The following is a 54,811-nucleotide window of genomic DNA, read 5'->3' as shown; positions in this document are numbered from 1 at the left end:
GACAACTCCGCAATTCCCGGGGTCCCAGCGATCAAACGGGACAAAAAGGAAAGTTTGAGCGAGGGAAATCCGTCTATGCGATTCCCATGACGTACACGGTTACTTTGCACAACGTCACCCGCGAGTCCGCGTCCGCGATCGAATCGTCGCTGCGTGGCGTCAACGGTATCGATTCGGTCGACATCGACGTGGCCTCGGAGCGCGCGCTCGTGAACTCGACCACGCTCACCTACGGGGAGGTCCTCGACGCGATCCGGCAGACCGGAGCCGCCGCCTCCTGATCGGGCCGGCAGGGCCGGAGGACCAACACCGGCCCGCCTCGGCGGGCGCGGGCTCCCTTCGATCCGGTGCGGGATGATGGCCGGGTGAGGGATGTGTTCGACTCCGACTTCGCCCGCAACCCGTGGCCCACGCTCGAGCGGCTGCGTGTCGAAGACGGCGTGCACCGCGTTCGCACGCCCGACGGACCACCGGCCTGGCTGGTGACCCGCTACCGCGACGTGCGGGCGGGTCTGCTGGACGAGCGGCTGTCCACCCGAGACCGGTATGCGAAGGGGGACGACTACCGCGGTTTCCCGGTGCCGCCGCCCCTGGACCTGATGCTCAGCGCCGCCCCGGGCGACCACGCACGGCTGCGCAGCCTGATCACCGCCGAGCTGTCGCCACGCCGACTGGCCGAGTGGACCGACCGCGCTCCCCGGCTGGTGAATTCCCTACTGCGGGACGGTATTCAGGGCGAGACCGTCGATATGGTCGAACGACTCGCGGTGCCGCTTCCCGCAGCCGTACTCGCGGAACTGCTCGGCCTCGACGGCCCTACCGCCGAACGCCTGCGCGGCTGGGCGAATTCGACCTTGCTGCCCTCGGCATCGCCACCGCGCGCCCGCGACACGCTCGCCGCCATGCTCGCGATCATGGCGGAGGCCACCGCGCAGGCGCAGCGCGCCGACACGGTGCTCGGCCGCTGGGTGGCCGCGCACCTTTCCGCCGGGTCTCCGACCGGCGCCGAGCTGACCGGACTGCTGTTCTACCTGCTGTTCGTCTGGTACGAAGTGCTCGCCGACCTGATCGCCGGTTCTGTGCTCACCTTGCTCGGCCGTCCGGATCAGCGGCAGGCGTGGCAGGCCATGGGCGACAAGCGATCCGCCGTGGACGAGATGCTGCGTTACCTTTCCCCGCAGGTGCTGGCCGGACCGCGTTTCGCGACCACCGACCTGGTCGTGGGCGCGACGACGATCCCCGCCGGGCAGACGGTGCTGCTGTGCCTGGCCTCGGCCAACCATGATCCCGAAATCTTCCACCGCCCCGCCGAAGTGGACCTCGCCAGGGAGCGTGGCGACCAGCTCGCCCTCGGGTACGGCATGCACGCCTGCTTGGGCAATGCGCTGGTGCACACCGTCACCGCGGCCGCTCTCGATCACGTGCTCACCCGGTGGCCGGACGCGGCGCTCGCGGTGGACGAACGAGAGATCGTCTGGCGCTCCGGTTTCCGCCATCGTGGACCGGTGACGCTGCCGGTGAGACTCCGATGAGATGGGGCGAGCGACGATGATCGCCCCACCTGCTACCGCTCTCGAATACCGGGCCTCTCGTGATCGCGACCCCGTCCGGGGCGATCACACCGGCATGCGCCGACGGAGCAGGGACGAGTATGATCTACGCCACACACCCTGTCAACCACAGGAGACACGCTGACATGGGGGAGGACTTACACCCGTTCACACGGGCTCTCAACACGCTCATCAACGGAATGCACCCGCCCACAGGCAAAGACGGGCGACCCCAGGAGATCACCCACCGGGCGCTCGCCGAGGACATCCACCGCACCACCGGGGCGCGCCTGTCCGCCAACTACCTCTGGAAGCTGCGCACCGGGCAGGCGGTGAACCCGTCCTACGAGACGCTGGAGGTGTTCCGCGGTTACTTCGGTCTCGACAGCCTGGACCCGTTCACCGACCCGCGGCTGGCGGCGGCGCGCGGCAGCGAATTGGCGTTGATCAACGCGCTCAAGGGAAATGCCGAACACGAGGTGCTCGAGCTGGTGCTGCGCGACGGGCTGCGGCAGGGTACGGTGCGCGCTGAATCGGTGCTGGCGATGCTGGAAGTCCTGCGGCGCATCGAGAACGAGCACAACGAGTGAGCGATGCGGATCGCGGCTTGGAGCAAGGACGGAGGTGACCAGCCGGTGCTGGATCGTCGCTGGCTGCGCCGGGAGCTGCGCGCCTTGGGGCTGCCCGGCCGGTTCACCGTCGGCGAGCTGGCCGAGGCGGTCGCCGGGCGTCGTGCGCGGCCGCTGCGGCTTCGCCCGGAGAACTTCCCGGTCACCGGGCTCACCGGCGGCCTGCTGGTCACCGACGCGATCGATTTCATCGCCTACCAGCGCAACACCTCGAAGGTGCATCAGGACCACATCGTCTGTCACGAGCTCGGCCACCTGCTCGCCGGGCACCGCACCGTCGACGTCCGCGGCGTGGAAGCGGTGCGGCTGCTCGCGCCGAACATCGATCCCGCGGTCGTGCGGCGCATGCTGGGGCGCACCAGCTACGCGCAGCCACAGGAGCGCGAAGCCGAGCACATCGCGAACATGCTGATGACCCACCACATCACGCAGTGGACGGCGCGGGAGGAGTGGGTGCTGCCCGATTCCGCGCCGGTCACCGCACGCAGGCTGCTGGACGCGCTGGGGCCGGGCCGGGACTGAGCATGTGGTTCGCGCTGGTGTACGGCGGCGTCGGCGTCCTCGCCTTCGCGGCGTTCCTGTGGCGAACCGGTCTGGCCCTGCGTAACCCGGGTAGTCCGGCTCGCTGGGCGGTCGCGTTCGCCGTCCTGGCGGCGGGCATCGGGTTCGAAGCGGCCGTGCCGCGGATCTACACCTGGATCGATGACGTCTCCGGCGTGCCCAATCTGGCGTCGCTGGTGGTGTACGGGGCCATCGCGAGCGCGGTGCTCGCCCAGGTGGTCTGGACCGGCTTCATGGTGGCCGACCGGGAACCGGACGCCCGCGCGGCGCGGCGCGTGCTGGTCCTGCCGGTGCTCGTGCCCCTGGTGCTCGCGGCACTGTTCGCGGCGGCGCCGGCGCACGACGAGAGTCATCCCACCGACTTCGACCACCATTACGCGAAAGTGCCGCTGGCAGTGGCCTTTCTCGGCGTCTACCTCGCGGTCTATTCGGCGGCGCTGGTCCGCATCATCGTGCTGTGCCGCCGCTGGATGGGCGAGGTCGACCGGATCTGGTTGCGCCGCGGCCTACGGTTGCTCGCGCTCGGCAGCACCGTCGCGCTGGGCTACAGCGCGGGCAAGGTAATCGCGATCGCCGCGGCCTGGGCCGGGATCGATCTGCGCCGCCTCAACACCGACATCGCGCCCGCGTTCGCCAGCCTGGGCGCCGCCGTCATGCTGCTCGGCTACCTGTGCCCCTCGCTGGCGCCATGGCTGCTGGACGCCACCGCTGGGCTGCGCGCGCTGCCGCGGCTGCGCCCGTTGTGGCTGGCCCTGCGCGAAGTGGACCCGGAACTGGCGCATCCGCCGGATCGGCACGGCGCGGCGGCACGAGACCGCCTGTACCGCCGGGTGATCGAGATCCGGGACTGGCTGTTGCGGTTGCAGCCGCACCTGTCCGCCGAGGCCGAAGCGATCGCCGAACGACTGGCCGGCGAACTGGCGATCCCGGCGCGCGACAGGGCCGCCGCGATCGAGGCCGCTCGCATCGCCGCGGCGCTGCGAGCGCACCGGCTCGGTCTGCCGCCCACCGGCGAGGATCAGTCGTTCCGCGAACCGAGCCGACCCACGCTGGCCGCCGAGCTGGCATGGCTGGTCGCGGTCGCCGCCCACTTCGACCGGGGGCCATTGGTTTCCGCGACATTGGCCGAGCTGCAGAACACCGGCGATCCGACCGCCCCGCGCTGAGTCAGTACGGGCGGCTGGGCACGCGCGTGCGCCGGATGGGCACCACCGTCCACCAGGTGACGCAGCGCCACACCCATTCCAGCGGTCCGTATTCGAACAACCGCAGCCATACCGCGCTGCACACCGCCTGCATCGCGATGATTCCGACCGCCAACCCGAGAACCGCCGCGTAGCTGCCGGAGCCGGACAGGCCGAGACGCGGCGCGGCGAGCAGGATCGCGGCGGTGGCGCCGACGTAGTTGGTCAAAGCCAGACGGCCCAGCGGCCGCAACACCTCCGCCAGCACCTCGCCCGGCTCGATGCGCAGCAACAGCAGCAGCCCGGTGACATAGGCCAGCGCACCCAGCAGACCCGCGACGGCGAGAGACGGGATGGACCACTGTTCCAGATACGGAGTGCGGTATTCCCACCTGCCCGCCACTATCGCGGCGGGCAGGGCGAGGGCGAAGACCGCGGCGATCTGCCAGCCCCGCTCGTCGAGGGTGTCGACGATCCCGGCACGGGCGGTGGCCAGTCCGAGCAGGAACAACCCCGGGGTGAGGGCCAGCCCGCCGCCGAGAGCGAGCGCGACGCCGAAGGTCCCTGCCAAGCCCGCCAGCAGCACCGCCCAGTTCGGCAGCGCCGAGGCGGGCAGCAGAATCGCCAACCCGGCCAGCGCGTACGGCAGCAGGGCCTCGCCCGGCTGGAACTGCTGATGCACCAGGCCGATCACTCCGAGCGCGAGCAAGCGGCGGATCAGCACCAACCGTGGCCGCTCGCCGCGCTGCGCCGCGCTGTCGAGCAGCAAGGCGAAGCCGATCCCGAACAGGAACGCGAAGATCGGGAGGAACCGCCCCTCGAACACCACCGACAGCACGTGCCGGACCGGCAGCACCACGCCCGATTCGTCGGTCGCCGGGATGCCGGTGATCCGCCAGATGTTCACCACCAGCATGCCGCACAGCGCGAACCCACGAACCGCGTCGAGTTCGGGGATGCGTAGCGGACCCGCGTCGTGGTGCATGGATCTCACGGTAACCAGCGTCGGCGCGGGAGCCGGGATCTCCGCCGAGATGTCGCCCACATTGATTAACGCACTAACTATTCATGCGCTAATTTGGAGTCCGGACAAGGAGGTGCCGATGGAGACCGAGATCGAGGACCCGCTGCGCTTGGACCGGCAGGTGTGCTTCGCGCTGGCCGTGGCCAATCGTGCGGTGCTGGCCGTCTACCGTCCGCTGCTCGAGCCGCTCGGGCTCACCCACCCGCAGTATCTGGTGATGCTCGCGCTGTGGGGCGAGGCGCCGATGTCGGTGAAAGCGATCGCCGAGGCCATCCAGCTGGACTCTCCCACGTTGTCCCCGCTGCTCAAGCGCCTCGAAGCCGCCGGGCTGATCAGCCGCGAACGCGACAGCCGGGACGAACGCAACCTGGTGGTGAACCTGACCCCGGCCGGAGCCGAACTGCGCGCGAAGGCCGAGCGGATACCGCCCGCCGTCGTGCAACGCCTCGGCGTGACCCTGGAAGACCTCGAGCAGTTGCGCGAAGTACTCACCCGGGTGAACGAGGCGGCCCGCCGGTCGGTGCTCGCCGAGCCCGATCCCCCGTCCCCCCACCGAGGAGCCCGGTCATGACCCGAGAGCGACGACGGCCCGGACCGATCCAGTGGATCGGCTACGCCTTCGGCCGCCGCCTGCCCGATTCGATGCGCGAGTGGGTGCGCGACGACCTCACCGGCAGGTTCGCCGCCACCCGGCACGTGCTGCGCGGCATGGTGCCGTTCACACCGCTGTTCGCGGCGTTCCTGCTGTTCCCCGGCGAATTATGGCTGCGCGGCGCGATGGTCCTGCTCGCGTTGCTGCTGGCCCTGTTCTACACCGTCGCCTTCATGCCGATGAACCGCGCGCACCGGCTGGCGAAGCACGGCCTGCCCGCCGATCTGGAGAACTCGCGGCGTGCCCAGCGCCGGGCCGTGGAACGAGCCAGGTACGCGGCTCAGCACCCGCACTGAGCGGCACGTCCACGGAACCCGCCGCTACGACCACCTGGGCGCCTAGGGGCTGGCGGCGAGGCCGACGAAGGCCGCGAAGACGGCCAGATGGACGCCGCCTTGCAGCAGCGTCGCCCGTCCCGGAACAATCGTCAGGCCGCCCACCACGACGGTCAGGGCCAACAGCACCATCTGGGTCGCGCCCAGGCCGAGCACCAGCGGGCCGTCCAGCCAGATGCTGGCCACGGCGATCGCCGGAATGGTGAGGCCGATGCTCGCCATGGCCGAACCCAGCGCCAGATTGAGACCGATCTGCACTTGGTCGCGGCGCGCGGCCCGCACCGCGGCGATCGTCTCGGGCAGCAGCACCAGCAGCGCGATCACCACGCCCACCGCCGATTGCGGCAGACCCGCGGACTGGACCGCCGATTCGACGGCGGGCGAGACCACCTTCGCCAGCCCCACCACACAGACCAGGGCGACCAGCAGCAGGCCGAGGCTGGTGACGGCGTCGCGCACCGTCGGCGGCTCGACGCCCTCGTCGTCCTCCGCGACGACCCCGTCCGCTTCGACCGGCAGGAAGTCGTCCGGATGACGCACGGTCTGCACCATCACGAACAAGACGTACAACGCGAGCGAGGCCACCGCCGCGAAGGCCAGCTGCGCGGGCGAGAACTCCGGACCGGGCTTGCTCGTGGTGAAGGTCGGCAGCACGAGGCTGAGCGTCGCCAGCGTCGCGACGGTGGCCAGCGCCGCGCCGGTGCCTTCGGCGTTGAACACCGCCACGCGCCTGCGCAGGGCCCCCACCAGAAGGCAGAGACCGAAGATGCCGTTGCAGGTGATCATCGCCGCGGCGAACACCGTGTCGCGCGCCAGGGTCGCGGTCTTGTCGCCGCCCTGGGTCATCAAGGTGAGGATGAGCGCGACCTCGATAACGGTCACCGCGACGGCCAGCACCAGCGAGCCGAACGGTTCACCGACGCGGCGCGCCACCACTTCCGCGTGGTGCACCGCCGAGAGCACCGCCCCGATCAGCGCCACCGCCACGATCGTCACCGCGACCCCGGGCAGACTCCGGCCCCAAGTAGCCACGAGAGCGACGACGGCGAGCAACGGTACGAGCACGGTCCAGCGAGCGATCAACACACGGATCATGCCCCCCATGATCCCAGCAAATTATCCGCATCCCGGTCAGGTGACCAACAGCCCCGCCTCCGACTCGCTTATCCAGGCACGATGTGCGAAAGCGGGCCACCAGCCCCCAGCGACGAAATCCACTGATGTCTGTTCGATCAGCCCGACGAACCCTGTAGCGCGGTTCGGCCACGACACGCGCACGGTGATCCCGAACACACGAATCCAACGGCGGCCGTTGGACTATCACTCACGTCCTACTCCGCGTGATCGCTCCGCCCCTACCCATGGCCGCGCTCTCCACCCCGAGCGGATCCCGCGAGTGGCACATGGCTGTGTCGAATCGCGAGAGGGCCGCACAGTGGTGCGCCACTCGCGGAGCGGGATGCGTGACCGCCGCTCAGTCGTCGAGATCGATGCGTAGCGTGAGTAGGTCGGTGCCGACCAACCGGACGGCCGCGCTGTTGCCGCGCGGCAAGGAGGCCAGCCGGGCGCGCGGGTCGTCGTCGGGCAGCAGGTGCGCGGCACCGGTGTGCCAGTGTCCGTGCAGGCGCAGCCGGACCCGGTTGTTCGCCTTGATGTTCCGCACGTACTGCGAACGCTCGCCGAACTCGGAGACGAGCCAGAATTCCCGCCCGACCTTTCGCCCACCGATCGGCGTGATCCGTGGCTGCCCGCTGACCCGGCCGGTGGTCTCCAGGAGAGTCTGGCCGGGCAGCGTCCTGAGGATCGGATTGCCCAGTCGGCGCTGGAACGTCGTCACCACCCGATGCTGGATATCGCGCAAGTTCGGCATGCGGCGACCGTAACACCGGGCGCACCCGTCGGCAGGTTGCGCGACACGCGCGATTCGGGCGTTGACCAGCGCACGAATCCGGATGCGACCGGCCGAGGCGCCGATAGGAACCGGAACGCAAACACTCCCCCATCGCGTCGCGCAGTATCGACCCTCCGCCGCATCGGTTCGGGCCGGGCAGGGCACGCGGTGAGCAACCGGACGAGTAGCCGTATGCGGCAACGCCACAATGTGACGCGCGACACGATCGCCCATTCCGGCAATATATCTCGGCACTCTCGACCGTAAGCACGCGCAGCGCTCACTCCCTATGCAGCGGAACCACGCGAGAGCGGCCGCTGCCCGGTCAGGCACATGTTCGCGACGATCGCCCAGTGTTGCGGAAACTATTGCAGCGCAACGTGGTCCGCCCGATAATATCGGGCTGACCCACCGTCATGGGAGAGCTCCAGCGGCCGAAAACCGAAGTTGGGTCGCGAGACAACCCGCGATTCCCGCTGGCCGCCCGGTTGCGCGATCGCGCGCGGGCGAGCCGAGGCGATGTCGTTACCGAAGAACATCCGGCAAGGAATCGACCCCGCGCCGGTCGATAGGTGAGAATTTGGCGGTGCGCACCCAGTTCACTGCCGAGCTCATCGCGTTGACCAACGACCTGACGCAGATGTGCACGCTGGCCCACGACGCCGTCGAGCGCGTCACCGACGCGCTCGTCGACGCCGACCTCACCGCGACCTACGAGGTCTTCGCTCTCGACGAGCAGCTGCAGAAGAGTTACGGCGCGTGCGAGGCGCGCACGGTGGTGCTGCTGGCATTACAAGCGCCGGTGGCCCGCGACCTGCGCCACGTGGTGACCGCGATCCAGATCGCCGGTGAGCTGTCGCGCATCGGATGGCTCGCCAGCCGGGTCGCCGACAAGGTGTATCAGAGTCACCCGGGGCACGTTGCCGAGCAACCCATCCTGGACATCCTGGCCGCGATGGGCAAGCTCGCGGCCGAGCGCACGGCCCTGGCCGGGCGCGCCGTCGCCGGCCAGCACCCGCTGCCGGAGCAGGAGACGCAGGCGGATTCGATGGACACGCTGCACCAGCAGTTGCATGCCGCGCTGCGCGACCCGTCCGCCCAACCGGCCACCGAGGTCGCGATCGATATCGCGCTGCTCGGACACCACCTGGAACGCTGCGCCGATCACACCGCGCGCATCGAGCGGCTCATTCGTTTCCTCGACACCGGGGTGCCCCCGACCGCCCAGCCCGCCGACGACGAGTGAGTCCGCGTTCTACAGTGGAGTCGTGCTGTTCGGCCCGGCGGCGGGGGCTTTGATCTCGGACGGTGGGTTGGCCTCCGAGCTGGAAGCACGCGGCCACGACCTGTCCGGCGCGCTGTGGTCGGCCCGCCTGCTCGTGGACGATCCGGCCGCGATCCGGGCCGTGCACGAAGCCTATTTCCTGGCGGGCGCCGACATCGCGACCACCGCGACCTACCAGGCCTCTTTCGACGGTTTCGCCGCGCGCGGGCTGGCCAGGACGCAGACGGTGCGGCTGTGGCGGCGTGGCGTGGCGCTGGCCTGCGCGGCCCGCGACGCCTGCGCCGGCGATCGGCGCCGATGGGTCGCCGCCTCGATCGGTCCCTACGGCGCCGCGCTGGCGGACGGATCGGAATACCGTGGCCGCTACGGACGCACCGTGGCCGAACTGCGCGCCTGGCATCGGCCGCGCATGGAGGTGCTCGCAGAGGCGGGCGCGGATCTACTGGCCTTGGAGACGATCCCCGACATCGACGAAGCCGAAGCGCTGGTCGACGTGGTGAACGATCTCGGCGTGCCCGCATGGCTGAGCTACACCATCGACGGTACGCGCACCCGGGCCGGGCAACCGCTCACCGACGCCTTCGCGGTGGCCGCGGCCTCGGACTCGATCGTCGCGATCGGGGTGAACTGCTGCGCCCCCGCCGATGTCGCCGCCGCGGTGGAACTCGCCGCGGGCACAGGCAAACCCGTGGTCGCCTACCCGAACAGTGGTGAGGACTGGGACGCGGTGCGCCACCGCTGGAGCGGACCCGCACGGTTCACAACGGGACAAGCCAGCGACTGGTTCGCCCGAGGCGCCCGGATCATCGGCGGATGCTGCCGCGTCGGTCCCGACCGGATCGCCCGCCTGGCAAGGGAACTGAGGGGCAACCCGCCTGAGGCCGAAGCACGGGGCTGATCGCTTCACTTCTCCTCGAGCATGGGGAAACGACCCGAGCCGAGCAGTGCGGCGATCGCGTCCATCTTCGCTTGCGGGGCGGCGTAGTCGGGATGCGCGCGCAGCACCGACGCCGCGTCGTGCAGCCGGATCATCTGCCGTTCGGCCTCGGCCGCGGTGCGTCCGCCCGGGCTGACCGGATGGCGTGTGTACACCGGACGGCTCCCATCGATCCGTCCCAGCGCGAGCGCTTTGTCCACCCGGCGCGAGCAGCGGCAGAACGCCGCCGGATCGACCAGGCCGCAGGTCGCGTTCAGGAAGTTCCCGAGTCGTTTCTTGGCGCGCTCCAACCGCTTCCGGTATGCGGCGGGAGTGATGTCGAGGATCCAGGCGGCCTCGGTGGAGTTCAGCTCGAACACGTCGCCGAGCACGAAGGCGATCCGTTCGTCCCTGGCCAGGCATTGCAGCATGCCCTGACTACAGGTCAGCCGCACCTCGGCGGTCAGCAGCACCGCTTCCGGTCCGCGATAGTCCGCTTCCGACAGTCCGTCGGCCAGCCCGTCCCGGTAGGCGTCCAAACTCAGTTCCGCGGCCTCCTGCGGAGTCTGCCGCCGCAGATTCAGCAGGTGGTTGACGCCGATGCGGTAGGCCCAGGTGAGCAGCTTCGCCTCGGCTCGCCAGGTGTGCAGATGATCGAGGACGCGCACCATGATCTCCTGGGTCGCGTCCTCGGCCTCCGCGGGCCGCCAGACCATGCGCAGCGCCAGCCGGTACAGCGGATCCTGCAACAGGCGCACCACCTGCGCGACGGCGTCCCGGTCGCCCGCGACCGCGCGGGCGACCATGGCCTTCTCCCGCGCCGCGGCCTGCTGCTGTTCGGTGCTCATCCGGCCATCTTTCGGCCCGCGCCGCGGTCGGCGCAAGCACCGCCGGAATCACATCGCGGCCGCTGTCACGCGCGAGCGGCGGCCCCGGCCAGGGCGTGCCGGTCGAGCCACTGCGCGACCGCCCGGCCGATCTCGTCCGGTCGGTCCTCCGGCGCGTGGTGGCCCGCCGGGCCGATCGGCGCGACCTCCGCGCTCGCGAAGGTGCTCGCCGCCCAGTCGATCACCTCCGCCGACCCCAGCCCCACACCGTCCTCCAGCGCCATCAGCAACTTGGGTACCTCTGGCGTCGCGGCCGCCCAAGCGCCGTAGTCCCGGACCAGGGCCACGACGTCGGCGGGCTCGCCGTCCAGCGGGAACTCTCGCGGCCACACCAGCAGCGGCTTGCGCGAGGACGGCGTCGGATACGGCGCCCGGTACACGTCGTGATCCTCCGGCGACAGGTCCGCGACGCCCTTCGGCAGGTTGAACTCGATGAACATGTTCTCCTCCAGAATCATCCGCTCCCCTTCCGCGGAGCGGAACTTCCGGAACAACTCGGCGCCGAGCGGAGGCAACTCGTCGAAGCGCATCGGCCGCAGGAACGTCTCGATCAGCGCGATGCCGCGCACGCGACCTGGATGCCGAGCGGCCCAGTCCATGCCGAGCGCGCCGCCCCAGTCGTGCCCCACCAGCACCACCCGGTCCAGTCCGAGCGCATCGAACCAGGCATCGAGGTAGGCGGCGTGATCGGTGAAACGGTAGGCGCTGTCGGGCTTCCCCGACTCCCCCATGCCGATCAGGTCCGGCGCCAGCACCCGGGTCCGGTCGGCGACGTGCGGAATCACGTTGCGCCACAGATGCGAGGAGGTCGGATTGCCGTGCAGGAACACGACCGGGATCTCGCCCGCACCGCTGTCGCGGTAGTGGATGAACGAATCGATGACGTCGACGGTAGGCATGATGTGGTCCTTTCGGGTCCGGCTTTTCGCCTGCACCCGTTTGGACACACGAAAACCGCCGCCTGTGACCGGGGACGAAGTGAGCATCGTCACAGGCCCTGAAACCGATCGGCGCGGGACCGGCGAACCTGGGGCACATCCGTACTCATGCAGTAGTTGCATGGCCGAAACTGAAGATCGGCTGAGAAATTTTCCGGACCGTCCGAACGAACTTGCCAACTCGCGAGGCGGCTATCTACTGTCTTGGTACGTAGAATCAAGCGGGATCGAGACGGAGCGGATGCGTGCTGGAACCGGAGGACGGCTTCCCTGGTCACCGGCGCCCGCCGGACATCGATCACCCCTGATCATCACGAGCGTGCCCGGAGCAGGCGCGGCTCGACACCTCGGGACCTCCCCCTCATCAGCCCCGTGGTGTCGTCCCAGTGCGGCCTTCGGAGTGGACAACCATCCGCACAACCGCGCGGCTCCACCGGCCTGCTCGTGATAAACCGCCCCCGAATCGGCGCCGGCACGGCGATTCGGGGGCGGCCCCGTTCTCGGGCCTCGCCGCCGTGCTGCGAGGTTCGCTGTGCCGAATCTCATACGCGCCGTTCGGTTGTGCGAACCTCGCCACTGGATACCTTGACGCCGGTTACAGTTCCAAGTGGATGCGGCGTTAGGAAGTTCGATGAAGTCCACAGTGCAACGGCTGGCTCTGATCGGCGTCATGGTGGCGACTTCCCTCGGACTGGTCTCCTGCACCACCGTTCCGCCCGGCGATTCCGCGGCCTCCGGCTGCGGTTCCGGCGGGCGAGCCTGCGCCGACGCGCCTGCCCCGATTCCCTCGCGCGACGCGCTCGCGCTGCTGAACTCGCTGCGCGTGGCCGACCGCGCGCCCAAAACCGGTTACAGCCGCGATGAATTCGGACCGCCCTGGTCGGACAACGTCTCGGTGCCCGGCGGCAACAACGGCTGCGACACCCGCAACGACATCCTTCAGCGCGATATGACCGACGTGACGTTCAAGTCGGGCAAGTGCATTGTCGCGACCGGAAGGCTGGCCGACCCCTACACCGGCAAGACCATCGACTTCAAGCGCGGCACGAAGTCCTCCGACGACGTGCAGATCGACCACGTCGTGGCGCTGTCGGACGCCTGGCAGAAAGGCGCGCAGAAACTCTCCGCCGAACGCCGCCGCGACCTGGCCAACGACCCGATGAACCTGCAAGCCGTCGACGGCCCGACCAACCAGTCCAAGAGCGACTCCGACGCGGCCGAATGGCTGCCGCCGAGCAATGGCTACCACTGCGCCTACGTGACCAGGCAGATCCAGGTGAAAACGGCCTACCAGCTCTGGGTCACCCCGGCCGAGAAGGACGCCATGGCAAGGATTCTCGCCGCCTGCCCCTAGGGAAACTCGATCACCACCTTCCCGAACGGATTCCCGGCGCGGAAGTACCGGTAGGCCGCTTCGGCTTCCTCGAAGGCGAACACGCGGTCGATGACGGGGCGCATCCGGTGGGCGATGATCGCTCGGTTCATCGCCTCGAAATGCGTCCGGCTGCCCACCGCGATGCGGCGGATGGACAGATACGACGTCCCGAACGGGCTGCCCGCGGGCGGGTCGGCGGCGGGCATCGCGCCGATCATGGTGATCCGCGCGTTGTATCCGCCCGACCGCACTGATTTCGCCAGCGTCGGCATGCCCACCGCGTCGAGGACGTGTTCCACCCCGTCGCCGCCGGTGCGGTCGAGCACGGCAAGCTCCCAGTCCGGCGTCCGGCTGCGATCGATCACCTCGTCGGCGCCGAGCGCGCGTAACCGCTCGGCCTTGCGGGCGCTCGACGTGACCGAGATGACGTCGGCGCCAATTATTTTCGCGTGCTGCACGCCGAACAGCGCCACCGATCCACTACCGACGGTCAATACGGTCTCACCCGGCCGCGCCGGCAGCGGCGTACTCAGCGCCGCCCACGCCACCACCCCCGCGCAGGTGAGCGTGGCCGCCTCCACGTCGGTGAGGTGGCCGGGCACGTGCACCACCGAATCCTCCTCCAGCACCGCGTAAGTGGCGAGCATGCCGGGATACGTCGCGCCGTACTGCTCGAGGACGTGCGCTCGGCGCTGCGGGCCGTCGATCCAGCGGACGAAGTAGGTGGCGGTCACCCGGTCGCCCACCGCGGCGCGCGTCACTTTCTCGCCGACGGCGATCACCTCGCCGACGCCGTCGCTGAGCGGGACGACGCCAGGCGTCGCGGGCAGCGGGTAGGTCCCGTCCAGCAACATCAGATCGCGACGATTCAGGGACGCCGCCCGCACCCGGATCACCACTTGACGTGGGCCGGGCACCGGCATCTCCTGCGGTGCGGCCGTCAGCGCGCCCGCCCCGCGCGAGGGGTCGAGATGGTAGGCGACGGCCGTCATCAGGCGACGCCGATGTACTGGTGGTCCCACCGGATCCGGCCCGCGTCGTCGAGCGCGATGACGTCGTATCCGCCGCCGACTACCGCCCCGTCGGCCTTCGTCACCATATGCCAGGTCAGGCCGATCAGGTTCACCGAGAGGCGGATCGCGGGCCCCTCGGGGACGAACATGTGGTCACCAGGGGCGACGAACTCCTCGTAGGCGCGATCGACGCGCCGGTCCAGCGCTTCGTAACCGCGGATCTCCACGGTCGGGATCGGGAAGGACAACCGGGCCAGCGCCTCCCGCATCGCCTGCGGCGGATCCACCAGCACCTGGGCGCCGTCCTCGGCCCACAGCTGCCGGACGCGCTCGTGCCTGGCCTCGGCGTCCGGCTCGTTCCACAGCGCGATGTAGCGTTCGGCGAATCGGGACAGTTCCTGCTCATCGAGTGTCTTGCTCATGCGGCGAAGTCTTGCCGTCCTTCGACGCCTGTGCGATTCCCCGCAAGGTATGGCGAGCCCGCCGCCCGACGCCCGATACTGCTGCCATGACGACGGCGGCCGAGTCCACCGGGTTCGCCCGGCAGCTCAAGCATTGGCGCACGCTGCGCCGGGTCAGCCAGCTGGATCTCGCGATCCGCGCCGACACCACTCAGCGTCATCTGAGCTTTCTGGAACAGGGCCGCTCGCGCCCCGGACGCACCATGGTGGTGCGACTGGCCGAATCACTGGAGCTGTCGCTGCGTGAGCGCAACGGACTGCTGCTCGCCGCGGGTTACGCGCCGGTCTTCCCCGAATCGGCGCTGGACACCGAGGCATTGGCGCCGGTGCTGGCGGCGTTGCGGGCGATCCTGGACGGCCACCTGCCCTACCCGGCGCTGGTGGTCCGGCCGCACGGTGTGCTGCTCGCGGCCAATGCGGCATTCGGCGTGCTCACCGAGGGCGCAGCCCCATGGCTGCTGGAACCGCCGGTCAACGTGCTGCGGCTGGCGCTGCACCCGGACGGCCTGGCCGCCCGCGTGGTCAACCTGCCGGAATGGGGACGGCATGTCACCGAGGCGCTGCGCAACCGGATGGCCCGCAACCCCGATCCCGTCTTGGACGAGCTCATAGACGAACTGGAGACCTATCTGCCGCAAGCCGAGCCGGGTCCGGACCATCTGGGTTTCGCGGTGCCGCTGCGGCTGCGCAGCGCCGACGGGGAGTTGCGCCTGATCACCACGCTCACCTCGTTCGCCACCGCGGTGGACGTGACGCTCGCCGAGCTGCAACTGGAGGCGTTCCTGCCCGGCGACGAGCAGACCGCGCGGATCTTGCGCGACCGCGCGACGCGCTACTGACCGCTCACGCTCACCAGTGCCGCCCGCTCGGCGGCGGACGCACCGGCTCGACGTGCGGGGAGACACGGGCGGCGCGCCGCAGATGCGGTGGCGGATGCCGGTTCCATCAGCGCCGCGAACGACTCCGAATCGGAGTGGGGCGCGACGATTTCGAAACCACTGTCCGCAAGTCGGCGGCGAGCCGGACAAGAGCTGTCCAGCCGTCGACAGGCCCCGCGGGTGGCGAAACCCGCGGGACCTACCAGCCGACTCAGACCGACGCGAGTTCGCGCTCGGCGGGAGCGTCCCAATCGATCCGGTAGCGCTGCTCCGGCCCCATGGTCTTCTCCGGCTTCATCACGGTCTTGGCCATGACCGGCATGAGCAGCTGCATGACCTTGCGCCCCACCGGCCCCGGCGTCTTGCTGTGGTTGATCTTCGCGGCGCGGGCCGCGACGCCCTCCACCCGCTCGCGCCGCAAGCGCTCGTAGACCGCGAACGCCTCCGCAGCAGGCAGATCACGCAGGCAGCGGGCCAGCTGCACGGCGCTCTCGATCGCCAGCGACGCGCCCTGACCGGAGCTGTTGGACGGAGCGTGCACCGCGTCGCCCACCAGCACCATCCGCCCGCGATGCCAGTGCGGCACCGGCGGCATGATGTGCAGCGCGCCGACCACCTCCAACTGCTCCTCGGTGGTGCGCCGGGCGAGTTCGCCGCCCGGCGTGTCGTCGCGGTAGGTCTCGCGCAAGATCTTCAACCAATGCGCGCTCGGCACCGCCCGCGCCGCGGTGAGCGACAGATATTCCTTGTGCGGCAGGTTGGCTCCCCACGCCACCCGCCCGTCCCCGAGCGGCCAGTACAGGTAGTACGCCCGCTTGCCGAACGCGAAAGTCATGGTGTCCGGCGGGATGTCGGCGTCGCACTCGGTGGTCGCGCCGAAGCCGAGCATGCCGGTGTAGTCGGGGCCCGGAGCGTTCGGGTCGATCAGCGTGCGCACCCGTGAACGGATGCCGTCCGCGCCGATCAGCACGTCTGCGGTGGCCGCGCTGCCGTCGGCGAACCTGGCCGTGACGCCCGACTCGTCCTCGTGCGCGTCCACCAGGCGCTTGTTGTACTCGAACGGAACGCCCGCCGCGACCGCGTGCTGGTGCAGCGTTCGGTGCAGCTCACTGCGATCGACCAATTGCAGCGGCGGCAGATCGGGGATGCCGGGCATCTCCAGCACCTTGGCGCCGACGGACATGTTCATATTGCGGACCGACAGCGCGATCGCGCGGACCGGGTCGCCCGCCCCGATGATGTCGAGCGCGGCGATGCCGTTCGGCGCCAGCGCGAGCCCGCTGCCGATGCCGTAGGAAGGGCCGGGGTAGGCCTCGTAGACGCGGGCGTCGATGCCCGCTTTGCGCAGGGCCGTCGCGACGACGGGACCGGCGATTCCGCCACCGATCACCAGGGCGGTACGTGTTGTGGACATGGGTGTCTCCAGGATTCGTGCGATACGGGTTCGGTTGCCCGAACCGACTCGCGCGCCACCCACCCGGTTATCCTGTGGTTGCCAGCCTTGTAGCCGGGTGCGCGTTCGCGGGCGCGGTTCGAGACTGTTCGATCGGGCCCGGCGGCGGTGTTGCCGCACCTTCGCCGGGTCCGGTTCTCGGCTAGTTCTCGGCCATCCCCCTCTCCACCATTTCGTCGACGTCGGACGGCAGCATGCCGCGCTCGTGCCACTCGCGCCATTGGGCCAGTCCGGGGAAGGTGCCCTCGGTCAGCTCCGCGCGCAGCGAGCGCGTCCACGCCGCCTCGGCCTCCAGCATCGCCAGCCCGAACTCGGATTCGATGATGAACAGCCGCGGCAGCGTGCCCGCGAGCTCGCCGAGTTCGCGTCGCACGGTGGCGATGGTGCGCTCCAGCGCTTCGAGGCGGGTGCCGAGCAGTTCCACCACCTCGGCGGGCGGAAGCACCGCGAGAATCGACAGGCCCGCGACGAACCGGTGATGTTCCGGCTCCGGAGTGGACAGCAGTTCCCTGGTCCAGTCGGCCATCTCGGCACGGCCCGCGTCGGTGATCCGGTAGATCACCCGCTCGGGCCGGGCGCCTTCCCGTTCACTGCCGACGACCTCCAGGAACCCGACCTTGGCCATGTTCTGCACGACCGTGTAGAGCGAACCCCACTTGATCGCCATGTCGTGGTCCTTGCCCCGCTCGCGCAGGGTCTGGGCGATCTCGTAGCGGTGCATCGGGCGCTCGATGATCACCGACAGCACCGCGAGCGCCAGCAGGTTGTCGACCTTGCGCTTCTTCATCGCGGCACCTCCCTTACTCGTCTACGAATATACGTCTACGAGTAATCGGCCGCAAGCAGATCAGGCTGGCACCGTCTCCTGTGCGCGCGTCTGGTCTTCCAGCAACTTGGTGGCGATGTTCGCCAGCGCCTGATCCAGCAGCGCGCGATCGGCGGGATCGGCCTCGTTCCAGTCGTCGAGCCTGGTGTCGAGCCAGCGCCGCCAGGCCGCCTTGATCCGATCCAGCTCGGCCGCTCCGGCGTCGGTGAGCCGCAGTCGCTGTCCCTCCCGCGTCAGATAACCTTCCGCGCCGACCTGGTCGTAGATCGGCTCGATCACCTCCTCGGGCACGCGGTGCGCCCGCGCGATCCCGGTCAGCGTGGCGTCGCCGCGCACGCGATCGCGCAGATACACCTGCCCGAGCGCCCATGCCTCGCCGCGCGTGAGGTCGCTGTCGGCGTCGGCGAGGATGCGCGGGCCGATCGGATCCTGCGCTCCCGCCCTGCGCATGGTCCCCGCGATCGCCCGTTCCAGTTGCACCAGCCGATCGGGTGAGTCGGGCACCGAGAACCCCTCCCCCACATCCCCCGCGCCCGCCCGCGCGCTGTCGCGCAGCGGCACCTCGGGCAGGAACCACGCGACCACGAATCCGGCCAGTGCGATCGGCACGACCCAGAAGAACACGTGGTCGATGGAGTCCGCGTACGCGTCGATGATCGGCGCCGACTGTTCGGCGGGCAGGGCGCGCAACGCTTGCGGATCCGCGGCGACCGCGGGCGGCACCACGCCGACCCGGGCCAGGGCGGCGGCGAGGTCGGGGCCGATCTCGTTGCTGTAGAGGGTGCCGAAGATGGCCGTGCCGAAGGCGCTGCCCAGCGTGCGGAAGAACGTGACGCCGGAGGTCGCGGTACCGAGCTGGGCGTAGGGCACGGTGTTCTGCACGACGATGGTGAGCACCTGCATCGCCAGTCCGATGCCGAGGCCGAGGATCAGCATGTACAGCGACTCCAGCCACGTGCCGGTGTCGCGGCCCATCGTCGACATCAGATACAGGCCGAGCGACATGACCAGCGTGCCCGCGATCGGGAAATACCGATAGCGCCCGGATTTGCCGACCACCTGCCCGGACAGGATCGAGGTGGCGAACAGGCCCGCCACCAGCGGCAGCGTGCGTACACCCGACATGGTGGCCGAAACGCCGTCGACGTATTGCAGATACGCGGGCAGGTAGGTCATCGAGCCGAGCATCGCGAAGCCGACGATGAAGCTGAGAATCGAGCACACCGTGAACACCTGGCTGCGGAACAAGCCCATCGGCAGCATCGGCTCGGTGGCCCGCAACTCCACCGCGACGAACGTGGCGAGCAGGAACACCGCCGCGGCGAACAGGCCGATGATCGTCGGCGAATTCCACGCGTATTGCTGACCGCCCCATTCCAGGCCGAGGATCAAGCAGGAGACGCCCAGCGCCACCAGGCCGATGCCGAGGTAGTCGATCACCGGTTTGGCCGCGGCGCGCACCCGCGGGAGGGTGCGCGCCGCCAGCGCGATCATCACCACCGCGACCGGCACGTTGACGTAGAAGCACCAGCGCCAGCTGGCATGGTCGGTGAACAGGCCGCCCAGCGTCGGGCCGATCACCGTGGTCACGCCGAATACCGCGCCAAGCGCGCCCTGATACTTGCCCCGCTGCCGCAGCGGAATGATGTCGGCGATCAGCGCCATCGACGTGACCATCAACCCGCCCGCGCCGAAGCCCTGGATCCCACGGGCGAGGACCAGCAACAACATGCCGTTGGCCAGCCCGGCGACCATCGAGCCGACGATGAAGATCACGGCACTGATCTGGAACACCAGCTTGCGGCCGAACAGATCGCCGAGCTTCCCCGCCAGCGCCGTCGCCACCGCCTCGGCGAGCAGGTAGGAGGTGACCACCCACGCCATATGCCCCGCGCCGCCGAGGTCGGCGACGATGGTGGGCAGCGCGGTGGACACGATGGTCTGGTCCAGTGCCGCCATGAGCATGCCGAGCACGATGGTGCCGAACACGATGTTGGTCTTGGCCCTGCCCATCGGAGCGACAGGGTCCGGGGCGACAGCAACCGAACCGGCCATCAGCTCAGTATGGGCTTTCGCCGCTCGGATGAATATCCAGCGACACGGCAGCGAATCAGCCGGCCGTACTCTCCCGCGCTTCGTCGCGCGGTTCGATGAGCGACATCGCGATGGGGACGAGCAGATCGACGAGCTCGGCCACCGTCGGACGCGGATCGGCCAGCACCCACTCGTGCGCGAGGCCGTTGATCGCGCCGATCAAGGCGCTCGCCCCCCACCCGGGCGCGCCGCGTATCCGCGAACCTGGCGCTACCACGGGCACCACGTGGGATTCCAGCACGGCCGCCCACCCGTGCCTGCGCTCGCGCCGGTGCCGCTCCATCCGCTCGCTCACGCCGACCACTTCGATGAAGGCGACCTTCGCGCGATAGGGATCCGAGCCGATCGATTCCAGGTAGGCGGTCACCACGGCGGTCATCGCGGCGCGCAGGTCGAACCGCGGGTCGAGCGCGTCCATCCGCGCGACCACGGCGGCGGCGGCCTCGTCCTGGATCCGGTCGTACGCGGCGACCAGCACGTCCTCCCTGGCTTGGAACTCCTCGTAGAACTGCCGTTTGGACAAACCCGCGGCGGCGCACACGTCGGCCAGCGAACAGTCGGCATAGCCGCGCTCGGCGAAGATCCGGGTGGCCGCCTCGAGGAACCGCTGCCGCCGCTCGGCTTTCCGTTCCACGACGGCACGCCCACCGTATTGCCTGCCCACTGTCGCCGTCACATCTCTCACCGTAGCGAAATCACGGCGACCACGAACCGGTCCCGTCGCCTTGACGGTCGCCGCTGCCTACTTGTGATCGGCGGTCATGACGCCGCATACTCGGGCCAGTCTGAAACCGATGGGGCTCACAAATGTGGCTCACCGAACGAAGAGGTTCTCGCGTGGTCATTTCCCGCAAGCACGCACCGAAGCTGCTCGCGGCGCTCGCCGCGGTCGCGGTGGGGCTGCCGTCGCTCCCCGGCTCCGCCGCCGCCGAGCCCCAGCCGGACGCTCCGGTGGTCCAGCCCGCGCTGCCGTTCCCGATTCCGCCGCTGCCGCCCGGCTTCGACCCGGCGTTCTACCGCCCGCCCGCGCAGACCTACGCCGATCTGGCTCCCGGCCAGATCATCGCCGCGCGCCAGGTCAATCTGGCCAACCTCTCGCTGCTTCCGGTGAACGTGGACGCCTGGCAGCTGTCCTACCGCTCCACCAACTCCCGCGGCGAGGCCATCGCCGCCGTGGCAACGGTGATCAAGCCGCGCGGCTACGTCGCCGACCGGCCGCTGTTCTCCTACCAGATCGCCGAGGACTCGACCGGCAACTACTGCATGCCGTCGTATCAGCTCCAGATGGGTTCCATCCCGGCGACCTTGACCGGCTCGACCCTGGTGGCCGCGCAGTTCCTCGAGGTGCAGGCCGCGCTGGCCCAGGGCTGGGCCGCGGTGATCCCGGATCACCAGGGGCCCGATTCGGCGTACGCCGCGGGACCTTTGGCGGGTCGCATCACGCTCGACGGCATTCGCGCCGCGGAGAACTTCGCGCCGATGCAACTGTCCGGGACCGGGACCAGGGTCGGGATGATGGGCTACTCCGGCGGCGCGATCGCCACCGGCTGGGCCGCCGAACTGAAGCGCGCCTACGCACCCGAACTGAATGTGGTCGGCGCCGCGGAGGGCGGCATCCCCGCCGACCTGTCCGCCGCGTTGCGAATGGCCAACGGCAATCTCTCCGCCGGGCTGATCTTCGCGGGCGCGCTCGGCGTCTCGCGCGAATATCCGCAACTGCGTCGATTCCTCGACGAGAACGCCAACGGCCTGGGCAGGCTCATGATCGCGGGCAAGGAGCAGCTCTGCGCGAGCTACCAGGCCGCGCTGTTCCCGTTCGCGGACAACCTGGGGATGCTGGCGAAGAATCCGTTCACCGATCCCGCCGTCGTGGACGTTCTGAACAAGACGAAGCTGGGCCAGGCGGTGCCGGACATGCCGATGCTGATGTACCAGGCCAACGCCGACTGGCTCATTCCGGTGGGTCCGGTCAACGAGCTGGTCGGCACCTACGCCAAGGACCCCGGCGCACGGGTCGAGTACATCCGCGACCACTTCAGCGAGCACCTCACCCTCGATCCGATCGCCGCGCCGCGCGCGCTGCTGTGGTTGAAGGATCGGTTCGCGGGCGTGCCGGTGGCCGACGGCGTCACCGTCACCGATGTCGGCTCGATGACGCTGGACCCCGCCACCTGGCAGGTCTGGGGCGAGACGGTGGGCGACGTCCTCGCGGCCGCCTTCGGGCAACCTATCGGCAGCGGCCGCTGAACACCGGCCGGCAGCTCGTGTCGCGGTCGTCCTCCACGACACGAGCTTCCGCGTCTGAGACGATCGTTGGCGATATTCTTCCCCGTAAACTTACTCCAGAGTAAGGTTGACGCATGGCGTGGAAACCAGCTGAGATCCCGGACCAGACGGGACGCACCTTTGTCATCACCGGCGCGAACGGCGGCCTCGGCGCCGTCACCACGAAAGTCCTGGCCGCCAAGGGCGCGACGGTGATCATGGCCTGTCGCAACGCGGTCAAGGCGAAAGAGGTCGCGGCGGGCATCGACGGCGATGTCCGCGTGGCGGAACTCGACCTGGCCGATCTGTCCTCGGTGCGCAAGTTCGCCGACGACAGCGACCGGTTCGACGTCCTGGTCAACAACGCGGGCCTGATGAACATCCCGTTCTCGCGGACCAAGGACGGCTTCGAGACCCAATGGGGAGTCAACCACCTCGGACACTTCGCGCTCACCGGCCTGCTGCTGGACCGGATCACCGATCGGGTGGTCACCCTCTCCAGCATCGCGCACAAGCAGACGCCGAAGCTCTGGATCGATGACCTCGACTACGAGAAGCGCCGGTATCAGCGCAATCTCGCCTACGCGCAGTCCAAGCTGTGCAATCTGATGTTCGCCCGCGAACTGCAGCGCAGGTTGCGCGAATCCGGCTCGTCCAAGCGCTCCTACGCGGTGCATCCCGGTGTCTCGGCCACCGACCTCTTCGCGCACACCGAGACCCCGCTCGATCACATCTCCAAGCCGTTCATCCGCCTGATCGGCCACTCCCCCGCCAAGGCGGCGCACTCGACTTTGTTCGCCGCCACCATGCCCGACGCCGACCCCGAGACCTACTGGGGCCCGACCCGCCTTTTCGGCAGCCAGGGCCCGGTGAAACCCTCGTCCTCCACCCGCCTGTCGCAGAACCGGGACCTGTGGCAGCGGTTGTGGGCCGAATCGGAGCGCAAGACCGGCGTCATCTACCCCGTCTGAACCGGCGACAACGGAGCAGTCAACCCGCAACCGCTCCACCGCCGACCCGGTCCGGACGTATCAAGCCACGGCCAGTGAAACCGGGACCGCTCCGCGCACGCGATGGGGGAACGATCTACCAGCTGTCGACGCGTCCGGTCCGACCGAGCCGCGCGCCCGCCCTTCGGCTCCGGTCGGACCGGCCACGTCGACAGTGCGCTCGCCGCCGCGATGACCGTGGTCACAGCGGGCGACGGACGGCGTACCTCGTTCTACGGCCCGCGTAGTAGAACGGGTACCGTAGAAGCCGTGTCCGCCTCACCCCGCCGCTCGGCACACAACCGCCCGGCCCTCATCGCGCTGGTGATCATCGCCGCGCTGGGCTGCCTGGGGCTGGCCTGGTGGCAATGGGAGCGGTACGAGTCCGCGACCGGCACCGCACAGAATCTCGGCTACGCGTTGCAGTGGCCCCTGTTCGCGGGATTCGCCGTCTTCGCCTACTTCCGGTTCGTACGGCTCGAGCGCGAGGCAAGCGAACCCGAGGAGAAGAACGAATCCGCCGCGGCCCCGCGGCCCGCTTCCGCCGCCAGCCGCACCCCGAAACCGATCGCGCCGACCGAACTGCCGCCGGGTTTGCTGCCCGAGCGGCCGAAAGCCGTCCGGGACGAGGATCCCGTGCTCGCCGAGTACAACCGGTACCTCGCCGCGCTGCACGCCAACGACATCGATGAACAGGTCCGCGCGGCGGGCCTGCACACCCGCGAGAGGAGCGCCGGTTGACCACCAGCGAGAATTCCACCGAGACCACCGCACCGGCCCCGGCCGGAAACGCGGCCAAGATCGGCCCGGCGCTGCTGCGCTACCGGGCGCTGGCCTGGATCACCGGCCTCTGGCTGCTGCTGCTCACCGGTGAGATGATCGCCAAATACGGCTTCGACGTGGCGACCCCCAGCTGGATCGCCGTGGTGCACGGCTGGGTGTACTTCGTCTACCTGCTGGTCACCGCCGATCTCGCGGTCAAGGTCCGCTGGCCGGTCCTGCGCACCGTCGGCACCTTGCTCGCCGGCACCATCCCGCTGCTGTCGTTCTTCGTCGAGCACGTCAACGCCAAGCAGGTCAAGCAGACCTACGGCGTCTGAGGCCGCGTCAGCCTTCGGCGAGCGCCGCGAGCGCGGGCGTCAACCGGGCCAGCGCCCGTCCCCGATGCGACACCGCGTCCTTCTGGGCCGGTGTCAGCTGGGCCGCGGTGAGGTCGCCGCCCTCCGGGATGAACAGCGGGTCGTAACCGAAACCACCGTCGCCCACCGGCTTCCGCCCGATCGAACCGGGCCATTCACCGCGCACCACGGTCTCCGCGCCGCCCGGCACCACCAGCGCGCAGGTGGACACGAATCGCCCGCCGCGCCGCTCGTCCGGCACGTCGGACAGCTGGGCCAGCAGCAGCGCGTTGTTGGCCGCGTCGTCGCCGTGCCTGCCCGACCAGCGCGCCGACAGCACCCCCGGCATGCCGTTCAGCGCGTCCACCTCGATGCCGGAATCGTCGGCGACACAGGCCAACCCCGTGGCCGCCGCGCCGTCGCGGGCCTTGGCCAGCGCGTTCTCCTCGAACGTCGCGCCGGTCTCGGGCGCCTCGTCGTACGGCGGAACATCGTTCAATCCGACGAGCTCGATCCCGGCGATGCCAGCCTCATCGAGGATGCGGCGCAATTCGTTCAGTTTCTTGGCGTTGCGGCTTGCCACCAGCAGACGGCGGGTCATCACTTCTTCTTCGGCTCGGCGGGTTCGGGAAGCACGCCGGGGTACGGCAGCGCCAGCGCCTCCTTCTGCACGACGAACAATCGCTCACAACTGGCGAGCGCGGCATCGAGCAACTTGTCCAGCGTGGAACGCGGGAAGGTGGCTCCCTCGCCGGTGCCCTGGATCTCCACCAGCGTTCCGGTGTCGGTGGCGACCACGTTCATGTCGACCTCGGCGCGCGAATCCTCCTCGTAAGGCAGATCCACGCGCACCCGGCCGTCGACCACGCCGACGCTCACCGCGGCGATCGCGCAGGAGATCGGCTGCGGGTCGGCCAGCGCGCCCGCCGCGCCGAGATAGGTCACCGCGTCCGCCAGCGCCACGTAGGCGCCGGTGATGGCGGCCGTCCTGGTGCCGCCGTCGGCCTGGAGCACATCGCAGTCGATCGCGATGGTGTTCTCGCCGATCGCCGCCAGGTCGATGCAGGCGCGCAGCGAGCGGCCGACCAGGCGGCTGATCTCCTGGGTCCGCCCGCCGATCCGGCCCTTCACCGACTCACGCCCGCTCCGGGTGTGCGTGGCCGCAGGCAGCATCGCGTATTCCGCGGTGAGCCAGCCCAATCCGGAGTCACGCCGCCACGACGGCACCCCCTCGGTGACGCTCGCGGTGCACATCACCCGCGTCTGCCCGAACTCCACCAGCACCGAACCCGCGGGATGCGTGGTGAAACCACGGGTGATCCGGACCTCGCGGAGCTCATCGTCCGCCCTGCCATCGGCTCGTCTCGACACGGCCACAGAATACTGGGTCTTCTGGCCGCGACTTCGTCGCGGCGTGTTCGCGGCTGTGTTTGTATTCCAGCGCCTGCGGCGCTGGGTGTTCGCGGCCCCCTCATGGCTCGTATCCGAGCGACCGCCGCTTGCTCCTTCGTCGCCTACGCGGCGGCCACTCGGACACGAGCCGGGCCACGAACGCGCATGCTCGGTCTCGCTTCGCTCGAAACCTGTAGGGGTGGTGCGCTGGGCACGCTGCGTGACAAGCGCGTGATTCACGGGGCGCCCCTGTCGGCGGGGTGTCGTACGCCACCGCTGCTGCTTCGTCTATCGAACGGCGGTAGCGTCCAGACGAGCCGGGCTTCGGAGGGCGCATGCTGCGTCTCGCTCCGGTCGAGAGCCGTGGTCGAGGCGCGCCGGGCGTGTGGGATCACGGCGGGGACCAGAGGCGTACCCAGAGGAGTTCGGCGGGTGTCTTCGCAGGCCTCGCTGTGTAAGCCATGGGCGGCACCACGAAGCGGCGGGCCGATTGCGAGTCGGCACCGAGTTGTGGGCAGTCGGATCGAGTCGACTCCCTGAGCTTCGGCAGACGGAATGCCTTACGGATTCTTGGATCGGCGCGTCGTTCGGGCGACCCGGCGTGATGCGACAGTGCGCTTCACACGTTGTGGCGAACCCGTTCGATGAGTGCGCGCCGGTCCTGTCGTTACCGGATTCGGTCAGAGATCGAAGGTTTCGCCAGGGGCCACCGCGTGCACGGGGCCGGTGAACTGTTCCTTCGCCTCGGCGATCACGTCTTCGCGGGAGGTCCACGGGGGGATGTGGGTGAGCAGGAGTTCCTTCACGCCTGCCTGGGCGGCGATCTGGCCGGCCTCGGTGCCCGAGAGGTGAATGCCGGGTGGGCGATTCGCCGGGTCGTGGGTCCAGGATGCCTCCGCCATCAGGATGTCGGCACCCTGCGCGAGTTCGTGGACCTGGGGGCACAGCGCGGTGTCGCCGGTATAGACGAAGGTGCGGCCGGCGGCGGTGACGATGCGCAGACCGTAGGACTCCGGCGGGTGGTACATCCGGCGCGCGGTGACGGTGTGGCCCGGCCCGAAGGAGACGGGCTCGCCCTCGACCCAGGCACGCATGTCGATCACATCCGACCAGTCGTCGCATTCGCCGCCGACCTCGGCGGAGGCATTGCCGATGCGCAGCGAGGTGTCCGACGGGCCGCGCACGATCGCCTTCCCTTCCGGGGGCGTCGGGTGGTAGCGGCGCCACACCAGCAAACCGGGCAGGTCGAGGCAGTGGTCGGCGTGCAGATGGGTCAGGAAGATGTCGACCTCACCGGGATCGGCGTGGCGCTGCAACGCGCCCAGCACACCCGGACCGAAATCGATGACCGTTGGCCGCATGTCCGGGCCGGTCAGCAGGTAACCCGACGCGGGAGAGTCCGGGCCGGACACACTGCCCGAGCACCCGAGGACGGTAAGGCGCATCCCCCCATGCTGCCACGCGGAATTCTCACTCAAGAAAGGATCCCCCACATTTCCGGCGGGCCGCCCGCTCACCGCGGCGACGCACCGGTTCCGGCTCGGTCCCCGCGGCGGTTTCGTCGTGCATCCGAAGAGAGTACCCAGCCGGCCAGCAATCCACTCAACGCGCCGAATAGGTGCCCCTGCCAAGAGATTCCGGGCTGACCGGGCAGCACACCCCACAGCAGCGACCCGTAGAGGGCGAGCACGACGAGGCCGAGCACGATCTGCCCGACGTTGCGGGCGAACCAGCCCCGCGAGATGAGGAAGGTCAACCAGCCGAACACCAGCGACGACGCCCCGATGTGCGTGCTGCCCGTCGCGCCGGTGAGCCAGACCCCGAGCCCGGCACCCAGCCAGATGATCGCGGTCGCGGCGAGCCCGCGTCCGATGCCGGTCACCAGGACCAGGAAACCGAGCACCAGCACCGGGAGCGTGTTGCCGATCAGATGCGGCCAGCCGCCGTGCAGCAACGGGGCGAACAGGATGCCGGTCAGCCCGTCGGCGCGGCGCGGTTCGATGCCCGCGTGGTCGAGCTGTCCGCCGACGGCGGTGTCCACCCCTTCGACGCCGTAGAGCACTCCCACGAATCCGGCGATCAGCACACCGGCCCGCAGCCACAGTTGCTTGATCGCGGCGAAGCCTCCGGCGGCGGGCCGCATGGGAGCACCAGCGGGCTTGCCCACTCGCGCACGAAGCGCCGCCAGCCGATCAGGGTCGAACGACGGCCCCAGTCCCGCGCCGGTCATGGCCACCTCCTCGCCGTGGCGGGGGGCGTGGCCCCGCCCCCACCGAGGGTACCGGCGCGGCCGGGGAATCAGGCCCAGAGCTGGCCGTCGAGCCGCTCTTCCGCCTCTTCGAGCGTGCCGTCGTAGGCCCCGGTGGACAGGTACTTCCATCCGCCGTCGGCCACCACGAACGCGATGTCGGCGCGCGTGCCCGCCTTCACCGCCTTGCGGGCGACGCCGAGCGCGGCGTGCAGGATGGCGCCGGTGGAGATCCCGGCGAAGATGCCCTCTTCGAGCACCAGTTCGCGAGTGCGTTTCACCGCGTCGTAAGGGCCGACCGAGAAGCGGGTGGTCAGCACGCTCTCGTCGTACAGCTCGGGGATGAACCCTTCGTCGATGTTGCGCAGGCCGTAGACCAGTTCGCCGTAACGCGGCTCGGCGGCCACGATCTCGATGCCGGGCACCTTCTCCCGCAGGAAGCGGCCGGTCCCCATCAGCGTGCCCGTGGTGCCGAGGCCCGCGACGAAATGGGTGATCTCGGGCAGGTCGGCCAGGATCTCCGGGCCGGTGGTCTCGTAGTGCGCCGACGCGTTCGCCGGATTGCCGTATTGGTAGAGCATCACCCAGTCGGGATGCTCCGCCGCGATCTGCTTGGCCAGCGCGACGGCCTGATTGGAGCCGCCCGCCGCCGGGGAGTCGATGATCCGCGCCCCGAACATGGTGAGCAGCTGCCGCCGCTCCACGGAGGTGTTCTCCGGCATCACGCAGACCAGCTGGTAGCCCTTGAGCTTCGCCGCCATGGCCAGCGAGATGCCCGTGTTGCCGCTGGTGGGCTCCAGGATCGTGCAACCGGGCCGCAGCAACCCGTCGGCCTCGGCCTTCTCGATCATCCGCAGGGCGGGCCGATCCTTGATCGAGCCGGTGGGGTTGCGATCCTCCAGCTTGGCCCACAGTCGCACGTGGTCGTCACCGTCCCAGCGCGGGGACAGGGTGCGCAGCCCGACCAGCGGGGTGTTACCGAGGGTCGCGATCAGCGATTCGTAACGCGCCACGGGACGGGTCAGCCTCCGGCCACGGCGGGCAGGATCGTCACGCTGGCATCCTGCGGCACTTCGGCGTCCAGCCCGCCGGCGAAGCGCACGTCCTCGTCGTCGACGTAGATGTTGACGTAGCGGTTGAGCTTGCCGTCCTTCAGCAGGCGCTCGGCGAGCCCGGGGTGGTTGGCCTCGAGGTCGTCGATCAGCGCCGACAGCGTGGCGCCCTCGGCCTGCACGCGCTTCTCACCTTTGGTGAGGCCGCGCATGATGGTCGGAATGGAGACGGTTACCGGCATGGGTACTCCTCGGTTTCGCGAACAGGCATCGGTCTAGTTCTCGTACGCGTCGACGATCCGCACCGGCTCCTCGGTGACCTCGCCGTCCACGATCCGGTAGCTGCGCAGCTCGTGCTGCTCGGGATCGCGGGTGGAGATCAGCACGTAGTGCGCGAACGGCTCGGAGGCGTAGGACACGTCGGTCCGGCTCGGATAGGCCTCGGTGGCGGTGTGCGAGTGGTAGATGACGACCGGCGCCTCGTCGGCGTCGTCCATCGCGCGCCACACCTTCAACTGCTCGCCGGAGTCGAAGCGGTAGAACGTGGGCGAACGCTCGGCGTTGACCATGGCGATGAAGCGCTCCGGACGATCCGAGCCCTCCGGCCCCGCGATGACACCGCAGGCCTCGTCGGGGTGATCGGCGCGCGCGTGCGCCACCATCGCCTCCACGAGGTCGGCCCTGATCACCAGCACGAGTCGCACACCTTTCCACAACGCCGACCCATCGCAGTCGACAACGAGCCAGGATATTCGGCTATTCCCGCGGCCGGCTCGCCCGGTCCCCGATTCCGGCCCACCAGGTACCCGCCATCCGGAGATCTGCGCCGGGCTCCCCCCGACCACGTCTTTCGAGCGAAGCGATGCCGAGCGGGCGCTGGAAATCAAACGCCGAACAGGTCTCGGTAGGCCGGGATGCCCGCCACCGTGTGCGCCGAGCGGATCGCGTCGACGATGGCGCGTTCGACACAGACGGCGGCGGCCGTGCAGATCTGGTCGAGAACAAGCAGATCGGAGGGAAAGGCGGGCGGCAGTGGCAGACCTGCGTCCTCCTCCGCCGTCCCGGTGGCGAGCGCGAAGAGCGTGTCCCCGTCCAGCGGCGAGTGCGCGGGGCGGATCGCCCTGGCCAACCCGTCGTGCGCGGTGACCGCGACCCGCCTGCATCCCGCCGGATCGAGCGGGGCGTCGGTGGCGACGACGCCGATCGTGGTGTTGAGCACGGTGCCCTTCACCGGCAGCGCGTTCGCCGCCGCCAGCTGCTCTTCGGTCGCCTCCCGCAGCCCGAAGAAGCCGGGCCCGTCGGTGCCGCACCCCCACGGCAACCCGGTGCGCGGATCGAACACCGAGCCGACGGGGTTCGCCACGACAAGCGCGGCGACGGTGATCCCCGCGGCGGCGCCGTCACCGAGCACGATGCTCGCCGTGCCCACCCCGCCTTTGATCGAACCGGCACGCGCGCCGACGCCCGCACCGACCGAACCGCGCGCGAAGTCGACGCCCGCCGCGGCCGCGGCGCGATAGCCGAACTCGGCGGTCGGGCGGATGTCCCACGCGCCGACCGGAAGATCGAAGATCACCGCGCCGGGCACGATCGGCACCACCCGGCTCGGGTCCGCCGGGTCCATCACGATGCCCGCGCCGTTGTCCTCCAGCCATCGCATCACCCCGTCGGCCGCGGCGAGCCCGAAGGCGCTGCCGCCGGTGAGCAGGACCGCGTCGATCCGGCGCACGGTGTTCATCGGATCGAGCAGGTCGGTCTCCCGAGTGCCAGGTCCTCCGCCGCGCACGTCTACCGCCGCCACCGCGCCGCCCGGCACGCGCACCACCGTGCATCCGGTCGCCGCGCCGGAGCCGAGCGTGGCGTCCGGATCGAGGACGTGATGATGACCGACCAGCACTCCGGGCACGTCGGTGATCGAATTGCGTTCACCCGGTTCGGCGTTCACTCTGTGCTCCTCACGGCGCGGACTCTTCGCGCCGATCTTCGCAGCGCGGCCGGTCAGGGCGCCAGCGCCTGGAGCAGCGAGTCCTGCATCCAGGTCAGCCAGTGGTACACGTCCAGGTGCGGAGCGCGCGGATCGTCGGGGTCGAGCTGGTCGGGCGTGTCGGCGTCGATGTTCAGCACCGTGCCAAGGGCCAGCCGCACGTCGGTGAGCGCGGTCAACCAGGCGTCGGCCTGCTCGGGGGTGAGGACGATCTTTCCGCCCGCGCTCGGCACGGTGTCGAGCACGACCGAGCCCGCCGCCAGCTTGGCGTCGATGATGTCGGGCTCGTGCAGTCCGCGCAGCGCGCTGTTGAGGTCGGCGCGTTCGGCGTCCGGCGAGCCGGGTTCGCTGCGGTGGAAGTCCGGCAGCAGCCTGCGCAGCCGCGGATCCTCCGGCGGGACGGTGTTGCCGGATCGCAATCCGGTGAGGGCGGCCAAGTCGTCGTCGGGGGCGGACTCGGCGCGCTCGGTGAGCAGCCCGGAGACCGCACCGACCAGGGACCGAAGCACGTTGGCCTCACGTGCGTCCATTTCGGATCGCAGTTTGAGACCGCTCAGCGAGTTCTTCCTGCTCCACTTGCGCACGGCGTCAGGGTAGTCGTGCTGGTCAGTCGTCCCGCTGCATGGTGGCCCAGAGTCCCGCGGCGTGCAGTCGCTGGACGTCGTGTTCCATCTTGTCGCGCGAACCGGACGAGACCACCGCCTTGCCCTCGTTGTGGACCTTCAGCATCAGCTCGGTCGCCTTCGCTTTGCTGTAGCCGAAAAGCTTCTGGAAGATGTAGGTGACGTAGTGCATCAGGTTGACCGGATCGTCCCAGACCACGGTCACCCACGGACGGTCCTCCGCCTCCAGGATCTCGGTGTACTCCACCGCTTCGGGTGTCGCCTGTGCCGCCGACAATGTCGCGTTCGCGGCGTCCACAACGACGTCACCCCGGACTGTGTTGCACAAGGCCATAGGGTCAAGGGTACGACTCGACCCCGGATAAACAACACCCACGCAGCCCCGATTCGCGTTTTCGCCGGTTCACCGGGCCGATGCCGGACGCCGTGAGCCGACCGTTCTGTCTACAGTGACAGCGTGGACCTGCGTGACGGCGTGACCAGCACCGCGCTGCTGACCGACCAGTACGAACTGACCATGCTCGCCGCGGCGCTCGCCGACGGCTCGGCGCATCGGCAGTGCACCTTCGAGGTGTTCGCTAGACGTTTGCCAAATGGTCGGCGCTACGGCGTCGTCGGGGGCACCGGCCGGCTGCTCGACGCGCTGCGGCAGTTCCGGTTCGGCGAGGAGGAACTGGCCGTCGCCGCCTCGTTCTCGGATCGGCGGACGCTGGACTGGCTGCGTGACTACCGGTTCACCGGCGACATCGACGGCTACCCCGAAGGCGAGCTGTACTTTCCCGGCTCCCCGATCCTCTCGGTGCGCGGCAGCTTCGCCGAATGCGTCGTGCTGGAGACGCTGGTGCTGTCGATTCTCAATCACGACAGCGCCATCGCGGCCGCCGCGGCGCGGATGGTCAGCGCGGCCGGTGGCCGCAGGATGATCGAGATGGGGTCGCGGCGCACCCACGAGTTCGCGGCCGCGGACTGCGCGCGCGCCGCGTATCTGGCCGGTTTCGACGCCACCTCGAACCTGGAGGCGGTGCGCCGGTACGGGATTCCGGGGGCGGGCACAAGCGCGCACGCGTTCGTGCTGCTGCACAGCGGTCCCGACGGGGCGCACGAAGCCGAAGCGTTCCGCAGTCAGGTGCAGACGCTCGGGGTCGGAACGACGCTGCTGGTGGACACCTTCGACATCACAAGGGGCGTCGCGACCGCCATCGAGGTCGCGGGCACGGAGCTGGGCGGCGTGCGGATCGACTCCGGTGATCTGGGCGTCCTGGCCAGGCAGGTGCGCGACCAGCTCGACGCGCTCGGGGCGACCAAGACCCGCATCGTGGTCTCCGGCGATCTGGACGAGTACGCCATCGCCGCGCTGCGCGCCGAGCCGGTCGACGTGTACGGGGTGGGGACGGCGCTGGTCACCGGCTCCGGCGCGCCGACCGCCGGGATGGTCTACAAGCTGGTCGAAGTCGATGGGGTGCCGGTCGCCAAACGCAGCAGTCACAAGCAGTCGCGTGGCGGTACGAAGAAGGCGATCCGCTTGGCCCGCGACACCGGCACGATCGTCGAGGAGATCGTCTATCCCGCGGCCGGGCCGACGCCGCCCCGCGACGGCTTCCAAGCCCGTGAGCTGCTGGTGCCGCTGATCCGGGAGGGCAAGCAGGTCGATGACCTGCCCACCCTCGCCGAGAGCCGCGACCTGGTCGCGCGCGGGCTGATCAGCCTGCCGTGGGAGGGGCTCAAACTCTCGGCGGGCGAACCCGCCGTGGTGACCACTTTCGTCTGAGGTCAGCGCCTGCGCTGGTCGAGGCGGGTCACCAGCCGCAGTCCGACGGCGAAGAGCAGCGCGAATACGACTCCGGTGATCGCGAACCACACCCATGCCGACGGCTCCGCGGGCTTGGAGCCGAGCAGGAAGAAGACCGCCAGGAACACGGTGGTGGCGACGATTACGGTGCGGAACAGTTTGGCAGGGCTCATCAGAGGTCTCCGTGCTGGAGGCGGCGCGTCCGGCCGCCGACGAAAGGGGCACCCGGTAATCACCGTGGGCGCGGGCCGCGTTTACATCGCGCAGGCGAATTCTCCCGCGAGTCGGCGGAACGAGCGTCCGGCCGAGCGGCAGAATCTGAAACAGTTGTTCAGCCACACCGCGGGAGGTCGCCATGACCCGGGCCCTGATCATCGTCGACGTCCAGAACGATTTCTGTGAGGGCGGTTCGCTCGCGGTCGCAGGCGGCGCCGCCGTGGCGGCGCGGATCAGCGAGCACCTCGCCGCGGCGAACTACGCGGTGGTCGTGGCCACCCGCGATCACCACATCGATCCCGGCGCGCATTTCTCCGACGAGCCCGATTACATCGACAGCTGGCCGCCGCACTGCCGGGTGGGCACGCCGGGCGCCGACTTCCACCCGGCCCTGACCACCGAGCCCATCCAGGCGGTCTTCTCCAAGGGCGCCTACTCGGCGGCCTACTCCGGGTTCGAGGGCACGACCGAGGACGGCACCGGGCTGGCCGACTGGCTGCACGACCGCGGCGTCGACGCCGTCGACGTGGTGGGCATCGCGACCGACCACTGCGTGCGCGCGACCGCGCTGGACGCGCGCATCGAGGGTTTCGACACTCGCGTCCTGCTCGATCTCACCGCGGGCGTCGCGCCCGAGACGGTCGCCGCCGCGCTGGACCGCATGCGCGGAGCCGGCGTCGACATCGAAGGCGGCATCAGCCGGTAGACCGTCCGGTCTCGGCGACCGCCCTGCCCTGTCGGAGGCGCCGAGTAGGCTGCTCGCGTGCCCGAACTCCCGCCCGTTTCCGATCTTTTGGCCACCGCCGTGCAGGCGCTCGGCGGCAAGGAGCGCACCGGGCAGGTGACGATGGCCGCGGCGGTGGACCACGCGATCGACACCAAGGAGCATCTCGCCGTGCAGGCCGGGACGGGCACCGGCAAGTCGCTGGCGTATCTGGTGCCGAGCCTGCGCCACGCCGTGCGCACCGGCCGCACGGTGGTGGTCTCCACGGCCACGATCGCGCTGCAACGCCAGCTGGTCGACCGTGACCTCCCCCGCTTGGCGGAGGCGCTGAGCGGACCGCTGGGCCGCACGCCGAAGTTCGCGATCCTCAAGGGCCGCAACAACTACCTGTGCTTGAACAAGATCAACAGCGCTGTTCCCGACGAGCCCGCCGAAGCGGAGCTGTTCGACGCGTTCGCGATCTCGCGCCTCGGCCGCGAAGTGCAACGGCTCAACGAGTGGGCCTCCGACACCGAGACCGGCGACCGCGACGAACTCGCCCCCGGCGTGAGCGATCGGGCCTGGCGTCAGGTCAGCGTGTCGTCGCGGGAGTGCCTCGGCAAGTCGCGCTGCTCCTTCGGCCAGGATTGCTTCGCCGAGCGCGCCAGGACCGAGTCGGCGCAGGCCGACGTGGTGGTGACCAACCACGCGCTGCTGGCCATCGACGCGATCAGCGGCATCCAGGTGCTGCCCGAACACGACGTGGTGGTCATCGACGAGGCGCACGAGCTGGTCGACCGGGTCACCGGCGTGGCCACCGCAGAACTGACCTCGTCGGCGATCAGCGCGGCGGCCCGGCGCTGCGCCAAGCTCGTCGACGAGCAGGAGGTCGATCGCCTGGAAGGCGCCGCGGAGGCCTGGCACACCGCGCTGGACGAGCTGCCCGCCGCCCGCTGGGACACCATGCCCGACGGCATCGCCCCCGTGCTCGCCCTGGTCCGCGACGCCGCGTGGAACGCGCGCACCGCACTCGCGCCGCCGGGCAGCACCACCGCGCAGGGCGACCCGGAGAGCTCCGCCGCCCGCACCATGGCACTGGCCGCGCTCGACGAGGTGCACGACACCGCGGTCCGCGCGCTGACGGCCTTCGACGAGCCGGATCCCGCTGCTCGCCGCGATGTCATCTGGCTGGCGGCCGACGAGGTCAGGGGTGTCGTGCGCCGGTCGCTGCGGATGGCGCCGCTGTCGGTGGGCGGACTGCTGCGCAGCAGGCTCTTCGGCACCGCGACCGTCGTGCTCACCTCCGCCACGTTGCAGATCGGCGGCTCGTTCGACGGCCTCGCGGTCACCTGGGGCCTGCCCGCGCAGTCGGGCAATCGCACCGATCCGGCCACCGCGAACGGCGCGCAGGCGCCGTCGGACGCCGAGGTGGTGCGCTGGAGTTCGCTCGATGTCGGCTCGCCGTTCGACCATGCCAAGTCAGGCATCCTCTACGTCGCCAAACACCTGCCCGCGCCGGGCCGCGACGGGCTCGCACCGGCTCACCTGGACGAGATCGAACGGCTGATCACGGCCGCGGGCGGGCGCACCCTCGGCTTGTTCTCCTCGATGCGCGCCGCTCGCGCGGCCACCGACGCGCTGCGCGAACGGCTGGATACCCCGGTACTGTGCCAGGGCGAGGACGCCACGGGCGCGTTGGTGCGCAAGTTCGCCGACGACCCGGAGACCTCCCTGTTCGGCACGCTGTCGCTGTGGCAGGGCGTCGACGTGCCCGGACCGTCGCTGAGCCTGGTCATCCTCGACCGCATCCCCTTCCCCCGCCCGGACGATCCGCTGCTGGCGGCCAGGCAGCGCGCCGTGGAGATGCGCGGCGGCAACGGCTTCATGACCGTGGCCGCCAACCACGCCGCTCTGCTGCTCGCGCAGGGCACCGGCCGCCTGCTGCGCAGCGTCGACGATCGCGGTGTGGTGGCCATCCTGGATTCCCGCCTCGCCACCGCCCGCTACGGCGGATACCTGCGCGCGTCGCTGCCGCCCTACTGGGAGACGGCCGACCCGGAGATCGTCGTCAAGGCACTGGGCAGGCTGGCCGCCGCGGCGACCGTGTGATACCAAACACACCGGCCGGAATCTATTTCCACTCGGAAGTAGATTGGGTGGCCGGTACTTCGGTGACCCCCCAATTCCCACATCGAGGTATCGGCCGGTCCCCGCGCCAAGCCCTGCACGCGGCGCGGGGACGTCACCGCCCCCCTTCTGGCCGCCGATCTCAGCCGCGCACGGCCACCGCGTCGACCTCGAACAGCATGCCCGGCAACGCGAGTGCCGCCACGCCGGTCAGCGTCTGCACGGGCGGGCGGTCACCCCAGATCTCCGCGATCTTCTTCCCGAGCACCGCCAGCTTCTCGAGATCGTGGTCGACGATGTGCGTCCGCAACTGCGCCACGTCGGCGAAGTCCACGTCGGCCGACCGCAAGGCGATGCCGAGATTGGCGAACGCACGGTCCACCTGAACCGCGAATTCCGCGCTGGTCGCGTGTCCTTCGGCGTCCGAGTCGTACTGCCCGGCGATGAACACCAGTTCCCCCCGCGTCACCGCCACGTGGCTGTAACCGAATCCGGTCGGGTCGTGCAGTTCACCGGGGTTGCCGATTTCCACGGCCATGTTTCCTCCTTGCTCGGCCGGTAAGTGCCACAACACAGACGATTCAGCAGCCCGCGGCGTGACATGGCGAACCCATAGACCATCGCGGCGCGGCGACCGAGGTCACCGCGCCGCGAATACCGCTGCCCCGCAGGGTCAGAGCGCCCACTTCAGGATCAGCGTGAGCACGCCCGTCGCGACCGCGAGAACCACCGCGCCCACACCCCACACGAATCCGTGGCGCTGCCAAGGACGCCCCGCGTCCAAGGAGAACTTGCCCGGCCCGGTGAAGGGCAGCGCGGCGCCCACCACCGCGAACAGCACGCCCATCTCGTACCCTCCCAGCAGTCCACCGGCCCAGGTGGCGTTGATCGCGTTGATCATCGTGCCGAGCACGATGGCCCCGGCCAGCGGCGTCAGCAGACCGAGCAGCAACAGCAGGCCACCGCCGAGTTCGGTCAGGCCGGCCAGCGTGCCGAACACCTTGCCCGGGTTGTAGCCCATCTGCTCGAAGCCGTCGGCGTTGGCCTGCAGGCCGGGCCCACCCCACCAGCCGAAGAGTTTCTGCGCGCCGTGCGCCGCGAGCAGGCCGCCGAAGACGACGCGTACGACCAGCAGGCCGATATCGGGGGCGATGCCGTCCAGATCGCTTTCGCTGCCGGTTCTCTCGAGTACGGATTTGATGCTCATCGTGGTCCTCATCCCTGCGCGGTCGTTCCCGACATGATCGTTACTTCGGCGAATAAACGGACTGTGGTCCGATTCTCTCCGAGCCAACTGCCCTGCCACTCGGTCTATTCCACGGGCGGGCGGACGGGATGGTTCAGCGCGGCGACGAGCGGACGATCACTCAGCGAGGAAGAAGAAGTAACCGAGGAACACCAGCATCAGTGCCCACATCGCCGGGTGCACTTCCTTGATGCGGCCTTTGGCCACCATGACCACGGGGTACAGCAGCATGCCCATGGCCAGGCCGTTGGCGATGGAGTAGGTCAGCGGCATCATCACGATGGTGATGAACGCGGGCACCGAGTACTCCAGCCGGTTCCAGTCGATCGCACCGAGTGAGCGGGCCATCAGGATGCCGACCACGATGAGCGCGGGCGCGGTCACCTCGCTGGAACTCGCCACCACCGCGAAGATCGGATAGCAGAACATGGCGACGAGGAACCAGCCCGCCGTGGTGACGGCGGTCAACCCGGTCCGCCCGCCCGCCGAGACGCCCGCGGTCGATTCCACATACGCGGTCGTGGTGGAGGTGCCGATGACCGCGCCGGCCATGGTGCCCACCGAGTCCGCCGCCAGCGCGCTCGCGGCGCGCGGTAACTTGCCGTCCTCGTCCAGCAGCCCGGCCTGGTTCGCGACGCCGATCAGCGTGCCGGAGGCGTCGAAGAAGTCGACGAACAGCATGGTCAGCACCACCACGACCATCTGACCGGTGAACGCGTCGGGCAGATGGACGATCGCCTGGCCGAAGGTCTGCTCCAGCCCCTTCGGCGCGGCGAACAAGCCCTTGGGCAGTGCGACCAAGCCGCTGACGATGCCGACGATCGTGGTCAGCACGATGCCGTAGAGCACGGCGCCGTGCCAGCCGCGCACCAGGAACACCACCGTGACCAGCAACCCGAACAGCGCGAGCAAGGTGGTGCCCTTGGTGAAGTCGCCCAGCGTGACCAGCGTCGCGTCGCTGTTCACCACGATCCCGGCGTTCTTCAGTCCGAGGAAGGCCACGAACAATCCGATGCCAGCGCCCACGGCGAGCTTCAACTGCATCGGGATCGCGTTGAGTATGCGTTCGCGAACCTTCGTCACCGCGAGGACGAAGAAGATGGCTCCGGACAGGAACGTGCCCGACAGCGCGACCTGCCAGGGAATCCCCATGCCGAGCACCACCGTGTAGGCGAAGAACGCGTTGAGTCCCATGCCCGGCGCGAGCGCGATCGGATACCGCGCCCACAGCCCCATGACCAGCGTGCCGAACACCGCGGCGACGGCGGTGGCGGTGAACACCGCCTGCATCGGGATGCCCTTGTCGCCCAGCGCGCCCTGGTCGCCGAGCACCGCGGGGTTGACCGCGAGGACGTATGACATGGCGAGGAACGTGATGGTCCCCGCCATGAGTTCGCGTTTGACGGTCGAACCGGTCGAGCGAACCCCGAAATATCCGTCGAGGCGTCCTCGGGTCCGGTGCAGAACGTCGGTGACCATGGGTGACTCCAGTCGAGGAACGATTCGGGGCGGGCCAAGGGCACGGTAGCCGACGGTTCACTGGCAGGAACACCCGCGGCGGCGCCACCGTGACCGGCGCCACCCGAGCTAAGCGCTCGGGGCGGAGACCAGCCCGAACTCGGCGTCGGAGGCCAGCAGATCGCTGTGCGGCAGCACGCGCACTGTGTACCCGACCGCGCCGGACAGCGGCAGCGGCGTGTCCACGGTGAACAGCTCGGCGCCCGCGTCGGAACCGGCGTGCGTCATGGGCACGGTCGTGGTGTCGGACAGATCGTCGGTCGCCGACACCCGGCCGAGCACCGCCTGCACCACCACGTCCGGCACGCTCAGCCCACCGAGTTCGACCCGCGCGGTGAGCGACAGCCGCGCCCCGATCACCGGCGTGTCCGGCAATCCGGCGCTGTCCACCTGGATCACCTTGACCGATGGCCACGCCGACTCGATCCGGTGCCGGTATTCGGCGATGGCGCGCGCCACCGCGAAATCGTCCGCCGTCGCCCGTTGCGAGGCCGCGGCGGCCGGAGCGTAATACTGCACCGCGTAGTCGCGGACCATCCGGGAAGCCAGGACCTTCGGCCCCAGGGTCTGCAAGGTGTGACGGACCATCTCGACCCAGCGCACCGGCATCCCGGACGCGTCGCGCTCGTAGAAGCGCGGCGCCACGGCCCGTTCGAACAGGTCGTAGAGAGCGGCGGCCTCCAGATCGTCGCGGCGGTGTTCGTCCCGGACGCCCTCCGCGGTCGGAATGGCCCACCCGTTCTCACCGTCGTACATCTCGTCCCACCAGCCGTCCCGGATGGAGAGATTGAGCCCGCCGTTCAGCGCGGACTTCATACCGGAGGTGCCGCAGGCCTCCAGCGGGCGCAGCGGGTTGTTCAGCCAGACGTCACAGCCCCAGTACAGGTAGCGGGCCATCGACATGTCGTAGTCGGGCAGGAAGACGATCCGGTGCCGTACCTCGGGATCGTCGGCGAAGCGCACCACCTGCTGGATCAGCGCTTTGCCGCCGTCGTCGGCCGGATGACTCTTCCCCGCGACGACCAGCTGCACCGGCCGCCGCGGGTCCAGCAGCAGGGCGCGCAGCCGCTGCGGATCGCGCAGCATCAGGGTGAGCCGCTTGTAGGTCGGCACCCGGCGGGCGAACCCGACGGTCAGCACGTCCGGGTCGAAAACGCCGTTCACCCAGCCGAGTTCGGCCTCGGCGGCGCCGCGCTCCAGCCAGGACGCGCGCACCCTGCGGCGCACCTCGTCGACGAGGATGCCGCGCAGGGTGTTGCGGGTCGACCACAATTCGGTGAGATCGACATCGCGCAGCCTCTCCCAGCCGCGCCCCTCCTCGACCAGCTCCGCGCCGATGTGCTCGCGCGCCTTGTCCACCCACTCCCGCGCGGCCCAGGTGGTCGCGTGCACACCATTGGTGACCGAACCGATCGGCACCTCGGCCGGGTCGAAGCCCGGCCACAGCGAAGCGAACATCGACCGGCTCACCTCCCCGTGCAGTTTCGACACGCCGTTGGCGCGCTGCGCCAGCCGCAGGCCCATGTGCGCCATGTTGAACACCGACGGGTCGGCCTCCCGGCCGAGCGCCACGATCCGGTCCACCGAAAGGCCGGGCAGCAGGGCGGATTCGGATTCCCCGTGCGCACCGCCGAAATAGCGCCGCACCATCGGCATGGGGAACCGGTCGATACCTGCGGGGACCGGCGTATGCGTGGTGAACACCGTGCCCGCCCGCACGGCGGCGAGCGCGGTATCGAAATCCTGACCGGCCGCCACGAATTCGCGGATCCGCTCCACGCCGAGGAAACCCGCGTGGCCTTCGTTCATATGGAACACGTCGGGGTCGGGCAGCCCGGCCGACGCGGTGTAGGCGCGCACCGCACGCACACCGCCGATGCCCGCGAGGATCTCCTGGCGGATGCGATGCTCCTGATCGCCTCCGTACAGCCGGTCGGTGACCGCGCGCAACTCCGGGTCGTTCTCCGCGATATCGGAATCGAGCAGCAGCAACGGAACCCGGCCGACCTGCGCGATCCACACCCGCGCGCGCAGCACCCTGCGATCGGGCATCGCGACGTGGATGAGCACCGGCGAACCGCCGGAGGTGAGCGCGCGCAGCGGCAGGCCCTGCGGATCCAGCGCCGGGTAGTGCTCGGCTTGCCAGCCGTCGGTCGTCAGCGACTGCCGGAAGTAGCCCGAGCGGTACAGCAAGCCGACGCCGATCAGCGGCAGACCCAGATCGGAGGCGGCCTTCAAGTGGTCTCCGGCCAGAATGCCAAGGCCCCCGGAATAATTCGGCAACACCTCCGTGACGCCGAACTCCATCGAGAAATAGGCGATGCCCCGCACGCCTTCCTCGCCCGCCCTGCGCTGGAACCAGCCCGGCGCCGCCAGGTACTCCCGCAGGTCGGCCGCCGCGGCGTCCACCCGTGCGACGTAGGCGGGGTCGGCGGCCAGCTCGTCCAAACGCGCCGCGGGCACCTCACCCAGCATCCGGACCGGGTCGTGCCCCATCTCCTGCCACCGCCGCGGATCGAGCGCGGCGAACAGGTCCTGCGTCGGCGGATGCCACGACCAGCGCAGATTCGTGGCGAGCTCCCCCAGGGCGGCCAGGCGCTCGGGCAGATGGGCACGGACGGTGAAACGACGCAATGCCTTCATTGGGTAGAACCTACACGGCGACCGCCCGGCGCGCCCCGCGTGACCAGCCCCCGCACAACGTTCCGACCAGCGGCTTTCCCGGAAACACACGGCGCGGCGAGCGACCGGCGCGACGGCCCGTAACGCTCTGCATCGTCACGGAACGGCCACACGACGCACCCGGTGCCCGCGTTCCCGCTACCCGATCGAGACCCGCGCTCGCTTGTGAACTCCGGAAGCCCGGGCAAACCCACAAGCTGTGCGGACCAACCGGCCGCACCAACCGAATCAGTACGGGAGTGATCGAGATGTGGATGACAGCACACCCAAATCGCGCCCGCGATCGGCGCTGGTCGCGCGCTGGAGCAGCGATCACAGGGTTCGGAGCGTTCGCGGCGGCATTCGTTCTCGTCGCACCCGCCGCCGGCGCGGCGGTCACGACGGCGACCGCGAGCCCGGCCCAAGGCACCAGTTTCGGTTTCGGTAACTACGGAACCAACTGCCAATACCGCGTGACGGCCACGGTGGACAACAATCCCTCGACGGAATCGGTGCAGTTCGCCGACAGTGCCGGGGGCACCTTCTCACCGAATCCCGCACCGGTGGTCGGCAACCAGGCCACCGCGGTCTGGATCCCCGACACCACCGGGCAACACACCATTTCCGCGACGCAAGGCGCCGCTCCCGCTTGGATCTCGCCGGTGATGACGGTGGGCAACGGGATGAACCTCGGCTTCGCGTGCCTGGTCATGCCGTGAGCGGCGGTTCCAGCACGTCGGATTGAGCGCCCGGGTGGTCACGCGATCGACGAGCGATCGCCGTCCGTGGCCACCCGGCGCCTCATCCTCATCGACCGCGGGAAATCGGTGGCCGCAGCGGATCCGAAGTGACAGCATCGGCTGATGCCGCACTGGGTCCACGTCCTCCCGCAGTTTCTGCCTGCCTGCCTGGTCATCGCCGCGCTGCCGGGGCCTGCGACGGCGTTGTTCCTGCAACGCTCGGTGCGCGACGGACGCACCGCGGGTCTGGCGGCGGTGGCCGGCAACGAGATCGGCGTGCTCGGCTGGACGCTGGCGGGCGGGGCCGGGCTGTCGGTTCTGCTGGTCGCGAACCGGGCCGCGAATACGGCGGTGCACGTCGTCGGCGCGCTGGTGCTGATCTGGCTCGGCGTGCAGGCATGGCGCGGCGCGCGCGGCGGCGGCGAGTTCGGCGGCGCGATGACGCGGATGCTCCCGGCGGGTCGCACGCCCGCCGCCGCCTTCCGCGCCTCGCTGATCTCGATCGCGGCCAATCCCAAAGCGGCGGTCTTCGGATTGACGATCCTGCCGCAATTCCTTCCCTCCGACGGGCCGGTGCTGCCGACGATGGTGATCCTGGCGCTCATCCAGTTGGTGATCGACACCGCGTGGTGCGTCGGCGTGGTCCTCGCCGCCGACCGCGCTGGCGTGTGGCTGCGCAGCACCGGCATCCGCCAGCGGGTCGAACGCGCCCTCGGCGTGATCCTCGTCGCGCTCGGCCTCGGCCTCGCCGCCGACGCACGCTGACCGAACGCCCAGCTCGGCCGCGGCCCGGACCGGCCGGAACAGAGTTCGAAAAATCGGCTGATCCGGTCCCGGCGGCCGGTTGCCGGTAGGTTGGGGTCCGTGACCGGCCGCATCGCTATCGATGACACTGCCCCGTCCATCCCAGGCGGCCGGCCCGCCAAGGCGGTGGTCGGCGAGGTATTCCCGGTGCGCACCGTGGTCTGGCGAGAGGGGCACGACGCCGTCGCCGCCACCCTCGTCGTGCGCGCCCCCGGCGCGTCGCGAGCCACCCGTGTCCGCATGACGCCGGACTACGAGCCCGACGTCTTCAACGCGACCTTCACGCCGAACACGCCGGGCGCCTGGACCTACCGGATCGAAGGATGGAGCGATCCGATCGCGACCTGGCGATCGGCGATCGAGGCGAAGCTGGCCGTGGGGCAGAGCGCCGCCGATCTGGCCAACGACCTGGAGCTGGGCGCCCGCCTGTTCGAGCGGGCGGCGCAAGCCGTCCCCAAGAAACAGTTCGAGCGCCTGCGCGCGGTCGCGGCGGCGCTGCGCGGCACCGATCAACTCCCCGCCCGGGTGGCCCCTGCCTTCACCGAGGAAGTCGCCGAGATCCTGCGCGCCACGCCGCTGCGCGACCTGGTCACCCGCGGGCCGCAGCACACCGTTCTGGTCGAGCGGCACCGGGCGCTCTACGGCTCCTGGTACGAGTTCTTCCCGCGCTCGACCGGCGGCCGCGACGCCAACGGCAAGCCCGTCCACGGCACGTTCGTCACCGCCGCCAAGGAACTTCCGCGCATCGCCGCCATGGGCTTCGACGTGGTGTACCTGCCGCCCATCCATCCGATCGGCGAGGTCAACCGCAAGGGCCGCAACAACGCGCTCACCGCGGAGCCGGGCGACGTCGGATCGCCGTGGGCCATCGGATCGCGGCACGGCGGGCACGACGCCGTGCATCCGGAACTGGGTACCGAAGCCGACTTCGCCGAGTTCGTCGTTGCGGCGCGGGAACTCGGCCTCGAAGTGGCGCTCGACCTCGCGTTGCAGTGCGCGCCCGACCATCCGTGGGTGCAGGCGCACCCCGAATGGTTCACCACCCTGCCCGACGGCACCATCGCCTACGCCGAGAACCCGCCGAAGAAGTACCAGGACATCTACCCGGTCAACTTCGACAACGACCCCGACGGGCTCTACGCCGAAGTGCTGCGCGTGGTCAAGCACTGGATCGAACTGGGCGTCAAGATCTTTCGGGTCGACAATCCGCACACCAAGCCCGCCGACTTCTGGGAGTGGCTGATCGCGAACGTCTGGCGCACCGACCCGGACGTCATCTTCCTGTCCGAGGCCTTCACCCGCCCGGCCCGGCTCTACGGGCTCGCCCGCCGCGGATTCAGCCAGTCCTACACGTATTTCACCTGGCGCGTGGCGAAATGGGAGCTGACGGAGTTCGGCAACGAATTGGCCGCGAAAGCCGACGAAGCCCGCCCGAACCTCTTCGTGAACACCCCGGACATCCTGCACGAGAGCCTCCAGCACGGCGGCCCTGGGATGTTCGCCATCCGCGCCGTCCTGGCCGCCACCCTCGCGCCGACCTGGGGCGTCTATTCCGGCTTCGAGCTGTTCGAGCACCAGGCGGTGCGCCCGGACAGCGAGGAGTACCTCGATTCGGAGAAGTACGAGCTGCGCCCGCGCCCGTTCGCCGAGGCGCTCGCGCGCGGGGAATCGCTGGAGCCATGGCTCACCCGGCTCAACGAGATCCGCCGAGCGCACCCCGCCCTGCAACAGTTGCGTTGCCTGCATTTCCACCACGTGGACAACGACGCGCTGATCGCCTACTCCAAGATCGACCCGGCCAGCGGCGACGCGGTGCTCGTCGTGGTGAACCTCAACCCCTTCGGCGCCGAGTGGGGCATGCTCTCGCTCGACCTGCCCGCCATCGGCCGCGAATGGCACGACCACCCGGTGGTGTACGACGAGGTCAGCGGCGAGGAATACCACTGGGCCCAGACCAATTACGTGCGCTTGGACCCTGCCCGGGCCGTCGCGCACATCATCGCCCTGCCCCCCGTGTCCCAGCAGGCTCGCACCGAGCTGGCCTACCGCAGGACGCTGCGATGAAACGCCGCGACCTCATGCTTCTCGCGGCGGGCACCCATACCGACCCGCACACCGTGCTCGGCGCGCACCCCCATCCCGACGGCACCGCCGTCCGGGTGCTGCGCCCGCACGCGGAGACCGTGTCGGTGCGCGTCGGCGGCGACGACCATGAACTGAAGTCCCTCGGTCACGGCGTCTTCGCCGCCGTGCTGCCGTACCCGGAGATCATGGACTATCGCGTCGTGACGACCTACCCGGGCGGCCGGACCGTCATCGGCGCCGACGGCTACCGCTTCCTGCCCACGCTCGGCGAACTCGACCTGCACCTGATCGGCGAAGGCCGCCACGAACGCCTCTGGGAAGTGCTCGGGGCGCACCCGCGCCGCTACCCGACGCTCGACGGTGACGTCGCGGGCACCTCGTTCGCGGTGTGGGCGCCGAACGCGCGCGGCGTCACCGTGATCGGGGACTTCGACGGCTGGAGCGGCAACACCGCGCCGATGCGCGCGCTGGGGTCGTCCGGGATCTGGGAGGTCTTCGTCCCCGGCGTCGAACCGGGCTGCAAGTACAAATACCGCGTGCACGGCGCCGACGGACGGACCGTCGACCACGCCGACCCGCTGGCCTTCGCCGCCGAACACCCGCCGGCCACGGCGTCGGTGGTCACCGAGAGCCATCACGTGTGGCAGGACAGCGCCTGGCTCGAACAGCGCGCTGCCACCGACCCCACCCGCGCCCCGATGAGCGTCTACGAAGTGCATCTCGGTTCGTGGCGGCCCGGCCTCGGCTATCGCGAACTGGCCGATCAGCTCGCCGAGTACGTGCGGGCCACCGGATACACCCACATCGAATTGCTCCCCATCGCCGAGCATCCGTTCGGCGGGTCGTGGGGCTACCAGGTCACCTCCTACTACGCGCCGACGGCGCGATTCGGCTCCCCCGACGACTTCCGCGCGTTCGTCGACCGCATGCACGCGGCGGGCATCGGCGTCCTGCTGGACTGGGTCCCCGCTCATTTCCCGCGCGACGAGTGGGCGCTGGCCCGATTCGACGGCACCCCGCTCTACGAGCACGCCGACCCGCGCCGGGGCGAGCAACTCGACTGGGGCACCTACGTGTTCGATTTCGGCAGGCACGAAGTGCGCAACTTCCTCATCGCCAACGCCCGCTACTGGATCGAGGAATTCCACATCGACGGCCTGCGCGTCGACGCCGTCGCGTCCATGCTCTACCTGGACTACTCCCGCGCCGAGGGCCAGTGGGAGCCCAACGTCCACGGCGGCCGGGAGAACCTGGAGGCCGTCGACTTCCTGCAAGACCTCAACGAGACGCTGCACCGGCATCACCCCGGCGTCGTGACCATCGCCGAGGAGTCCACCACCTGGCCCGGCGTCACCCGCGGCATCGACGTCGGCGGTCTCGGCTTCACCATGAAATGGAACATGGGCTGGATGCACGACACCCTCGGGTTCCTCGGCCGCGACCCGGTGCACCGCTCCTGGCACCACAACGAGATCACCTTCTCGCTGGTCTACGCCTGGAGCGAGAACTACGTGCTGCCGATCAGCCATGACGAGGTCGTGCACGGCAAAGGCACACTGTGGACCAGGATGCCAGGCGACGATTTCGCCAAAGCCGCCGGCGTGCGGGCGCTGCTGGCCTACATGTGGGCCCACCCGGGTAAACAACTGCTGTTCATGGGGCAGGATTTCGGCCAGTTCCGGGAGTGGTCGCACGATCGCGGCCTGGACTGGCAGGAGCTGCAGAACCCGCTACACCAGGGGATCACCACGCTGGTGCGCGACCTGAACGCCGTCTACCGCGCCCACCCCGCACTGTGGAGCCAGGACACCACCCCCGGCGGCTACGCCTGGATCGAGGCGAACGACCGGTCGAACAACGTGCTGGCGTTCCTTCGCTACGGCTCCGACGGCTCGGTAGTGGCCTGCGTCTACAACTTCTCCGGATCGGCGCACGACGCGTACCGCATCGGCCTGCCGCACCGAGGCCCCTGGCTGGAGATCCTCAACACCGACGCCGTGGACTACGGCGGCTCCGGCCTCGGCAACCTGGGCGAGGTGACGGCGACCGACGAGCCGTGGCACGACCGTCCCGCCTCTGCCACCGTGACGCTCGCACCGCACAGCGCGGTCTGGCTGCGTCCGGCCTGACCGGCCGCCCGCCGCACCGGAATCAGTACAGCGCCGCCGCCAGCTTGCGGCGCGCGGCCACGACGAACGGCTCGGCCTGGTCGAACAGCTCGAACAGCTCCAGCAGGCGGGTACGCGCCTTGGTGCGATCGTCGCCGGAAGTCCGCTTGACGACGGCGATCAGCCGATCGAAGGCCGCTTCGGGCCGCTGCTGGAACAATTCGAGATCAGCGGCTTTGATCGCGGCATCGACATTCGACGGGTCGGCGTCGGCATCGGCGATGGCCGACTCCGGCAGTTCCTGGGCCCTGGCGAGGAAGCGCAACTGCCGCAGCGCGCCCTTGGCCTCCTCGTTCGCCGGTTCGGCGTCGATAATCGCTTGGTAGGCGGCCTCCGCGCCCGCCAGGTCACCGTGCTCGAGCGCCGCCTCGGCCGCCGCGAAACGCGGGTCCTCCGCCTCGGCCTGCGGCTGCGGCCCGCCCTCCAGCTTGCCCGCCACCGCGTCGACCACGGCGTTCAACCACTGCCGCACCTGCGGCTCCGGCTGAGCGCCCTCGAAATCGGCCAGCGGCTGCCCGGCCGCGATCGCGATGACCGTCGGGATGCCCTGCACCCGCAGCGCCTGCGCGATGCGCATATTGGCCTCGGCCTCGACGGCGGCCAGATCCCAGGCGCCACCGTCGGCGGCCACCAGGCGTTCCAGCGTCCGCACCAGTTCGATGCTGCCCGGACTGCGCTGCGAGTACAGCACCACCACCACGGGCACCTGCATCGACCGGCGCAGGACCTTGGTCTCGAAATCGGCCTCGGAGACCGCGTGGTCGCCACCGGCCGGACCGCCCGCGCCACCGGCGGGCTGCTTCAGGCTGGACAGATCGACCGCCCCGGACATGGCGGCGGCGACAGCGGGCGAAGGACGGCGTGCGGCTGGTCGATTCACGACCTCCAGTTTGTCACGACGTGGCGGATGCGGGTGCCCCGGACTCGAACGAACCGGCGTTGCTCAGCTCACCCAACCGCCCCGTGCGCACCGCCCAGATCTCGAACAGCACCGTGCAGAACGGCGGGATGCTCGACACCAGCGCCAGAACGGTGGTCTTGGCGTTCCAGCCCAGCTCGCGCGCCGCCACGATCGCGGTGATCACGAACAGCACGAACACGATGCCGTGCGTCATGCCGAACACCTTGACCGGCCACAACACCGGCTCGGGAATCCGCTTGAACACCATGCCGATGATCAACAGCAGCCAGGAGATCGCCTCGAGCACCGCGATGAAACGAAACCGCTTGGCCACCGTGCTCAGGTCGAAGACATTGCCCATGCGCCCATTCTGCCGGATGCACTACAGGCTGTCGTAGTGAGCTGTGCCTAATTGCGGCGCCTGCGGCGCCGCGTGTTCGCGGCCCGGCTCGGTCTCGCTTCGCTCGAAAGACGTAGTTGCGGTGCGCTGGGCACGTCGGTGATCGAACGCTGGGATACAGGACGCGGTTCAGAAGTCGGGTTCGTTCGGCTGGAGCTGCACCGGGTGTTCGGAGCCCTTCGCGTCGCTCCCGTTGCGCGGCCGCCGCTTGTGGCCTCGTCGCGGACGCGGTGGCCGCACACGCGAGCCGGGCCGCGAACGGCCGGTGCTCCGTCTCGCTTCGCTCGAAGGGCGTGGTTGCGGTGCGCTGGGCGCGTTGGTGGTCGAAGGTCCAGACGTAGGGTGCGCGGTTCGAAAGCTGGGTTTCAGCCGAGCCTGCACTGGATGTTGGCGGCGCTCTTGTGGCTCAGGCTGGGGCGATCGCCGCTTGCTCCTTCGTCGCGGACGCGCCGGCCGCACACGCGAGGCGGGCCGCGAATGGCAAGGCTCGGCCTCGCTTCGCTCGAAGGACGTGGTCGCGGCGCGCTGGTGTTGCGCCCGCTATCAGGTGCTCGCCTTTTGTTGTGGCCGGTTCATGGCTCAGCCCGACTGCCCGCAAGCTCCATCGTCACCTACGTGGCGTCCGCACGCACGCGACCCGGGCCGTGAACGGAGCAGGCTTCGGCCTCGCTTCGTTTGCCGCACTACCGACCGCTCTCTGCACCGGTCGACTGCCCTGCGAGAACGGCCGATGGCCGCCCACATCGGGCGGCCATCGGCCGATGATTGCGCGGGAGCTCAGGAACGTCAGACGCGCACGATCAGCGCGTCGCCCTGACCGCCGCCGCCGCAGAGCGCGGCCGCGCCGATGCCGCCGCCGCGGCGCTTCAGCTCCAGCACCAGGTGCAGCAGGATGCGGGCGCCGGACATGCCGAGCGGGTGGCCGATGGCGATGGCGCCACCGTTGACGTTCACCTTCTCCGGGTCGATGCCCAGTTTGCGGGTGGAGGCGATGCCGACGGCGGCGAACGCCTCGTTGATCTCCACCAGGTCCAGGTCGGTGGGCGAGATGCCCTCACGCGCGCAGGCTTTGGCGATCGCGTTGGCGGGCTGATCCTGCAGGGTCGAGTCCGGACCGGCGACCACGCCGGCCGCGCCGATCTCGGCGATCCAGGACAAGCCGAGCGCCTGCGCCTTCTCCTTGCTCATCACCACGACCGCGGCGGCGCCGTCGGAGATCTGCGACGCGGTGCCCGCGGTGATCGTGCCGTCTTTGCGGAACGCCGGACGCAGCTTGGCCAGCGACTCCACCGTGGTGTCGGCGCGAATGCCCTCGTCCGTGGTCACCAGCACCGGATCGCCCTTGCGCTGCGGCACCGCGACCGGGACGACCTCGTCATCGAACACGCCGTTCTTCCACGCCGCCGCGGCACGCTGATGCGAAGCCGCCGCGAACGCGTCCTGATCCTCCCGGCTGATCCGGTCGGCCTCGTTGCGCGACTCGGTGAGCGCGCCCATCGCCTGATCGGTGAAGATGTCGTGCAGACCGTCGTAGGCCATGTGATCGCGCAGGGTCACGTCGCCGTACTTGAAGCCCTCCCTGCTCTTCTCCAGCAGGTGCGGCGCCTGGCTCATGGACTCCTGACCACCCGCGACGACGATCTCGTACTCGCCCGCCCGGATCAGCTGGTCGGCCAGCGCGATCGCGTTGATGCCCGACAGGCAGACCTTGTTCAGCGTCAGCGCGGGCACGTCCATCGGAATACCGGCGGCCACCGCCGCCTGCCGGGCCGGGATCTGCCCCGCGCCCGCGGTCAGCACCTGACCCATGATCACGTAATCGACCTGGTCGGGCGCGACGCCGCCCTTCTCCAGCGCCGCCTTGATCGCGAACCCGCCGAGATCGGAACCGCTGAAGTCCCTCAGACCTCCGAGCAGCCTGCCGACCGGGGTACGTGCACCGGAGACGATCACGGAAGTGGTCACGACGAGCCTCGCATTCGTAGATCGGACCTGCTCGTGCCCCCGCCGGGCAATGCGAGAGCAGGTGTTCCTACTCAACGGTAGCGGGTGCGTCCCGCGCACCCCGTGCCAGGTCGCGCTACCTTCGAATGGTGAGCAACGTTATCGAACAGTCATCTTTCATCCCCGCGGACTACGTCACCGCGGTCGACCACGTCGGCATCGCCGTGCCGGACCTGGACGCCGCGGTCGCCTGGTACGCGGAGAACCTGGGCATGATCGAGACCCATCGCGAGGTCAACGAGGCCCAGGGGGTGCACGAGGCGATGCTGTCGCTGCCCGGCGCTCCCGACCGCGCCACTGCCCTGCAGTTGCTGGCCCCCCTCAACGCGGAATCGACGATCGCGAAGTTCATCGACCGCAGCGGGCCCGGCTTGCAGCAACTGGCCTACCGGGTGACCGACATCGAGGCCGTCTCGGCGTACCTGCGCGCCAAGGGTCTGCGTTTGCTGTACGACGCTCCGCGGCACGGAACGGCTGATTCCCGCATCAATTTCATCCACCCGAAGGATGCTGGAGGTGTGCTGATCGAGTTGGTCGAACCGAGCGCGGATGTTACGCACTAGTATCGGCGTCAGGCGGGGAAAACTCGTTGGAATGACATTCGCAGTCGAGTCACCATCGGCTGTCTTCAGGCTGTAGTTTGTGTGCCATGTCGTCACCCGAGTCCGATCGCAATCGCTTCGTTGCACTGCCCTTCACCGTTGTGCGCAAGGGTTATGCGCAAGACGAGGTGCGTAATTACTTCGACCGCTTCGACGCGGAACTGAGAGTCACCGCCACCGACCGCGATGCGGCTGCGGCCCAAGCACGTAACCTCGCGAGCCAGCTGGAAGACGCGCGCGACGAGATCGACGAGCTCCGCAAGGAGGTCGACCGACTCTCGGTGCCGCCGACCACCGCGGAAGGCATGTCCGACCGTATTTCCCGCATGCTCCGGCTCGCCTCCGACGAGGCGTCCGAGGTTCGTGCTCTGGCGCAGGCCGAGGCCGCCGAAATGGTGTCGATCGCCGAGCAGCAGGCCACCGAGATGCGTGGCAAGTACGAGTCGCTGCTCGCCGAGACCAAGGAGAAGCGCGAGGCGCTCGAAATCGAATTCGAGCAGACCCTCGCGAACGCGCGCACCGAATCCGCCAAGATCATCGAGGCCGCCCAGGCCGAGGCCGACCGCATCGCGAAGGAAGCCGACGCGAAGCGCAAGGCCACCCAGCAGGAGTTCGAGGCCACCATGGCCGAGCGTCGCACCAAGCTCACCCGCGCCATGGAGGAGCTGGAGGCCACCAGCCGCGCCGAAGCCGCTCAGCGGATCAAGGACGCGACCGACGAGGCCAACCGCCTGATCACCTCCGCCACGCAGACCTCCGAGCGCAAGATCGCGCACGCGAAGGAACTGGCCGAGGAGATGCGCGTGCTGCGCGGCCGCGTGCTCGCCCAGCTGCTCGGTATCCGCGGTCAGCTCGACTCGGTGCCCGCGATGCTCGCCGCGGTCAATCGGGAGAGCGAACTGCTCGACGGTGTCCCGGATCAGCGCAAGTCGATCGGCGGCAACACCAAGTCGGTCACCGGCTCCCGGCAGAAGGCGATCCCCGAGGTCGCCACCGAGGACGACGAGATCGACGCGGACGAGCGCGAGAGCGCCGACATCAGCAACTGACGTCGGACCACGGCGACTGCGGCAAAACGAACCGAATTCACCGAAGGCCGCCCCATCCGGGGCGGCCTTCCTTAATTCCGGGGCATGGTCGGCCTGTGCCCTCCGGGCGTCAGGACCAGCGCCGGGTGATCCGCCGAGTACGGCGCCCGTTCCAGCACCCGTGATGCCAATGCCGCCGGTCTTCCTCTCCGCCGTAAGCGGGCCACGCGACGACGTGCGCGACGCCGGGCGGAATCTCGTGATCACAGCCGGGACAGCGATAGGTCTTCATCGCGCGAGCCCCCGGAATGGTGCGGACCACATACGTCTCCTCACCGTCGGGACCCGATTCGGTCCGCCCGAAGACATCGCCGATCGGCGATCCGCCCGACCGCGAGTGATCAGCATGGCGATCCGAACGCGGTTTCCGGCGGGGCATGCGACAAGCGTATTACTCGCCCCCGCGTGCCCCGCGGGCCCCCGAGTTCAGAACAAGCGGAATTCGTTGCTCTCCGTGCCGCGTAGGGCCTCGTAATCGAGTGTGAGACAGCGGATGCCGCGGTCTTCCGCCAGCGTGCGCGCCTGCGGCTTGATCTGCTGCGCGGCGAAGACGCCCGCCACCGGGGCCAGCAGCGGGTCCCGGTTCAGCAACTCGAGGTAGCGGGTGAGCTGTTCGACGCCGTCGATCTCGCCGCGCCGTTTGATCTCCACCGCGACGGTGCCGCCGTCGGCGTCCCGGCACAACAGGTCCACCGGGCCGATCGCGGTCATGTACTCGCGGCGGATGAGGGTGTAGCCCGCGCCGAGGGTGTGCACGTGCTCTGCCAGCAGCTCTTGCAGATGGGCCTCGACACCGTCTTTCACCAGGCCCGGGTCGACGCCGAGTTCGTGCGAGGAGTCGTGCTCGATGTCCTCGATGGTGATGCGGAGTTCCTCACCGGCTTTGTTGGCGACGACCCACAGCGCCTTCGCGCCATCAGGGAGTTGCGCGTCGCCGTTGCGTTCCTCCAGCCAGCACGGGGGGCTCATCCAGTTCAACGGCTTGTACGAGCCGCCGTCGGAGTGCACGAGCACCGAGCCGTCCGCTTTCATCAGCAGTAGCCTGCGGGCCATCGGGAGATGGGCGGTGAGTCGCCCTACGTAGTCGACCTGACAGCGAGCAATCACTAGGCGCACCCAAGCACTGTAGGCGAACGCCCGTACCCGGGTGTCGTCAGCCCATGAGCAGAATCGCCGCGAGCACCACGCTGACGGCCAGCAAGGCGCTCTCGACGCGCGTGAGCCGCCGCCGAGTGGTCGTCCTTGCCCAGATCATGCAGAACCCGACCACGGTGCCGATCAGCAACGCCACCAAGTGACCGACCTGGGTGAAGGTCTGCTCGATGAGCACACCCTCGACCGCGACGATGGACCACAGCGTCGACCAAGCGGCACGCCACCGGTACGGCAGCGCGGCCACCAGCGCGCCGATCAGCGCCATGGCGCCGTAGCTGACGCCGACGTCCTCGGCCCAGCGGATGCTCGCGGGCACCCATCCCGCCTCCACACCCACCCACAGGCCGGCCGCGACGAACAGCGTGGCGCCGATGTGGCCGGCCAGGAAGACGCGCACCAATCGCAGCGCGCCGAAGCGCAGCTCCGCGAGCGCGAGCAGACACGCGAGCAGCGGGATGATCACCCACGACCCGACGACGTCGCCGATCACGAACGCGCTCGCCAGCAACGTCCCGAGCCGGCCGTCCAACAGGTTCTGCAGGTTGGTGCTCGCGTGCAGCACCATCCGGGCCTGTGCGGAGTCGCTCAGCACGGAGAAGACTGCCGAGACGGCGACCAGCCCTGCCAAGTACACGGCCGTCGCGGGCAGCCTCGGCCGCCACCACCGCGGTCGCGTCGTCGTGGCGGATTCGGGCGGCGCCGGGCGGTCCGGCGTCGTCGCGACGAGCATGCATACCTCCGTTGTTCACGCGGAACGGCGATCTCTCCCCCACCGTCCATCATCATCGTCCGCACGCTGCGTAGGCTTGGAGTTCCCTACGAAATTGCCACGAAACGTTCTCGTCTCGCAAAACGACGAAAGGCCCTCGACTGTGTCGAGGGCCTTTCGTGAAAGGATGTTCCGGCGGTGTCCTACTCTCCCACACCCTGTCGAGTGCAGTACCATCGGCGCTGGCAGGCTTAGCTTCCGGGTTCGGAATG

At 69.5% G+C, this 54,811-nt stretch carries 56 protein-coding genes and 1 rRNA gene; 24 read left to right on the top strand and 33 right to left on the bottom strand.

The features are described 5' to 3' along the window. Positions 1 to 86 precede the first annotated feature (86 nt). The 5 genes from ACWDMM_RS02710 (at position 87) to ACWDMM_RS02690 (ending at position 3,906) form a co-directional block, all read left to right on the top strand. Positions 87 to 281, top strand: coding sequence for a heavy-metal-associated domain-containing protein (locus ACWDMM_RS02710; protein ID WP_067802986.1), 195 nt, complete (start codon positions 87 to 89; stop codon positions 279 to 281). Positions 282 to 365: 84 nt separating this feature from the next. Further along, on the top strand, positions 366 to 1,532 hold the full coding sequence (locus ACWDMM_RS02705; RefSeq protein WP_449935666.1) for a cytochrome P450: 1,167 nt from the start codon (positions 366 to 368) through the stop codon (positions 1,530 to 1,532). A 218-nt stretch (positions 1,533 to 1,750) separates the two neighbouring features. Continuing rightward, positions 1,751 to 2,140 carry a hypothetical protein gene (locus ACWDMM_RS02700; protein ID WP_195077361.1) on the top strand — a complete coding sequence of 130 codons (390 nt, stop codon included), beginning with the start codon at positions 1,751 to 1,753 and terminating at the stop codon, positions 2,138 to 2,140. A gap of 3 nt (positions 2,141 to 2,143) precedes the next feature. Continuing rightward, on the top strand, positions 2,144 to 2,701 hold the full coding sequence (locus ACWDMM_RS02695) for an ImmA/IrrE family metallo-endopeptidase (RefSeq protein WP_195077360.1): 558 nt from the start codon (positions 2,144 to 2,146) through the stop codon (positions 2,699 to 2,701). Positions 2,702 to 2,703: 2 nt separating this feature from the next. Continuing rightward, positions 2,704 to 3,906: an MAB_1171c family putative transporter gene (locus ACWDMM_RS02690; protein ID WP_449935663.1), complete on the top strand. Its 1,203-nt coding sequence runs from the start codon at positions 2,704 to 2,706 to the stop codon at positions 3,904 to 3,906. Position 3,907: 1 nt separating this feature from the next. Here ACWDMM_RS02690 and ACWDMM_RS02685 read toward each other — a convergent pair whose 3' ends face one another. Further along, positions 3,908 to 4,909: a DUF418 domain-containing protein gene (locus tag ACWDMM_RS02685; protein WP_357104188.1), complete on the bottom strand. Its 1,002-nt coding sequence runs from the start codon at positions 4,907 to 4,909 to the stop codon at positions 3,908 to 3,910. A 118-nt stretch (positions 4,910 to 5,027) separates the two neighbouring features. Between ACWDMM_RS02685 and ACWDMM_RS02680 the strand changes: the two genes are divergently transcribed. Both ACWDMM_RS02680 and ACWDMM_RS02675 read left to right on the top strand, forming a co-directional pair. Continuing rightward, positions 5,028 to 5,519 (top strand): MarR family winged helix-turn-helix transcriptional regulator, encoded by a 492-nt coding sequence (locus ACWDMM_RS02680; RefSeq protein ID WP_195077357.1) that lies wholly within the window; start codon positions 5,028 to 5,030, stop codon positions 5,517 to 5,519. Then, the gene (locus ACWDMM_RS02675) at positions 5,516 to 5,896 is read left to right on the top strand and encodes a DUF5313 family protein (RefSeq protein WP_195077356.1); all 381 of its coding nucleotides are present in this window, start codon (positions 5,516 to 5,518) and stop codon (positions 5,894 to 5,896) included. Before ACWDMM_RS02680 ends, ACWDMM_RS02675 begins: the two co-directional genes overlap by 4 nt. A 42-nt stretch (positions 5,897 to 5,938) precedes the next feature. On the opposite strand, the gene ACWDMM_RS02670 is transcribed toward ACWDMM_RS02675, so the two are convergent. Both ACWDMM_RS02670 and ACWDMM_RS02665 read right to left on the bottom strand, forming a co-directional pair. Continuing rightward, positions 5,939 to 7,030, bottom strand: coding sequence for a calcium:proton antiporter (locus ACWDMM_RS02670; RefSeq protein ID WP_435406543.1), 1,092 nt, complete (start codon positions 7,028 to 7,030; stop codon positions 5,939 to 5,941). 379 nt (positions 7,031 to 7,409) lie between these two features. Beyond that, positions 7,410 to 7,805, bottom strand: a complete 396-nt coding sequence (locus ACWDMM_RS02665; RefSeq protein ID WP_449935661.1) for a nitroreductase/quinone reductase family protein — start codon at positions 7,803 to 7,805, stop codon at positions 7,410 to 7,412. 607 nt (positions 7,806 to 8,412) lie between these two features. Here ACWDMM_RS02665 and ACWDMM_RS02660 point away from each other — a divergent pair. Together ACWDMM_RS02660 and mmuM are read left to right on the top strand one after the other, a co-directional pair. Next, on the top strand, positions 8,413 to 9,072 hold the full coding sequence (locus ACWDMM_RS02660) for a phosphate signaling complex PhoU family protein (RefSeq protein WP_323123948.1): 660 nt from the start codon (positions 8,413 to 8,415) through the stop codon (positions 9,070 to 9,072). A gap of 49 nt (positions 9,073 to 9,121) precedes the next feature. Further along, positions 9,122 to 10,009 (top strand): homocysteine S-methyltransferase, encoded by an 888-nt coding sequence (gene mmuM, locus ACWDMM_RS02655; protein ID WP_195077889.1) that lies wholly within the window; start codon positions 9,122 to 9,124, stop codon positions 10,007 to 10,009. 5 nt (positions 10,010 to 10,014) lie between these two features. Here mmuM and ACWDMM_RS02650 read toward each other — a convergent pair whose 3' ends face one another. Continuing rightward, a complete protein-coding gene (locus ACWDMM_RS02650) occupies positions 10,015 to 10,875 on the bottom strand; it encodes an RNA polymerase sigma factor (protein WP_195077353.1) in 861 nt (286 codons plus the stop codon). A gap of 65 nt (positions 10,876 to 10,940) precedes the next feature. Beyond that, on the bottom strand, positions 10,941 to 11,900 hold the full coding sequence (locus ACWDMM_RS02645; RefSeq protein WP_449935659.1) for a haloalkane dehalogenase: 960 nt from the start codon (positions 11,898 to 11,900) through the stop codon (positions 10,941 to 10,943). Between the two features lie 583 nt (positions 11,901 to 12,483). Between ACWDMM_RS02645 and ACWDMM_RS02640 the strand changes: the two genes are divergently transcribed. Then, positions 12,484 to 13,206 (top strand): HNH endonuclease family protein, encoded by a 723-nt coding sequence (locus ACWDMM_RS02640; RefSeq protein WP_195077351.1) that lies wholly within the window; start codon positions 12,484 to 12,486, stop codon positions 13,204 to 13,206. On the opposite strand, the gene ACWDMM_RS02635 is transcribed toward ACWDMM_RS02640, so the two are convergent. Next, complete coding sequence (locus ACWDMM_RS02635; RefSeq protein ID WP_323123950.1) at positions 13,203 to 14,219, bottom strand: zinc-dependent alcohol dehydrogenase family protein; 1,017 nt, start codon at positions 14,217 to 14,219, stop codon at positions 13,203 to 13,205. The genes ACWDMM_RS02640 and ACWDMM_RS02635 overlap by 4 nt on opposite strands. Next, positions 14,219 to 14,662 carry a hypothetical protein gene (locus tag ACWDMM_RS02630; RefSeq protein ID WP_195077350.1) on the bottom strand — a complete coding sequence of 148 codons (444 nt, stop codon included), beginning with the start codon at positions 14,660 to 14,662 and terminating at the stop codon, positions 14,219 to 14,221. Before ACWDMM_RS02630 ends, ACWDMM_RS02635 begins: the two co-directional genes overlap by 1 nt. 86 nt (positions 14,663 to 14,748) lie before the next feature. On the opposite strand from ACWDMM_RS02630, the gene ACWDMM_RS02625 reads away from it, so the two are divergent. Beyond that, positions 14,749 to 15,540 (top strand): helix-turn-helix domain-containing protein, encoded by a 792-nt coding sequence (locus tag ACWDMM_RS02625; RefSeq protein ID WP_195077349.1) that lies wholly within the window; start codon positions 14,749 to 14,751, stop codon positions 15,538 to 15,540. A gap of 250 nt (positions 15,541 to 15,790) precedes the next feature. On the opposite strand, the gene ACWDMM_RS02620 is transcribed toward ACWDMM_RS02625, so the two are convergent. The 4 genes from ACWDMM_RS02620 to ACWDMM_RS02605 all read right to left on the bottom strand — a co-directional run bounded on the left by ACWDMM_RS02620 (position 15,791) and on the right by ACWDMM_RS02605 (position 20,628). Further along, positions 15,791 to 16,993: an FAD-dependent oxidoreductase gene (locus tag ACWDMM_RS02620; protein WP_195077348.1), complete on the bottom strand. Its 1,203-nt coding sequence runs from the start codon at positions 16,991 to 16,993 to the stop codon at positions 15,791 to 15,793. 181 nt (positions 16,994 to 17,174) lie between these two features. Further along, positions 17,175 to 17,819 carry a PadR family transcriptional regulator gene (locus ACWDMM_RS02615; protein ID WP_195077347.1) on the bottom strand — a complete coding sequence of 215 codons (645 nt, stop codon included), beginning with the start codon at positions 17,817 to 17,819 and terminating at the stop codon, positions 17,175 to 17,177. A 60-nt stretch (positions 17,820 to 17,879) separates the two neighbouring features. After that, positions 17,880 to 19,913, bottom strand: a complete 2,034-nt coding sequence (locus ACWDMM_RS02610) for an MDR family MFS transporter (RefSeq protein WP_323123951.1) — start codon at positions 19,911 to 19,913, stop codon at positions 17,880 to 17,882. A gap of 55 nt (positions 19,914 to 19,968) precedes the next feature. Next, the gene (locus ACWDMM_RS02605) at positions 19,969 to 20,628 is read right to left on the bottom strand and encodes a TetR/AcrR family transcriptional regulator (protein ID WP_195077346.1); all 660 of its coding nucleotides are present in this window, start codon (positions 20,626 to 20,628) and stop codon (positions 19,969 to 19,971) included. 161 nt (positions 20,629 to 20,789) lie between these two features. Here ACWDMM_RS02605 and ACWDMM_RS02600 point away from each other — a divergent pair, with 161 nt between their 5' ends. The 4 genes from ACWDMM_RS02600 to ACWDMM_RS02585 all read left to right on the top strand — a co-directional run bounded on the left by ACWDMM_RS02600 (position 20,790) and on the right by ACWDMM_RS02585 (position 24,306). Continuing rightward, the gene (locus ACWDMM_RS02600) at positions 20,790 to 22,199 is read left to right on the top strand and encodes a lipase family protein (protein WP_397069781.1); all 1,410 of its coding nucleotides are present in this window, start codon (positions 20,790 to 20,792) and stop codon (positions 22,197 to 22,199) included. Positions 22,200 to 22,312: 113 nt separating this feature from the next. After that, positions 22,313 to 23,188, top strand: a complete 876-nt coding sequence (locus ACWDMM_RS02595; RefSeq protein WP_195077344.1) for an oxidoreductase — start codon at positions 22,313 to 22,315, stop codon at positions 23,186 to 23,188. Between the two features lie 288 nt (positions 23,189 to 23,476). Then, positions 23,477 to 23,947 (top strand): transcriptional regulator, encoded by a 471-nt coding sequence (locus ACWDMM_RS02590; protein WP_195077343.1) that lies wholly within the window; start codon positions 23,477 to 23,479, stop codon positions 23,945 to 23,947. Continuing rightward, positions 23,944 to 24,306 carry a DUF3817 domain-containing protein gene (locus ACWDMM_RS02585; protein ID WP_067803046.1) on the top strand — a complete coding sequence of 121 codons (363 nt, stop codon included), beginning with the start codon at positions 23,944 to 23,946 and terminating at the stop codon, positions 24,304 to 24,306. The genes ACWDMM_RS02590 and ACWDMM_RS02585 overlap by 4 nt, the downstream gene beginning before the upstream one ends. A 7-nt stretch (positions 24,307 to 24,313) precedes the next feature. Here the strand turns inward: ACWDMM_RS02585 and rdgB are convergent, their stop codons facing one another. The 10 genes from rdgB to clpS form a co-directional block, all read right to left on the bottom strand. Next, positions 24,314 to 24,925, bottom strand: a complete 612-nt coding sequence (rdgB, locus tag ACWDMM_RS02580; protein WP_195077342.1) for an RdgB/HAM1 family non-canonical purine NTP pyrophosphatase — start codon at positions 24,923 to 24,925, stop codon at positions 24,314 to 24,316. Further along, positions 24,925 to 25,695 carry a ribonuclease PH gene (gene rph, locus ACWDMM_RS02575; RefSeq protein ID WP_195077341.1) on the bottom strand — a complete coding sequence of 257 codons (771 nt, stop codon included), beginning with the start codon at positions 25,693 to 25,695 and terminating at the stop codon, positions 24,925 to 24,927. Before rph ends, rdgB begins: the two co-directional genes overlap by 1 nt. A gap of 701 nt (positions 25,696 to 26,396) precedes the next feature. After that, positions 26,397 to 27,161, bottom strand: coding sequence for a cyclic nucleotide-degrading phosphodiesterase (locus ACWDMM_RS02570; RefSeq protein WP_195077340.1), 765 nt, complete (start codon positions 27,159 to 27,161; stop codon positions 26,397 to 26,399). Between the two features lie 68 nt (positions 27,162 to 27,229). Then, positions 27,230 to 27,946 carry a rhomboid family intramembrane serine protease gene (locus ACWDMM_RS02565; RefSeq protein ID WP_195077339.1) on the bottom strand — a complete coding sequence of 239 codons (717 nt, stop codon included), beginning with the start codon at positions 27,944 to 27,946 and terminating at the stop codon, positions 27,230 to 27,232. Positions 27,947 to 28,014: 68 nt separating this feature from the next. Beyond that, positions 28,015 to 28,977, bottom strand: coding sequence for a cysteine synthase (locus tag ACWDMM_RS02560; protein WP_449935648.1), 963 nt, complete (start codon positions 28,975 to 28,977; stop codon positions 28,015 to 28,017). Between the two features lie 8 nt (positions 28,978 to 28,985). Further along, complete coding sequence (locus ACWDMM_RS02555; RefSeq protein WP_195077337.1) at positions 28,986 to 29,258, bottom strand: MoaD/ThiS family protein; 273 nt, start codon at positions 29,256 to 29,258, stop codon at positions 28,986 to 28,988. 33 nt (positions 29,259 to 29,291) lie between these two features. Next, entirely contained in the window at positions 29,292 to 29,711 is a 420-nt protein-coding gene (locus ACWDMM_RS02550) for a Mov34/MPN/PAD-1 family protein (protein ID WP_067803148.1), read from the bottom strand. Between the two features lie 188 nt (positions 29,712 to 29,899). Next, positions 29,900 to 30,961 carry a P1 family peptidase gene (locus tag ACWDMM_RS02545; protein ID WP_195077336.1) on the bottom strand — a complete coding sequence of 354 codons (1,062 nt, stop codon included), beginning with the start codon at positions 30,959 to 30,961 and terminating at the stop codon, positions 29,900 to 29,902. Between the two features lie 53 nt (positions 30,962 to 31,014). After that, entirely contained in the window at positions 31,015 to 31,584 is a 570-nt protein-coding gene (gene aosR / locus ACWDMM_RS02540; protein WP_195077335.1) for an oxidative stress transcriptional regulator AosR, read from the bottom strand. A gap of 22 nt (positions 31,585 to 31,606) precedes the next feature. Next, positions 31,607 to 31,957: an ATP-dependent Clp protease adapter ClpS gene (clpS, locus tag ACWDMM_RS02535; protein WP_039796380.1), complete on the bottom strand. Its 351-nt coding sequence runs from the start codon at positions 31,955 to 31,957 to the stop codon at positions 31,607 to 31,609. A 123-nt stretch (positions 31,958 to 32,080) separates the two neighbouring features. Here clpS and ACWDMM_RS02530 point away from each other — a divergent pair, with 123 nt between their 5' ends. After that, positions 32,081 to 33,391, top strand: a complete 1,311-nt coding sequence (locus ACWDMM_RS02530) for a nicotinate phosphoribosyltransferase (RefSeq protein ID WP_195077334.1) — start codon at positions 32,081 to 32,083, stop codon at positions 33,389 to 33,391. A gap of 2 nt (positions 33,392 to 33,393) precedes the next feature. On the opposite strand, the gene ACWDMM_RS02525 is transcribed toward ACWDMM_RS02530, so the two are convergent. Continuing rightward, complete coding sequence (locus tag ACWDMM_RS02525) at positions 33,394 to 33,585, bottom strand: hypothetical protein (protein ID WP_357204835.1); 192 nt, start codon at positions 33,583 to 33,585, stop codon at positions 33,394 to 33,396. Between the two features lie 182 nt (positions 33,586 to 33,767). Here ACWDMM_RS02525 and ACWDMM_RS02520 point away from each other — a divergent pair, with 182 nt between their 5' ends. Both ACWDMM_RS02520 and ACWDMM_RS02515 read left to right on the top strand, forming a co-directional pair. After that, positions 33,768 to 34,334, top strand: coding sequence for an isochorismatase family protein (locus ACWDMM_RS02520; RefSeq protein WP_357204832.1), 567 nt, complete (start codon positions 33,768 to 33,770; stop codon positions 34,332 to 34,334). Positions 34,335 to 34,391: 57 nt separating this feature from the next. Beyond that, positions 34,392 to 36,440, top strand: a complete 2,049-nt coding sequence (locus tag ACWDMM_RS02515) for an ATP-dependent DNA helicase (protein WP_357204829.1) — start codon at positions 34,392 to 34,394, stop codon at positions 36,438 to 36,440. Positions 36,441 to 36,600: 160 nt separating this feature from the next. On the opposite strand, the gene ACWDMM_RS02510 is transcribed toward ACWDMM_RS02515, so the two are convergent. The 4 genes from ACWDMM_RS02510 to glgP all read right to left on the bottom strand — a co-directional run bounded on the left by ACWDMM_RS02510 (position 36,601) and on the right by glgP (position 41,865). Continuing rightward, positions 36,601 to 36,996 carry a RidA family protein gene (locus tag ACWDMM_RS02510; protein WP_449935640.1) on the bottom strand — a complete coding sequence of 132 codons (396 nt, stop codon included), beginning with the start codon at positions 36,994 to 36,996 and terminating at the stop codon, positions 36,601 to 36,603. Positions 36,997 to 37,131: 135 nt separating this feature from the next. Next, entirely contained in the window at positions 37,132 to 37,665 is a 534-nt protein-coding gene (locus tag ACWDMM_RS02505) for a DoxX family protein (RefSeq protein ID WP_195077329.1), read from the bottom strand. Positions 37,666 to 37,821: 156 nt separating this feature from the next. Continuing rightward, positions 37,822 to 39,183, bottom strand: a complete 1,362-nt coding sequence (locus ACWDMM_RS02500) for an NCS2 family permease (protein ID WP_449935637.1) — start codon at positions 39,181 to 39,183, stop codon at positions 37,822 to 37,824. A gap of 108 nt (positions 39,184 to 39,291) precedes the next feature. Next, a complete protein-coding gene (glgP, locus tag ACWDMM_RS02495) occupies positions 39,292 to 41,865 on the bottom strand; it encodes an alpha-glucan family phosphorylase (protein ID WP_195077328.1) in 2,574 nt (857 codons plus the stop codon). Between the two features lie 293 nt (positions 41,866 to 42,158). Here glgP and ACWDMM_RS02490 point away from each other — a divergent pair, with 293 nt between their 5' ends. The 4 genes from ACWDMM_RS02490 to glgB all read left to right on the top strand — a co-directional run bounded on the left by ACWDMM_RS02490 (position 42,159) and on the right by glgB (position 47,641). Beyond that, a complete protein-coding gene (locus tag ACWDMM_RS02490) occupies positions 42,159 to 42,602 on the top strand; it encodes a hypothetical protein (protein ID WP_195077327.1) in 444 nt (147 codons plus the stop codon). A 144-nt stretch (positions 42,603 to 42,746) separates the two neighbouring features. Beyond that, positions 42,747 to 43,388, top strand: a complete 642-nt coding sequence (locus ACWDMM_RS02485) for a LysE family translocator (protein ID WP_195077326.1) — start codon at positions 42,747 to 42,749, stop codon at positions 43,386 to 43,388. A 99-nt stretch (positions 43,389 to 43,487) separates the two neighbouring features. Beyond that, positions 43,488 to 45,491, top strand: coding sequence for an alpha-1,4-glucan--maltose-1-phosphate maltosyltransferase (locus ACWDMM_RS02480; protein WP_357104148.1), 2,004 nt, complete (start codon positions 43,488 to 43,490; stop codon positions 45,489 to 45,491). Next, on the top strand, positions 45,488 to 47,641 hold the full coding sequence (gene glgB, locus ACWDMM_RS02475) for a 1,4-alpha-glucan branching protein GlgB (RefSeq protein WP_357104145.1): 2,154 nt from the start codon (positions 45,488 to 45,490) through the stop codon (positions 47,639 to 47,641). Before ACWDMM_RS02480 ends, glgB begins: the two co-directional genes overlap by 4 nt. A gap of 22 nt (positions 47,642 to 47,663) precedes the next feature. Here glgB and ACWDMM_RS02470 read toward each other — a convergent pair whose 3' ends face one another. The 3 genes from ACWDMM_RS02470 to ACWDMM_RS02460 all read right to left on the bottom strand — a co-directional run bounded on the left by ACWDMM_RS02470 (position 47,664) and on the right by ACWDMM_RS02460 (position 50,946). After that, a complete protein-coding gene (locus ACWDMM_RS02470; RefSeq protein WP_195077885.1) occupies positions 47,664 to 48,512 on the bottom strand; it encodes a tetratricopeptide repeat protein in 849 nt (282 codons plus the stop codon). Between the two features lie 61 nt (positions 48,513 to 48,573). Then, entirely contained in the window at positions 48,574 to 48,942 is a 369-nt protein-coding gene (locus ACWDMM_RS02465; RefSeq protein ID WP_195077323.1) for a DUF3817 domain-containing protein, read from the bottom strand. A gap of 825 nt (positions 48,943 to 49,767) precedes the next feature. Continuing rightward, complete coding sequence (locus tag ACWDMM_RS02460; protein ID WP_195077322.1) at positions 49,768 to 50,946, bottom strand: acetyl-CoA C-acetyltransferase; 1,179 nt, start codon at positions 50,944 to 50,946, stop codon at positions 49,768 to 49,770. A gap of 128 nt (positions 50,947 to 51,074) precedes the next feature. On the opposite strand from ACWDMM_RS02460, the gene mce reads away from it, so the two are divergent. Together mce and ACWDMM_RS02450 are read left to right on the top strand one after the other, a co-directional pair. Then, complete coding sequence (gene mce, locus ACWDMM_RS02455; RefSeq protein WP_324722338.1) at positions 51,075 to 51,548, top strand: methylmalonyl-CoA epimerase; 474 nt, start codon at positions 51,075 to 51,077, stop codon at positions 51,546 to 51,548. Between the two features lie 86 nt (positions 51,549 to 51,634). Then, a complete protein-coding gene (locus ACWDMM_RS02450) occupies positions 51,635 to 52,636 on the top strand; it encodes a coiled-coil domain-containing protein (RefSeq protein ID WP_195077320.1) in 1,002 nt (333 codons plus the stop codon). Positions 52,637 to 52,745: 109 nt separating this feature from the next. Here the strand turns inward: ACWDMM_RS02450 and ACWDMM_RS02445 are convergent, their stop codons facing one another. From ACWDMM_RS02445 to rrf, 4 genes are all read right to left on the bottom strand, one after another. After that, positions 52,746 to 53,054 (bottom strand): ATP/GTP-binding protein, encoded by a 309-nt coding sequence (locus ACWDMM_RS02445; protein ID WP_323123953.1) that lies wholly within the window; start codon positions 53,052 to 53,054, stop codon positions 52,746 to 52,748. Between the two features lie 47 nt (positions 53,055 to 53,101). Then, positions 53,102 to 53,791: an endonuclease NucS gene (gene nucS, locus ACWDMM_RS02440; RefSeq protein WP_067803166.1), complete on the bottom strand. Its 690-nt coding sequence runs from the start codon at positions 53,789 to 53,791 to the stop codon at positions 53,102 to 53,104. Between the two features lie 37 nt (positions 53,792 to 53,828). Beyond that, positions 53,829 to 54,560: a rhomboid-like protein gene (locus tag ACWDMM_RS02435; RefSeq protein ID WP_195077319.1), complete on the bottom strand. Its 732-nt coding sequence runs from the start codon at positions 54,558 to 54,560 to the stop codon at positions 53,829 to 53,831. Between the two features lie 169 nt (positions 54,561 to 54,729). After that, positions 54,730 to 54,811 (bottom strand): 5S ribosomal RNA (rrf, locus tag ACWDMM_RS02430); the annotation flags it as partial.

It is taken from the genome of Nocardia sp. NPDC003726, assembly GCF_053586955.1.
The sequence above is the reverse complement of the archived record's forward strand: the minus strand, read 5'-3'. Positions and strand labels throughout refer to the sequence as shown.

Excerpts from the sequence above, each read along its gene's own strand:
- ACWDMM_RS02685 (WP_357104188.1), bottom strand. The coding sequence starts at position 4,909 with ATGCACCACGACGCGGGTCCGCTACGCATCCCCGAACTCGACGCGGTT.
- ACWDMM_RS02565 (WP_195077339.1), bottom strand. The coding sequence starts at position 27,946 with ATGACCGGCGCGGGACTGGGGCCGTCGTTCGACCCTGATCGGCTGGCG.
- ACWDMM_RS02465 (WP_195077323.1), bottom strand. The coding sequence starts at position 48,942 with ATGGGCAATGTCTTCGACCTGAGCACGGTGGCCAAGCGGTTTCGTTTC.
- ACWDMM_RS02485 (WP_195077326.1), top strand. The coding sequence starts at position 42,747 with ATGCCGCACTGGGTCCACGTCCTCCCGCAGTTTCTGCCTGCCTGCCTG.
- ACWDMM_RS02670 (WP_435406543.1), bottom strand. The coding sequence starts at position 7,030 with ATGATCCGTGTGTTGATCGCTCGCTGGACCGTGCTCGTACCGTTGCTC.
- ACWDMM_RS02490 (WP_195077327.1), top strand. The coding sequence starts at position 42,159 with ATGACAGCACACCCAAATCGCGCCCGCGATCGGCGCTGGTCGCGCGCT.
- ACWDMM_RS02525 (WP_357204835.1), bottom strand. The coding sequence starts at position 33,585 with ATGAGCCCTGCCAAACTGTTCCGCACCGTAATCGTCGCCACCACCGTG.
- ACWDMM_RS02450 (WP_195077320.1), top strand. The coding sequence starts at position 51,635 with ATGTCGTCACCCGAGTCCGATCGCAATCGCTTCGTTGCACTGCCCTTC.
- clpS (WP_039796380.1), bottom strand. The coding sequence starts at position 31,957 with ATGGCCTTGTGCAACACAGTCCGGGGTGACGTCGTTGTGGACGCCGCG.
- ACWDMM_RS02595 (WP_195077344.1), top strand. The coding sequence starts at position 22,313 with ATGGCGTGGAAACCAGCTGAGATCCCGGACCAGACGGGACGCACCTTT.
- ACWDMM_RS02665 (WP_449935661.1), bottom strand. The coding sequence starts at position 7,805 with ATGCCGAACTTGCGCGATATCCAGCATCGGGTGGTGACGACGTTCCAG.
- ACWDMM_RS02570 (WP_195077340.1), bottom strand. The coding sequence starts at position 27,161 with ATGCGCCTTACCGTCCTCGGGTGCTCGGGCAGTGTGTCCGGCCCGGAC.
- ACWDMM_RS02690 (WP_449935663.1), top strand. The coding sequence starts at position 2,704 with ATGTGGTTCGCGCTGGTGTACGGCGGCGTCGGCGTCCTCGCCTTCGCG.
- glgP (WP_195077328.1), bottom strand. The coding sequence starts at position 41,865 with ATGAAGGCATTGCGTCGTTTCACCGTCCGTGCCCATCTGCCCGAGCGC.
- ACWDMM_RS02710 (WP_067802986.1), top strand. The coding sequence starts at position 87 with ATGACGTACACGGTTACTTTGCACAACGTCACCCGCGAGTCCGCGTCC.
- ACWDMM_RS02700 (WP_195077361.1), top strand. The coding sequence starts at position 1,751 with ATGCACCCGCCCACAGGCAAAGACGGGCGACCCCAGGAGATCACCCAC.
- ACWDMM_RS02650 (WP_195077353.1), bottom strand. The coding sequence starts at position 10,875 with ATGAGCACCGAACAGCAGCAGGCCGCGGCGCGGGAGAAGGCCATGGTC.
- ACWDMM_RS02610 (WP_323123951.1), bottom strand. The coding sequence starts at position 19,913 with ATGGCCGGTTCGGTTGCTGTCGCCCCGGACCCTGTCGCTCCGATGGGC.
- ACWDMM_RS02445 (WP_323123953.1), bottom strand. The coding sequence starts at position 53,054 with ATGCCCCGCCGGAAACCGCGTTCGGATCGCCATGCTGATCACTCGCGG.
- rdgB (WP_195077342.1), bottom strand. The coding sequence starts at position 24,925 with ATGACCCGCCGTCTGCTGGTGGCAAGCCGCAACGCCAAGAAACTGAAC.
- ACWDMM_RS02555 (WP_195077337.1), bottom strand. The coding sequence starts at position 29,258 with ATGCCGGTAACCGTCTCCATTCCGACCATCATGCGCGGCCTCACCAAA.
- ACWDMM_RS02675 (WP_195077356.1), top strand. The coding sequence starts at position 5,516 with ATGACCCGAGAGCGACGACGGCCCGGACCGATCCAGTGGATCGGCTAC.
- ACWDMM_RS02510 (WP_449935640.1), bottom strand. The coding sequence starts at position 36,996 with ATGGCCGTGGAAATCGGCAACCCCGGTGAACTGCACGACCCGACCGGA.
- ACWDMM_RS02625 (WP_195077349.1), top strand. The coding sequence starts at position 14,749 with ATGACGACGGCGGCCGAGTCCACCGGGTTCGCCCGGCAGCTCAAGCAT.
- ACWDMM_RS02520 (WP_357204832.1), top strand. The coding sequence starts at position 33,768 with ATGACCCGGGCCCTGATCATCGTCGACGTCCAGAACGATTTCTGTGAG.
- ACWDMM_RS02505 (WP_195077329.1), bottom strand. The coding sequence starts at position 37,665 with ATGAGCATCAAATCCGTACTCGAGAGAACCGGCAGCGAAAGCGATCTG.
- glgB (WP_357104145.1), top strand. The coding sequence starts at position 45,488 with ATGAAACGCCGCGACCTCATGCTTCTCGCGGCGGGCACCCATACCGAC.
- ACWDMM_RS02695 (WP_195077360.1), top strand. The coding sequence starts at position 2,144 with ATGCGGATCGCGGCTTGGAGCAAGGACGGAGGTGACCAGCCGGTGCTG.
- ACWDMM_RS02620 (WP_195077348.1), bottom strand. The coding sequence starts at position 16,993 with ATGTCCACAACACGTACCGCCCTGGTGATCGGTGGCGGAATCGCCGGT.
- ACWDMM_RS02630 (WP_195077350.1), bottom strand. The coding sequence starts at position 14,662 with ATGAGCAAGACACTCGATGAGCAGGAACTGTCCCGATTCGCCGAACGC.
- ACWDMM_RS02680 (WP_195077357.1), top strand. The coding sequence starts at position 5,028 with ATGGAGACCGAGATCGAGGACCCGCTGCGCTTGGACCGGCAGGTGTGC.
- ACWDMM_RS02470 (WP_195077885.1), bottom strand. The coding sequence starts at position 48,512 with ATGTCCGGGGCGGTCGATCTGTCCAGCCTGAAGCAGCCCGCCGGTGGC.
- ACWDMM_RS02645 (WP_449935659.1), bottom strand. The coding sequence starts at position 11,900 with ATGCTCACTTCGTCCCCGGTCACAGGCGGCGGTTTTCGTGTGTCCAAA.
- ACWDMM_RS02635 (WP_323123950.1), bottom strand. The coding sequence starts at position 14,219 with ATGACGGCCGTCGCCTACCATCTCGACCCCTCGCGCGGGGCGGGCGCG.
- ACWDMM_RS02615 (WP_195077347.1), bottom strand. The coding sequence starts at position 17,819 with ATGAAGAAGCGCAAGGTCGACAACCTGCTGGCGCTCGCGGTGCTGTCG.
- ACWDMM_RS02435 (WP_195077319.1), bottom strand. The coding sequence starts at position 54,560 with ATGCTCGTCGCGACGACGCCGGACCGCCCGGCGCCGCCCGAATCCGCC.
- ACWDMM_RS02640 (WP_195077351.1), top strand. The coding sequence starts at position 12,484 with ATGAAGTCCACAGTGCAACGGCTGGCTCTGATCGGCGTCATGGTGGCG.
- ACWDMM_RS02500 (WP_449935637.1), bottom strand. The coding sequence starts at position 39,183 with ATGGTCACCGACGTTCTGCACCGGACCCGAGGACGCCTCGACGGATAT.